59 protein-coding genes, 1 tRNA gene and 1 pseudogene (1 of these 61 cut by a window edge) are annotated in these 57671 nt (G+C 33.8%); 32 read left to right on the forward strand and 29 right to left on the reverse strand.

What is annotated here, in order from left to right:
* The 4 genes from ABXQ82_RS08480 to ABXQ82_RS08495 form a co-directional block, all read right to left on the reverse strand.
* Positions 1-939, reverse strand: partial view of a M56 family metallopeptidase gene (locus ABXQ82_RS08480; RefSeq protein ID WP_367057761.1) — the 5' portion only. It extends 1299 nt beyond the left edge of the window; 939 of the gene's 2238 nt are visible here — the first part of the coding sequence; it begins with the start codon at positions 937-939; the stop codon falls past the left edge of the window.
* Positions 940-941: 2 nt separating this feature from the next.
* Positions 942-1307, reverse strand: coding sequence for a BlaI/MecI/CopY family transcriptional regulator (locus tag ABXQ82_RS08485; RefSeq protein ID WP_367057764.1), 366 nt, complete (start codon positions 1305-1307; stop codon positions 942-944).
* Between the two features lie 72 nt (positions 1308-1379).
* Positions 1380-2243 carry a DMT family transporter gene (locus ABXQ82_RS08490; RefSeq protein WP_367057767.1) on the reverse strand — a complete coding sequence of 288 codons (864 nt, stop codon included), beginning with the start codon at positions 2241-2243 and terminating at the stop codon, positions 1380-1382.
* Positions 2244-2418: 175 nt separating this feature from the next.
* Complete coding sequence (locus ABXQ82_RS08495) at positions 2419-3810, reverse strand: dipeptidase (protein WP_367057770.1); 1392 nt, start codon at positions 3808-3810, stop codon at positions 2419-2421.
* A 115-nt stretch (positions 3811-3925) separates the two neighbouring features.
* On the opposite strand from ABXQ82_RS08495, the gene ABXQ82_RS08500 reads away from it, so the two are divergent.
* Positions 3926-4007: transfer RNA gene (locus ABXQ82_RS08500), tRNA-Leu, on the forward strand.
* A gap of 152 nt (positions 4008-4159) precedes the next feature.
* On the opposite strand, the gene ABXQ82_RS08505 is transcribed toward ABXQ82_RS08500, so the two are convergent.
* From ABXQ82_RS08505 to ABXQ82_RS08515, 3 genes are read right to left on the reverse strand one after another with little or no spacing between them, the layout of a single operon-like run.
* Entirely contained in the window at positions 4160-4537 is a 378-nt protein-coding gene (locus ABXQ82_RS08505) for a hypothetical protein (RefSeq protein ID WP_367057773.1), read from the reverse strand.
* A gap of 8 nt (positions 4538-4545) precedes the next feature.
* On the reverse strand, positions 4546-4845 hold the full coding sequence (trxA, locus tag ABXQ82_RS08510) for a thioredoxin (RefSeq protein WP_367057776.1): 300 nt from the start codon (positions 4843-4845) through the stop codon (positions 4546-4548).
* A gap of 12 nt (positions 4846-4857) precedes the next feature.
* Positions 4858-5814 carry a J domain-containing protein gene (locus ABXQ82_RS08515; RefSeq protein ID WP_367057779.1) on the reverse strand — a complete coding sequence of 319 codons (957 nt, stop codon included), beginning with the start codon at positions 5812-5814 and terminating at the stop codon, positions 4858-4860.
* Between the two features lie 344 nt (positions 5815-6158).
* Here ABXQ82_RS08515 and ABXQ82_RS08520 point away from each other — a divergent pair, with 344 nt between their 5' ends.
* The 7 genes from ABXQ82_RS08520 (at position 6159) to ABXQ82_RS08550 (ending at position 11779) form a co-directional block, all read left to right on the forward strand.
* Positions 6159-6635, forward strand: coding sequence for an Hsp20/alpha crystallin family protein (locus ABXQ82_RS08520; protein ID WP_367057782.1), 477 nt, complete (start codon positions 6159-6161; stop codon positions 6633-6635).
* Between the two features lie 100 nt (positions 6636-6735).
* Positions 6736-7164, forward strand: a complete 429-nt coding sequence (locus ABXQ82_RS08525) for an Hsp20/alpha crystallin family protein (protein ID WP_367057785.1) — start codon at positions 6736-6738, stop codon at positions 7162-7164.
* A gap of 39 nt (positions 7165-7203) precedes the next feature.
* Positions 7204-7434: a hypothetical protein gene (locus tag ABXQ82_RS08530; protein WP_367057788.1), complete on the forward strand. Its 231-nt coding sequence runs from the start codon at positions 7204-7206 to the stop codon at positions 7432-7434.
* A 44-nt stretch (positions 7435-7478) separates the two neighbouring features.
* Entirely contained in the window at positions 7479-7934 is a 456-nt protein-coding gene (locus ABXQ82_RS08535; RefSeq protein WP_367057791.1) for a hypothetical protein, read from the forward strand.
* Between the two features lie 39 nt (positions 7935-7973).
* Positions 7974-8444: a hypothetical protein gene (locus ABXQ82_RS08540; RefSeq protein ID WP_367057794.1), complete on the forward strand. Its 471-nt coding sequence runs from the start codon at positions 7974-7976 to the stop codon at positions 8442-8444.
* A 50-nt stretch (positions 8445-8494) separates the two neighbouring features.
* Positions 8495-9298, forward strand: a complete 804-nt coding sequence (locus ABXQ82_RS08545; protein ID WP_367057797.1) for a patatin-like phospholipase family protein — start codon at positions 8495-8497, stop codon at positions 9296-9298.
* A gap of 108 nt (positions 9299-9406) precedes the next feature.
* Positions 9407-11779 carry a GAF domain-containing protein gene (locus ABXQ82_RS08550; RefSeq protein ID WP_367057800.1) on the forward strand — a complete coding sequence of 791 codons (2373 nt, stop codon included), beginning with the start codon at positions 9407-9409 and terminating at the stop codon, positions 11777-11779.
* Here the strand turns inward: ABXQ82_RS08550 and ABXQ82_RS08555 are convergent.
* Positions 11776-12972, reverse strand: a complete 1197-nt coding sequence (locus tag ABXQ82_RS08555) for a Pycsar system effector family protein (protein WP_367057803.1) — start codon at positions 12970-12972, stop codon at positions 11776-11778. The two genes, ABXQ82_RS08550 and ABXQ82_RS08555, sit on opposite strands and share 4 nt — an antisense overlap.
* 208 nt (positions 12973-13180) lie before the next feature.
* Here ABXQ82_RS08555 and msrB point away from each other — a divergent pair, with 208 nt between their 5' ends.
* From msrB to ABXQ82_RS08600, 9 genes are all read left to right on the forward strand, one after another.
* Positions 13181-13627, forward strand: coding sequence for a peptide-methionine (R)-S-oxide reductase MsrB (gene msrB / locus ABXQ82_RS08560; RefSeq protein ID WP_367057806.1), 447 nt, complete (start codon positions 13181-13183; stop codon positions 13625-13627).
* A 96-nt stretch (positions 13628-13723) separates the two neighbouring features.
* Positions 13724-14245, forward strand: coding sequence for a TlpA disulfide reductase family protein (locus tag ABXQ82_RS08565; protein WP_367057809.1), 522 nt, complete (start codon positions 13724-13726; stop codon positions 14243-14245).
* 3 nt (positions 14246-14248) lie between these two features.
* The gene (locus ABXQ82_RS08570) at positions 14249-14500 is read left to right on the forward strand and encodes a glutaredoxin family protein (protein WP_367057812.1); all 252 of its coding nucleotides are present in this window, start codon (positions 14249-14251) and stop codon (positions 14498-14500) included.
* A gap of 54 nt (positions 14501-14554) precedes the next feature.
* Positions 14555-16117: a protein adenylyltransferase SelO gene (locus ABXQ82_RS08575; protein WP_367057815.1), complete on the forward strand. Its 1563-nt coding sequence runs from the start codon at positions 14555-14557 to the stop codon at positions 16115-16117.
* 45 nt (positions 16118-16162) lie between these two features.
* Positions 16163-16657: a peptide-methionine (S)-S-oxide reductase MsrA gene (gene msrA / locus ABXQ82_RS08580; RefSeq protein WP_367057818.1), complete on the forward strand. Its 495-nt coding sequence runs from the start codon at positions 16163-16165 to the stop codon at positions 16655-16657.
* A gap of 83 nt (positions 16658-16740) precedes the next feature.
* Positions 16741-17286 carry a peptide-methionine (S)-S-oxide reductase gene (locus ABXQ82_RS08585; RefSeq protein WP_367057821.1) on the forward strand — a complete coding sequence of 182 codons (546 nt, stop codon included), beginning with the start codon at positions 16741-16743 and terminating at the stop codon, positions 17284-17286.
* Positions 17255-18475, forward strand: a complete 1221-nt coding sequence (locus ABXQ82_RS08590; protein WP_367057824.1) for a bifunctional alpha/beta hydrolase/OsmC family protein — start codon at positions 17255-17257, stop codon at positions 18473-18475. The genes ABXQ82_RS08585 and ABXQ82_RS08590 overlap by 32 nt, the downstream gene beginning before the upstream one ends.
* Entirely contained in the window at positions 18475-19440 is a 966-nt protein-coding gene (locus tag ABXQ82_RS08595) for an aldo/keto reductase (protein ID WP_367057827.1), read from the forward strand. The genes ABXQ82_RS08590 and ABXQ82_RS08595 overlap by 1 nt, the downstream gene beginning before the upstream one ends.
* A 39-nt stretch (positions 19441-19479) precedes the next feature.
* Positions 19480-23175, forward strand: coding sequence for a metallophosphoesterase (locus tag ABXQ82_RS08600; RefSeq protein WP_367057830.1), 3696 nt, complete (start codon positions 19480-19482; stop codon positions 23173-23175).
* Here ABXQ82_RS08600 and ABXQ82_RS08605 read toward each other — a convergent pair.
* Positions 23172-23966 carry a hypothetical protein gene (locus ABXQ82_RS08605; protein ID WP_367057833.1) on the reverse strand — a complete coding sequence of 265 codons (795 nt, stop codon included), beginning with the start codon at positions 23964-23966 and terminating at the stop codon, positions 23172-23174. The genes ABXQ82_RS08600 and ABXQ82_RS08605 overlap by 4 nt on opposite strands.
* Positions 23967-24051: 85 nt before the next feature.
* Between ABXQ82_RS08605 and ABXQ82_RS08610 the strand changes: the two genes are divergently transcribed.
* The 10 genes from ABXQ82_RS08610 to ABXQ82_RS08655 all read left to right on the forward strand — a co-directional run bounded on the left by ABXQ82_RS08610 (position 24052) and on the right by ABXQ82_RS08655 (position 32804).
* The gene (locus ABXQ82_RS08610) at positions 24052-24924 is read left to right on the forward strand and encodes an acyl-CoA thioesterase II (RefSeq protein ID WP_367057836.1); all 873 of its coding nucleotides are present in this window, start codon (positions 24052-24054) and stop codon (positions 24922-24924) included.
* The gene (locus ABXQ82_RS08615) at positions 24924-25607 is read left to right on the forward strand and encodes a glycerophosphodiester phosphodiesterase family protein (protein WP_367057839.1); all 684 of its coding nucleotides are present in this window, start codon (positions 24924-24926) and stop codon (positions 25605-25607) included. Before ABXQ82_RS08610 ends, ABXQ82_RS08615 begins: the two co-directional genes overlap by 1 nt.
* Positions 25607-26815 (forward strand): NAD(P)/FAD-dependent oxidoreductase, encoded by a 1209-nt coding sequence (locus ABXQ82_RS08620; protein ID WP_367057842.1) that lies wholly within the window; start codon positions 25607-25609, stop codon positions 26813-26815. Before ABXQ82_RS08615 ends, ABXQ82_RS08620 begins: the two co-directional genes overlap by 1 nt.
* A gap of 250 nt (positions 26816-27065) precedes the next feature.
* The gene (locus ABXQ82_RS08625) at positions 27066-28412 is read left to right on the forward strand and encodes an IS4 family transposase (RefSeq protein WP_367057845.1); all 1347 of its coding nucleotides are present in this window, start codon (positions 27066-27068) and stop codon (positions 28410-28412) included.
* Positions 28413-28578: 166 nt separating this feature from the next.
* On the forward strand, positions 28579-28824 hold the full coding sequence (locus tag ABXQ82_RS08630; RefSeq protein ID WP_367057848.1) for a hypothetical protein: 246 nt from the start codon (positions 28579-28581) through the stop codon (positions 28822-28824).
* Complete coding sequence (locus ABXQ82_RS08635; RefSeq protein ID WP_367057851.1) at positions 28814-29086, forward strand: type II toxin-antitoxin system RelE/ParE family toxin; 273 nt, start codon at positions 28814-28816, stop codon at positions 29084-29086. The genes ABXQ82_RS08630 and ABXQ82_RS08635 overlap by 11 nt, the downstream gene beginning before the upstream one ends.
* On the forward strand, positions 29087-29617 hold the full coding sequence (locus ABXQ82_RS08640) for a DUF1697 domain-containing protein (protein WP_367057854.1): 531 nt from the start codon (positions 29087-29089) through the stop codon (positions 29615-29617). It abuts the gene before it with no gap.
* A 162-nt stretch (positions 29618-29779) separates the two neighbouring features.
* Positions 29780-30889, forward strand: coding sequence for a diphosphomevalonate decarboxylase (locus ABXQ82_RS08645; protein WP_367057857.1), 1110 nt, complete (start codon positions 29780-29782; stop codon positions 30887-30889).
* Positions 30890-30917: 28 nt separating this feature from the next.
* A complete protein-coding gene (locus tag ABXQ82_RS08650; protein ID WP_367057860.1) occupies positions 30918-31847 on the forward strand; it encodes a mevalonate kinase in 930 nt (309 codons plus the stop codon).
* Positions 31848-31901: 54 nt separating this feature from the next.
* Entirely contained in the window at positions 31902-32804 is a 903-nt protein-coding gene (locus ABXQ82_RS08655; RefSeq protein ID WP_367057863.1) for a geranylgeranylglycerol-phosphate geranylgeranyltransferase, read from the forward strand.
* A 2-nt stretch (positions 32805-32806) separates the two neighbouring features.
* Here the strand turns inward: ABXQ82_RS08655 and ABXQ82_RS08660 are convergent, their stop codons facing one another.
* Positions 32807-33985, reverse strand: coding sequence for a hypothetical protein (locus ABXQ82_RS08660; protein ID WP_367057866.1), 1179 nt, complete (start codon positions 33983-33985; stop codon positions 32807-32809).
* 100 nt (positions 33986-34085) lie between these two features.
* Between ABXQ82_RS08660 and ABXQ82_RS08665 the strand changes: the two genes are divergently transcribed.
* Positions 34086-34940: a pseudouridine synthase gene (locus ABXQ82_RS08665; protein WP_367057869.1), complete on the forward strand. Its 855-nt coding sequence runs from the start codon at positions 34086-34088 to the stop codon at positions 34938-34940.
* A gap of 287 nt (positions 34941-35227) precedes the next feature.
* Here the strand turns inward: ABXQ82_RS08665 and ABXQ82_RS08670 are convergent, their stop codons facing one another.
* The 9 genes and pseudogenes from ABXQ82_RS08670 to ABXQ82_RS08710 form a co-directional block, all read right to left on the reverse strand.
* Positions 35228-35806: a PhnA domain-containing protein gene (locus ABXQ82_RS08670; RefSeq protein ID WP_367057872.1), complete on the reverse strand. Its 579-nt coding sequence runs from the start codon at positions 35804-35806 to the stop codon at positions 35228-35230.
* A gap of 116 nt (positions 35807-35922) precedes the next feature.
* The gene (locus tag ABXQ82_RS08675; RefSeq protein WP_367057875.1) at positions 35923-36750 is read right to left on the reverse strand and encodes a hypothetical protein; all 828 of its coding nucleotides are present in this window, start codon (positions 36748-36750) and stop codon (positions 35923-35925) included.
* Positions 36751-36886: 136 nt separating this feature from the next.
* Positions 36887-37252 (reverse strand): MmcQ/YjbR family DNA-binding protein, encoded by a 366-nt coding sequence (locus ABXQ82_RS08680; protein WP_367057878.1) that lies wholly within the window; start codon positions 37250-37252, stop codon positions 36887-36889.
* Positions 37253-37329: 77 nt separating this feature from the next.
* A complete protein-coding gene (locus tag ABXQ82_RS08685) occupies positions 37330-37944 on the reverse strand; it encodes a DUF4230 domain-containing protein (protein WP_367057881.1) in 615 nt (204 codons plus the stop codon).
* Between the two features lie 3 nt (positions 37945-37947).
* A pseudogene (locus ABXQ82_RS08690) lies at positions 37948-38298 on the reverse strand (DUF4260 domain-containing protein).
* Positions 38298-39047, reverse strand: coding sequence for a cyclase family protein (locus ABXQ82_RS08695; RefSeq protein WP_367057884.1), 750 nt, complete (start codon positions 39045-39047; stop codon positions 38298-38300). Before ABXQ82_RS08695 ends, ABXQ82_RS08690 begins: the two are co-directional and overlap by 1 nt.
* A complete protein-coding gene (hemW, locus tag ABXQ82_RS08700) occupies positions 39047-40219 on the reverse strand; it encodes a radical SAM family heme chaperone HemW (RefSeq protein WP_367057887.1) in 1173 nt (390 codons plus the stop codon). Before hemW ends, ABXQ82_RS08695 begins: the two co-directional genes overlap by 1 nt.
* Entirely contained in the window at positions 40216-40818 is a 603-nt protein-coding gene (ruvC, locus tag ABXQ82_RS08705; protein WP_367057890.1) for a crossover junction endodeoxyribonuclease RuvC, read from the reverse strand. The genes hemW and ruvC overlap by 4 nt, the downstream gene beginning before the upstream one ends.
* Complete coding sequence (locus ABXQ82_RS08710) at positions 40818-41456, reverse strand: outer membrane beta-barrel protein (protein WP_367057893.1); 639 nt, start codon at positions 41454-41456, stop codon at positions 40818-40820. Before ABXQ82_RS08710 ends, ruvC begins: the two co-directional genes overlap by 1 nt.
* A gap of 34 nt (positions 41457-41490) precedes the next feature.
* Here ABXQ82_RS08710 and ABXQ82_RS08715 point away from each other — a divergent pair, with 34 nt between their 5' ends.
* The 3 genes from ABXQ82_RS08715 to ABXQ82_RS08725 all read left to right on the forward strand — a co-directional run bounded on the left by ABXQ82_RS08715 (position 41491) and on the right by ABXQ82_RS08725 (position 44518).
* Entirely contained in the window at positions 41491-42456 is a 966-nt protein-coding gene (locus ABXQ82_RS08715; protein WP_367057896.1) for a lysylphosphatidylglycerol synthase domain-containing protein, read from the forward strand.
* A complete protein-coding gene (locus ABXQ82_RS08720; protein WP_367057899.1) occupies positions 42457-43590 on the forward strand; it encodes a glycosyltransferase in 1134 nt (377 codons plus the stop codon). It abuts the gene before it with no gap.
* A 193-nt stretch (positions 43591-43783) separates the two neighbouring features.
* Complete coding sequence (locus ABXQ82_RS08725) at positions 43784-44518, forward strand: Bax inhibitor-1/YccA family protein (RefSeq protein WP_367057902.1); 735 nt, start codon at positions 43784-43786, stop codon at positions 44516-44518.
* Here the strand turns inward: ABXQ82_RS08725 and ABXQ82_RS08730 are convergent.
* From ABXQ82_RS08730 to ABXQ82_RS08745, 4 genes are read right to left on the reverse strand one after another with little or no spacing between them, the layout of a single operon-like run.
* On the reverse strand, positions 44515-44991 hold the full coding sequence (locus ABXQ82_RS08730; protein ID WP_367057905.1) for a hypothetical protein: 477 nt from the start codon (positions 44989-44991) through the stop codon (positions 44515-44517). The two genes, ABXQ82_RS08725 and ABXQ82_RS08730, sit on opposite strands and share 4 nt — an antisense overlap.
* 45 nt (positions 44992-45036) lie before the next feature.
* Entirely contained in the window at positions 45037-46173 is a 1137-nt protein-coding gene (locus ABXQ82_RS08735) for a tetratricopeptide repeat protein (protein WP_367057908.1), read from the reverse strand.
* The gene (locus tag ABXQ82_RS08740) at positions 46174-47781 is read right to left on the reverse strand and encodes a M56 family metallopeptidase (protein ID WP_367057911.1); all 1608 of its coding nucleotides are present in this window, start codon (positions 47779-47781) and stop codon (positions 46174-46176) included.
* 2 nt (positions 47782-47783) lie between these two features.
* Positions 47784-48146: a BlaI/MecI/CopY family transcriptional regulator gene (locus ABXQ82_RS08745; protein ID WP_367057914.1), complete on the reverse strand. Its 363-nt coding sequence runs from the start codon at positions 48144-48146 to the stop codon at positions 47784-47786.
* 195 nt (positions 48147-48341) lie between these two features.
* Between ABXQ82_RS08745 and ABXQ82_RS08750 the strand changes: the two genes are divergently transcribed.
* A complete protein-coding gene (locus tag ABXQ82_RS08750) occupies positions 48342-48845 on the forward strand; it encodes a DUF456 domain-containing protein (RefSeq protein WP_367057917.1) in 504 nt (167 codons plus the stop codon).
* Positions 48846-49104: 259 nt separating this feature from the next.
* Here ABXQ82_RS08750 and ABXQ82_RS08755 read toward each other — a convergent pair whose 3' ends face one another.
* The 6 genes from ABXQ82_RS08755 to ABXQ82_RS08780 all read right to left on the reverse strand — a co-directional run bounded on the left by ABXQ82_RS08755 (position 49105) and on the right by ABXQ82_RS08780 (position 57588).
* Entirely contained in the window at positions 49105-49782 is a 678-nt protein-coding gene (locus ABXQ82_RS08755; protein ID WP_367057920.1) for a response regulator, read from the reverse strand.
* Complete coding sequence (locus ABXQ82_RS08760; RefSeq protein WP_367057922.1) at positions 49745-51628, reverse strand: sensor histidine kinase; 1884 nt, start codon at positions 51626-51628, stop codon at positions 49745-49747. The genes ABXQ82_RS08755 and ABXQ82_RS08760 overlap by 38 nt, the downstream gene beginning before the upstream one ends.
* A gap of 115 nt (positions 51629-51743) precedes the next feature.
* Positions 51744-51896 (reverse strand): hypothetical protein, encoded by a 153-nt coding sequence (locus tag ABXQ82_RS08765; RefSeq protein WP_367057925.1) that lies wholly within the window; start codon positions 51894-51896, stop codon positions 51744-51746.
* Positions 51897-52296: 400 nt separating this feature from the next.
* A complete protein-coding gene (locus tag ABXQ82_RS08770) occupies positions 52297-53304 on the reverse strand; it encodes a LacI family DNA-binding transcriptional regulator (RefSeq protein WP_367057928.1) in 1008 nt (335 codons plus the stop codon).
* Positions 53305-53472: 168 nt separating this feature from the next.
* The gene (locus ABXQ82_RS08775; protein ID WP_367057931.1) at positions 53473-54501 is read right to left on the reverse strand and encodes a LacI family DNA-binding transcriptional regulator; all 1029 of its coding nucleotides are present in this window, start codon (positions 54499-54501) and stop codon (positions 53473-53475) included.
* A 9-nt stretch (positions 54502-54510) separates the two neighbouring features.
* Positions 54511-57588 (reverse strand): DUF2264 domain-containing protein, encoded by a 3078-nt coding sequence (locus tag ABXQ82_RS08780; protein WP_367057933.1) that lies wholly within the window; start codon positions 57586-57588, stop codon positions 54511-54513.
* Positions 57589-57671 lie beyond the last annotated feature (83 nt).

Genomic DNA, 57671 nt, shown 5'->3' on the forward strand with positions numbered 1-57671 from the left:
GCCTTCGCCTTCCTCTAAAGTAACTTCAATAATTTGATTTTTATTTGAATTTTGACTTTCTTCAACTGTAATTTTTTGACTAAACCCATAAATTAGAATTGCAAGTAAGGGAAGCACAACAAGACTTCGAAGCCAATTTGCTGTTCTTGATGTTTGTGTTTTCATAATTGTAAATCGTTTTTTGATTGATGAATAATTTATGGCATTTGCCAATGATGAATATGATGTGTTAGCTGAGAACGACAATAGGGTGTTTTGGTACGTTGATGCATCTATACCTTGATTTAAAACGGCTCGGTCTGCTAAGAACTCATGGTTTAATTTGATGTCTTTTTTAATGAAATATAACAACGGATTAAACCAAAATAATATTTGCAGTATTTCAATATATAGAATATCCAAAGCATGTTTTTGTTTGGCATGGGTTTGCTCATGTAGTAATACTTCTTGAGGTATTTTGTTTTGTTCGTAATTTGTTTTATTGAGAAAAATGTACTTAAAAAATGTATGTGGTGTTACTAAATCTTCCAATAAAACAATGATAAAGTTTTTGTTTTTATGCCTCGGATTCAATCTAATTCTCGAAAAAAGTTGGAATAAATTTTTAAAGAATCTGAAAGAAAATAGAATAACTCCAAGCGCATAAATAGTCCATAAAATGGTTGGTAAATAATCCCCTATTGTTTTTGTTTCACTTATTTCAGCATTTTGAGGTGTTGCATTATTTTGAAGTGCAGAAACATCTGAAAATTGTGGTTGCTGTATTTCTACTACCACGTATTCTGTAAAAGTGATAAACGGAATGCCCATTGAAATGATAAGGATAGCAATTAAGTAAAACCGCTTAAAAGTATGTGCGCTAGTTTTTTCTAAACACAATTTATAAAACAGCATAAAAAGGGCTAAACAAGCACTAGATTTTAATAGTATGGCTAACATGACTATTTGTTTTTGATTTCGTTGTCGATTAATTTTTTAAGGTCTTCCAGCTCTTTTTTTGTCAGATTGGTTTCTTTGGTAAAAAAAGAGGCGAATTGGGAAGCACTATCATTAAAAAAGTTTTTAATGAGTCCGTTTACGTGTTTTGAGAAATAGTCTTTCTTTTTTACAAGCGGGTAATATTGTCTTGAATTTCCAAACAAATTATAAGCTATAAATCCTTTGTCTGTCATTCGTTTTAATAAGGTTGCAATTGTTGTGGTTGCAGGTTTTGGCTCTGGGTAGGCTTCTAATAAATCTTTCATGAACCCTTCTTCTAGTTTCCATAAACGATTCATTAGTTCTTCTTCGGTTTTTGATAGTTGCATCTTCTACAGTATTAGAATTTATTCTACAAATGTAGAGCAAAAAAGCATATTCTACAAATGTAGAAGTACTTTTTAAGAAGATTTTCGAGACCGAACACTCTCAATAATAACCGTAGAAATAATTAAAGTGCCACCAATAAATGTGTTTGAAGTTGGTATTTCGTTTAAAAAAATATAGGCCAAAATGATACCAAAAATTGGTTGCGTGCTTAAAATAATACTTGCGGAACTTACTGTAAAATGTTTTAAGCTATTAATGAATAACGAATGTCCAATAGCAGTTGCAACTAATGCTAACATAATAATATACGGGTATTGTGTTTTTATATTTGAGGTGTCAAAGAAATATAACACAGGTAATAAAAAAACGGTAACTATCAGAAGCTGATACATCATTACCATAATACCGTTATAGCCTGCTGAACCTCTTTTCAAAATTATGTTTCTAAGCGAAAATAAAACGGCAGAAATCACACCCCAAACCACACCTTTAAAATGCGAATTTTCTAGATTTAACTCTGGGGCCAATATGTAGATTCCAATAAACACCAAAACAGCCAGAAGCAAGTGTGCCCTATTAAATTTTGCCTTGGTTAATAAAGGTTCTAAAATTGCCGTTATTGCAGGAAAAGTATATAAGGAAAGCATCCCAATTGAAACATTTGAAATTTTTATGGAATAGAAATAGGTAATCCAATGTGCACCTAAAAATAATGCACTAAAGAAAAACGTTTTTCTGTCCTTAGCGTTTTTTATAGTTAGATTAATTTTTTTAAACCTACAAAATAGATAAAGGATAAGTAACGCAATAGACGATCGCCACCAAATGATAACCGCCGCTGGCATGTCTATATACTTGCCTAAAACTCCCGCAGAACTTATTAAAAGAGTTGCAAGACTAAGTTCTAAAACGTTATTTAAATGCGAATTTTTCATAAAAAAAGCCTAAGCTCATATTAGGGATCGTAGTGAAACATTTATGTTCATGAATTCTATTAGTATAAAATGAAAAAAAATAGGAATAAAAGCCCACGGGGAGGTACGACCGAGGATTTGTAGCGAATATCCCGATCCTTGTGGCAATACCCAAATTACATGCGCTAAAATAATTTCAGTATTTTGATAATTCTGTGAAATACTTATAAAAATAAGGGATGGTTTCAATGCCTTTTAGGTAATTCCATATTCCGAAATGTTCGTTTGGGGAATGTATGGCGTCGCTATCGAGACCAAAACCCATTAAAATGGTTTTACTTTTTAGCTCTTGCTCAAATAGCGCGACAATTGGGATGCTGCCACCACTACGTTGTGGTATTGGCGTTTTGCCAAACGTATCTTGATAGGCTTTACTTGCGGCTTTATAGCCAATGCTATCAATGGGCGTTACGTAACCTTGACCTCCATGATGTGGCGTAACTTTAACTTTAACACCTTTTGGTGCTAAACTTTCAAAGTGATTTTTGAATAATTCGGTAATTTCCACCCAATCTTGATGTGGCACCAAACGCATGGAAATTTTGGCATAGGCTTTACTCGCAATGACAGTTTTTGCGCCTTCGCCTGTGTAACCACCCCAAATGCCGTTTACATCTAGAGTTGGTCTTATGGAGTTGCGTTCGTTGGTTGAGTAGCCTTCTTCTCCGTAAACTGCATCTATATTTAATGCTTTTTTGTAGTTTTCTAAGTTGAAAGGTGCTTTTGCCATTTCGGCACGTTCATCTTTTGATAACTCTTCTACCTTATCATAAAACCCTGGAATGGTAATATGATTGTTTTCATCATGGAGCGATGCAATCATTTTGGTCAATACATTGATAGGGTTAGCAACTGCGCCACCGTAAAGTCCAGAATGCAAATCGCGATTAGGCCCTGTAACTTCTACTTCAACATAACTTAATCCTCTTAATCCTGTGGTTATTGAAGGCACATCGTTAGCAATCATGCCTGTATCTGAAATTAAAATGACATCGTTCTTTAATTTCTCTTGATTGTGTTTTACAAAAGTTGCCAAATTTGCGCTCCCAACCTCTTCTTCTCCTTCAATCATAAATTTTACATTGCATGGCAATTGGTTGGTAGCGGTCATAAATTCCATCGCCTTAACGTGCATGTACATCTGCCCTTTATCATCACAAGCACCACGGGCAAAAATTGCACCGCCTGGGTGTTTTTCTGTCTTTTTAATTACAGGTTCAAATGGTAGTGAGTGCCATAAATTTACGGGGTCTGGAGGTTGTACATCATAATGTCCGTAAACCAGAACGGTAGGCAAGTTTTTATCAATTGTTTTTTCGCCGTAAACTATGGGGTAACCGTCGGTTTTGCAAATTTCAACGGTATCGCAACCTGCTTTTTCTAGACTAATTTTAATGGCATCAGCTGTTTTTAAAACATCATTTTTGTATGCAGAATCGGCACTTATAGATGGGATTTTTAAGAGTTCTATAAGCTCGTTTAAAAATCGGTCTTTGTGTTCTGAAATATAATTCTTAATATTATTCATGAAGTGAAAATATGGTTTCTTTCAAAAGTATAAAAAAGAATGTTTTTAAGGCGCATTAAGTTTGCAATTTAAAAATGTTGTTTATATTTGCATCCCGATAATTATCGGACTACCAGCGGGCGTGGTGGAATTGGTAGACACGCTAGACTTAGGATCTAGTGCCTCACGGTGTGGGAGTTCGAGTCTCCCCGCCCGCACTTTAAAGGAAAAGCCGATACAAAATGTATCGGCTTTTTTATTAATTTATGTGTCTCACAACATACAGATTTCAAGACGAGCCATCTCTTAATAGTATCCAAAACAAGAGCCAAAAACATTTCAAATATTGGTTTAAATGAATTTTCTGTAGTTATACTTTAATTGGTGTTGCAAAATTATTTTCAAATAAAATTTCTGCCAAAGCCAATTGTAAATTTGCCACATACTTATTTTTAGGATTGGCATTGAGGACTACCAATGCAAACCCTAATTTAGAGAGCTTACAATCTTTCACCAACTGACCTTCTCGATGTGTGTATAATGATCTGAAATGCTGCGATACCTCTAAATGCAGCGTTTCGGTAGCCACTATGGCTTTTTTTATCGCCCCATTTATGTCTTCCAAATCAAAATCTTTATTGAGAAGATTGCTCGCGAGATAAGTCATTTCTTTACCATAAAACATATCCATAAAATGTTTTATAGCATTTGCTGTCTCATACTTTTTTTGATATACTATGATTTCCATTTTTTCACTTATTTATGCTTATCAATAATTTTTTGTAATTGTTGTTTACTCTGCACTCCAGATTGGCGCCAAACCATCGCCCCGTTTTTAAACAAAACTAATGTGGGCACACCTCTTACTTGATATTGTTCCGCAATTTGAGGGTTTTTATCTATGTCTATTTTTATAATCCGAACGCTATCCTGAACTTCTTTTGCCAATTCGCTAATTATCGGACTCTGTGCTTTACAAGGACCACACCATGTGGCGTAGAAATCTACCAGAATAGGTTTTGCATCATTTATGATATCTTTAAAATTGCCTTTCATAGTTTCGAAATTTTAAACCGTTTGTCCCTTACGGATGTCTTTTAATTTTCTAAATAATTCTTCCTCTTTAGCTGTCAGTTTTTTAGGGATTTCCACCTTTATAGTTACTAACAAATCGCCGTAGGTTTTTGGGTTATTATACTTTGGCATTCCTTTTCCTTTTAGGCGTAAGGTCTTTCCGTTATCGGTGCCTTTTGGTATGGTCATGTTCACATAGCCGTCAATGGTTGGTATTTCAACTTTACCTCCTAAAATTGCTGTGTAAAGGTCAATGGTTTTGGTGGTCAAAAGGTCATTCCCTTTTCGTTGAAATCTCGCATCTGGTTGCACACGGAGCATGATATACAAATCACCATTTTTACCGCCATTGCCTCCTGATCGCCCTTTTCCCTTAATTTTTAACTTTTGACCATCATATGAACCAGGTTTTACGGTAATTCGTAATTTTTTGCCATCGAGCTCAAATGTGCGTTTGCTACCATGATAGGCTTCTGTAAAAGTTATAGACATTTCAGCTTCAATATCACTTCCAGAATAAGGTCTTGTTCTACGTTGAGAACGTCCTTGAAAACCTCTTGAAGCACTCCCGCCACCAAAGAACATATCAAAGAAACTAGAAAAACCGCCTTGACCTCCTTGACCTCCAAAAAATTCTGAAGGATCACCCTCATAATAGTAGGTGCTGCCCTGTCCTGAATTCCCGTATTGGGCATGCTGTCTCCAATCTCCTCCTGTTTGCTCATAAGCTTGCCAGTTTTCGCCTAATCTGTCGTATTTTTCTCTTTTTTCTGCATCGCTCAATACTTCATGAGCTTCGTTTATTTCTTTAAACTTTTCTTCGGCCGCCGGATCCCCATGTGTCTTGTCTGGATGGTATTTTGCAGCTAATTTTCTGTAGGCTTTTTTTATGTCTTTTGGTGTTGCTGTTTTGTCAACACCAAGAATTTTATAATAATCTTTATATTCCATTTTTTATTGGTTTAACGTTGTTAATGGAGGTTTTATCGGTATTGAACTTGTTTAATCTATGGCAAAATAAATACCAATTATGAAGTAGTACTATTTTTAACCATGGGACTATAATTATGTCAGATTTTATAGGATTGGCACTCGAAAAACACGACATATTGTCATGCTTTTCTATGCATATAAGCGTCATTATGTCGTGCTTAAGACTTCCCAAAGCATCATTTTATTATAGAACATCTTAAAAAATATCATTTTTAAACTTTGGCATTTCATTTGCTTAAATAGTTGTGAAATCCTGAGTGATTTCAAATTTGAAATGATGTTTAATTTAAATTTTTATTATTATGACCACATTAGTTAATGTTCCTAAAAATCGAGGTTTAGCAAACACTAATTCAGGCTTAAACCTTCCTATTTGGTCTAAATGGATTGACGAAATGTTCACTAACGACCTCCCATCGGTATTTACTTCAAACTTTAATACCGGCATTTCTTTGCCAAAAGTAAATATCAAGGAAAGCGCAGATGCTTTTATAGTAGAAATGGCAGTTCCAGGTCTTAAAAAATCCGATTTCCACATCGACCTAGACAATCAATTGTTATCAATTTCTACGGAAATGAAAGATGAAAATGAAAATAACCAAGACAACTATACGCGTAGAGAGTTTGGCTATGCTTCGTTTAAAAGATCTTTCACGTTACCAGAAAGTGTAAATGATTCTAAAATTGATGCGAGTTATAAAGATGGCATTTTAAGCATTCACTTGCCTAAAAAAGAAGAGGCTAAACAAAAGCCGGCTAGATCCATCAAAATCTCGTAATCACAAAATTTATTTTTTTATTGACGAAGGAATTTGGGGCTGAAACGCCAGCCCCTTTCTTTATCAAAAAAAGGTCTAACTCTTAAAATAGTTTTTAGAAATGAAAGTATTTGGAAAAGAAATAGGCAAAGTCATTAAATTCCCACCTTTTATAGATCAGTTTGTGGGCAAACTATTGCCTAAACGTCAAAATGAAGAGATGGTAAGTATCCCGTCCACCAATATTAGCGATGAAGACAAGGCGTTTGAACTTTCTATTGCCTTGCCAGGATTAGATAAAGATGACGTACAAATTGAAGTCAAGGACAACTACCTCACTATTAGTGCGAAATCTGAAACACAAAATGAAGAGAACCATAAAAACTGGATACGAACTGAATTTGTAAGTCATTCTTTTTACAGGGCCTTTGAATTGCCTTCAAATGCAAATCCTGAAAAAATTGATGCCAAAATGAAAAATGGACGATTGGATATTAAAGTGGGCAAGAGAAATACTGCTACATCTCGAAAAACTATTTCAGTAAATTAATGAGCACTTACGTTTAACAACTATTAACTTATTTTAATCATGCCAAAGAAATTTAAACCAGGTGATTGGGTAAAATTAAAAGGAAGCCCAAATAGACCAAAAATGGAAGTGCTAAAATATGTGTCAAAAAAAGAACCGATTTTTGGTTTTATAAATGATGACACCTTTTTGGAATGTGTATGGTATAAAAATGGAGAGCGACGGTCAGAGGTGTTTCATCAAAATAGATTAATAAAACTAAATGAAACATCTGGCATATTCAAAACATGATCATGCCAACAGTATTAACGATGTATAACCAAAAACATAGAACAATGAAAACATATATTTTACTTTTAATGGTAGGCTTATTCAGCTTAAGCTGTAACAGTCAGAAAAAAGAAGAAACAGTTGCAGAACAACCCGAAGGGACTTGGAAAGTTGAAAAGGAATTTGATGAAAACGGAAATTTAATTAGATATGACAGTATCTATTCTTGGTCTTCTGATGGCAAATGGGATGGTATATCTTCATTAGATAAGGATAGCTTGTTACAATCATTTGAATCAAAATTCTATAGAAACTTTTCGCATTTCAAAAATGAAGGATTCGATGATGTTTTTACAAAAGATTCACTTTTTAGTAATCATTTTTTTAATGACGATTTTTTTAAGAGTGATTTCGGCAAAGACTTTATAGACATTGACAAAATAAGACAACGAATGATTGAAAGACAAAAGCAGTTTTTAGAAAAATACCGATCTGAATTCATAAAACCCGAAGACGAATAAAAGTCAAGACTAGATATAAAATTTAAGATTCTTCAAATCATGAAAAAAACAGCATTAGTTATAGCAACATTGCTTTTTGTTTGCAAATTTGGTTTTGCTCAATTAAGTTTTGAGGTAGTGGAAGAAAAACTGCCATACAGCCATTGGGCAACCAGCTATACCACAAACATTATTGGCTATGGACAAGATTTTGTGTTGCAAAAATGGCAAAACCATATTGGCGAATTAGGAGGCAAAACCTATGTAGAATCTATGCATAGAGGCAATATAGAATTACGATCCGAAAACGTAAAATTCCCAATACTTAATGATGAAAAGGTTACTATATATACAAGACTCAAACCAAATAGCACTTTAACAGGGGTTATGATCACGCTATGGATTCAAACAAAAGACGGGACATATTTTTCAACACAAACACATCCTGAAGAAGCAAAAAAAATGAAAAAATGGATGATGGAATTTAATGTAAATCTTAAAAAACAAAACCAAAAAATTATTTATAACTAACAGTTAGAAGTCAACATATCACTAAATAAGAATTAAATTAGTTCTGTATCATGATAAAAACAAGTAGCACAATTTATAAAACCATAGGTCTTGTGCTTTCAGGGGGTGGCGTAAAAGGCATTGCCCATATCGGGGTTTTAAAAGCACTTTTAGAGCGGGACATCTATCCTGATGTGATATCCGGTGTAAGCGCAGGAGCTATAGTTGGCGCATTGTATGCAGATGGAGCATCCGTTGAGGACATGCTTCTTTTTTTTAAGGAAACGCCATTGCTCAAGTACAACTTTGTGTCCATCAACAAACCAGGACTATTTGATACAGATAAATATTTGCCATTTTTTGAAGATTATTTTTCTGCACACCACTTCGAAGATTTAGAAAAGAAGTTGACCATTGTGGCTACCAACTTGCAAAAAGGGGAATCTAGGTTTTTCAACAAAGGGGAATTGTTTCAACCGCTACTAGCCTCAGCAGCTTTACCGCCAGTTTTTAGCCCGGTATTAATAGATGGCTGTTTTTATGCCGACGGAGGTATTATGAATAATTTTCCCGTGGAGCCTTTGATAGATGATTGCGAATTAATTATTGGCTCCTATACAACCTCAATGAGAGAGATCGGCAAAGGTCAAATAAAGAATTCTTTTCAAATTTCGCAACGCACGAATCTTTTAATGCTCCATGCCAATTCAAGGGAAAAACTTTGTATTCCCGACCTGCTTTTCGTCCCAAAAGAACTTGACAAAATAGGCATATTTGATAAAAAAGGTATTGATAAAGGGTTTACGATCGGATATGATTTTGCTCGTAGAAAACTAGATGTGTTTTTACAAGACACCCACACTAAAAAAATATAAGCGAATAAATTTAACACACTTTTCTGTAACATTTTAAACGTTAGTAAGTCTTCATAATATCGACTAACGCAATAATTCGTAATTTTGTTATACAAAAATTTTCTTGACATGGATATTAACGACAACATTGAATCGCCAATGGTGCTTAAAGTTGGTTTTAATAAACTGCTTCAGCATTATGAGAATTTAGCGAAAAGCGATGATGAATTTTTGTCAACTAAGGCAAAGCGAGTTTTAAAATCTGCGGAGCCATATCCTGAGTTGCGAGAAGGTTTTAGTGATATTCAGGTGCTGAATGACAGGGAAAAAGAAATTAGTATCATTCTACAAGATTCTTTTGCTCCTATTTTAACTAGAAATGAGATTAAAACGGCTTCGGTACCATTTCACGATATGATTTTCAATTCATCTGAACGTTTTAAAAACATCATAAAGACAGCGGGAGAAGGATTCGAATTAAACATTAAAAATATGCCAGAAGATGATAGGTACATTATAGCGTGTACTATCATTTTAAATTTCTGTTATGGCTATAACCTGAACTTTAAGCGTCCGTTTTATTATGAAATCCCAGATGCTAATGGGATTCTTAGATATTACAAAATTCTGTACAATGCTGATTTTTGTGAAATAGTGCCAACAGGTAAGGCTAAAAAAATTACGCAAGAGGATTATGACCAACTTTTAGATAACTTTGAAAACCTTGCCCTTTGGAAAGAAAAATTCCCTCCTGACAGTTATATTTTTAAAGGATTCGTGATTTCGAATATTTTTGATGTTACCGAAGACCAATCTATATCAAACATAAAATCCAGTTTAATTGGAGAGGATAAAAGGAAGGATGAAGGTTTTATGGATGGCTTTCATGAAATCTTTAGATCGCTATTGGGAATTAACGATATCAAAGTCGGGTTTTCAATTTATAACGAGGAAGAAAACACTTTCGAACGTGTTTACGGGGTAGGAATGAGTAGTTATCTTTTAGGAGATCGAGAAAACGAGAAGTGTTCTGATGCGCTTTGTAGTTGGTCATATAACAGACTTTTAAATGAAAATAAATATTTTTCGGTCTCAGATGTAGATAAGATGTTTAAAATAGCAAAAGGACGTGCGCCACACATAACAAGCTTGCACGAACAAGGCATAAAAAGTGCCATTTTTGCGCCTATTGCTAATGATGAAGGTTTAATGGGGATTATAGAAATTGTGTCTCCAACCCCTCAAATGCTTAACAGTATCAATGCTAATAAGTTGACAGACGTTATGCCTTTTATTGTATCGGCTGTTGAGCGTTCTAAGAATGATGAAGAAAACTTAATAGAAGCCATTATTCAAAAAGAATGTACATCTATTCACCCAAGTGTACATTGGCGTTTTGCTAAAGAAGCTAAAAATTTCATTAAAGATGAAATGGAAGGAAAAGAAGGGTCGTTCAATAAGATAGCTTTCGATAACATCTACCCGCTCTATGGACAGATTGATATTAAAGGATCATCTGAAGCTAGAAATAAAGCCACTAGAGAAGATTTAACACTTCAGCTACAAGCTATAAAAAGTGTTTTGGACAAAGCTTTTGATATTGAAGCGTTACCCATATATGAGCAATTTATTTATCAGATTAACACGTATCAAAAAGGACTTGACGAGCATTTTCAAGTAGATAGTGAGCAACAAATTTCAAGTTTCTTCAAACTAGATATAGAGCCGCTATTAAAACATCTTTATCAAATTGATGCATTAAAAGAAGACATCCAAAGGTATTATGATAGTATTGATGATAAAGTAAACGTATTGTACAAACACCGAAAGGATTATGACGATACCATTGCAAAAATCAATGTAGAAATGGCGTCTTTATTAGATAAAAAGCAGGTTGAAGCACAACGGATGTACCCGCATTATTTTGAGCGTTTTAAAACCGATGGTGTTGAACATAACATGTACATCGGCGAATCCCTTACAAAAGAAGATAGCTTTAATCAAATTTACCTATACAACTTGCGTTTATGGCAGTTGCAAGTGATGTGCGAAATGGAGAATGCCTATTACCAAATGCAATCTGATTTTCCTGTCTTGCTAGATGTGGCATCTATGATTTTGGTATTTAGCCAACCTCTATCAATTAGCTTTAGAATGGATGAAAAACAATTTGATGTTGATGGCACCTATAATGCACGTTATGAGATTGTGAAGAAACGTGTAGATAAGGCATACATAAAAGGAACTACTGAACGCATTACTCAAAAAGGCAAAATAAGTATTGTGTATTCTCAAAAGCAAGACGAGGTAGAATATTTAAGTTATGTGAAGTTTTTACAGTCTAAACATTATTTAGACAACGATATTGAAATAGTAGAACTTCAGGATTTACAAGCCGTAACAGGACTTAAAGCTATTAGGGTAAGTGTGCTCTATCATAAAAATGAAGATGATAAAGCCTTTTATACTTACGACGATTTAATGAAGGAGATTAAGGCTTAAACTACCCCACCAAAATATTTAAAAGCAATTGCAAAAGCAATCACACTCACTATGATCCCTATCATAAAAACGGAATATGTAAGTCTTAATATTTTGTACTTTTTGTCGAGTACTAAGCCTAAAAAGTATAAATCTTTTTTCATAGATGAATACAGATAATCCCGGTCTTGCATCATTTCGCCCATAGCCCATTCAAAATCCTTCAAGCTCATTTTATGAAAGTTTCCGAAGAATAAAAGGTTTACTTTTTTATTGGCAACATCTTCTTTAGTAAATTTTCCGCTGGTCACATTTGGTCTGGTAGCCAAAATAGATAGTATGATAGATGCAACGGTAAATCCAACAAATATAACCGTGGGCCAAATTAAATAATCATTTGAAGGGTTATCCAATTTAGAAACCAAGTTGGATAATACCAAAGAGACTATAATGGCATTTACTGATAGTAAAATATTGGCCTTTGTATCGGCAATATTACTTAAAGTGATATGGTTTTTAAGCGTCACTCTAAACATGGTTTCAATACCGCGTTCGGGCAATTCCACCTTATTCTTTTTAAAGCTTAATTCTTCTTTTTTTTGCTTGAGTTTTTTATTGTCAACGTCTAACTTCTTTCTTAACTTAAGTAACTCCGAAAGGTTTTTCCCTTTCCGTTTATCCCAACTCAATGCCGCTTCATTGGTATGGAACCGATGTTTTGTTGAGAGAAAATCAATATTTTCATCTAGCCATTCTATTTCGGTAAATGTCTTATTACATTGTAATTCCCATTCTTTTCTAAGAAGTTCAGAAATTTCCAGATAGTTTTTGCTTCCAATATGAGAGCAATCGGCATCTCTAATTATTTTTTCTAATTGATTATTAGGAACAGCATCTATTTTTGTGGCTAAAATTAAATCACAAATAACCTTGATATCTGCTTTAGGACAGTTTTGCGATTCTAAAAAATCTTTCGCAATAATTACACTTTCATCTTCATGGTTCTTAACACCTTTTGTAAAACCGGTATCGTGCAACCACGCCGCAGCTAAAAGTAAGTTTTTTTGGGCTTCATCAATATTGGAAAGTTCAGCTAAGGTTTTAGCATCTTCTACAACACGTTGTGTATGTGTAAGGTTATGATACGTAAAAGAGGTGTCTAATTTTTCGTTTAAAAAATTAACTACAAATTTTTCGGTGTCTTCAATCAACATATTTAGAAGTGTAACTATTTATTAAGTAAAAATACTAAACTTTAAGAACATTAAAATAATGTGCTTATAACGTTATATTTTGTCGTAAATTCCATTAATGCTTTCAATAAAACGAAATAGAATTGAGATTGTAAGTTTTTAAATCTAAGTTCGACTTACAATACTGTTGAAAGCATATATTAATTTAACAAAGAAAGGACAAAAACATATGCTAACTTGGAAAGAAGTCATCAACTTTTCCGTAAAAGGAAACCCAACTCCGGACAAACGAGTTGAAAAATCACAGGCCGAATGGCAAGAACTGTTAACTCCAGAGCAGTTTAGAATTACAAGACTTAAAGGAACCGAACGCCCACATAGTGGTGCTTTGTGCAGTATTCATGAAGCAGGAAAGTACAACTGTGTGTGTTGCGATGCGCCGTTATTTGATTCAACAATTAAGTTTGAATCTGGTACAGGATGGCCTAGTTTTACGCAACCTATTAAGGAAAACGCCATCAAATACGAAAGGGATACAGCCTTCGGAATGGTGCGCGTTGAGGTCATGTGCAATACTTGTGATGCACATTTAGGACATGTATTTCCAGATGGCCCAGAACCTAGCGGATTGCGGTATTGTATTAATTCAGAATCGATGCAATTAGAAAAAAACTAAAAAATTAGCAAGATTTAATTCCTTTCCTTTTTAAGGAAGAGATACTTAACCTGCAAGGTTTCAAAAACCTTGTAGGTTTACAGAGAAATAGAGATAATGAAAATTAAATTTAAAGAAAGGGACAATTATATGTCAGATCAACTTGAGCATAAAAACGTATTTAAAGCTCCAGAATTTGAAGTCAATAACTGGATTGATACAAACGGAAATAAAACCGAACCCATAAAACTTTCAGATTTTAAAGGTAAATTTAAGGTGGTGTATTGTTTTCAAAGCTGGTGCCCTGGGTGTCATAGTAAAGGCTTGCCGGATTTAAAGAACATGGTAAATGCCTTAGAAGGGAATGAGAACGTTATTTTTCTAGCAGTTCAAACTGTTTTTGAAGGCCATCATGAAAACAGGTATGAAAAGATGGTTGAAACGCAAAAGCAATATGAGCTAAAGATTCCTTTTGGACATGATGCTGGCGATGATGGTAAATCTATTTCAAACATCATGAGGAATTACCAAACAGGAGGAACACCTTGGTTTTTGTTTATTGATAAACATGATAATGTGGTGTTTTCAGATTTTCATTTGAATCCAGATGCGGCTATTGAGTTGCTGAAAACAATGTAAATCATGATGCTTGAAATTAAACTTTATGGTGCTGAAAGGTGCCATAAAACGCAATATTACATGAAATATTTAGAGGATTTGAGTTTAGAATATCAATTTTTAGATGTTGAATCACATGAATCTCATGCAGAAGCATTGAGGAGTCTTTACAAAAGCAGAAAACTTAATTTTCCAACCTTGACTATTGGAAAAAAGAAATTGAGAAACCCTTCCGATACCGATTTAAAAAAATGGCTTGAGAAGCTAATTAACTAATTTAAAAAGACCTGTCAGGTTTTTAAAACCTGACAGGTCTAAATGAGAACGTAAATGAAACTAAACATAAAAGATAAATTCACGGCAGCATTACCAGCAGACCCAATTTTGGAAAACACAAGACGACAAGTGTCAAAAGCCTGTTTCTCATATGTATTACCAAAACAAACAGCAAAACCAGAATTATTACATGCATCTCCAGAAATGCTTAAAAATCTAGGATTATCAGAAGCTGATTCAAAAAGCGAAGCGTTTCTAAATGTATTCACGGGAAACAAAGTTTTAAATGACACAACCCCTTATGCGATGTGTTATGGCGGACATCAATTCGGGAATTGGGCAGGACAATTGGGCGATGGTCGTGCTATAAATTTATTTGAAGTTGAGCACGACACTAAAAATTGGGCATTACAATTAAAAGGTGCAGGAGAAACACCTTATTCAAGAACTGCCGACGGTTTAGCGGTATTACGTTCATCCATTAGAGAGTATTTATGTAGTGAAGCGATGCATCATCTGGGAGTGCCTACAACACGCGCATTATCTCTAGCATTATCTGGCGATAGGGTTTTAAGGGATATGATGTACGATGGTAATTCCGCATACGAGAAAGGCGCCATTGTGTGTAGAACAGCCGAATCTTTTTTACGCTTCGGAAACTATCAAATTTTTGCTGCAAGACAAGATAATGAGACGCTTAAAACGTTGGTAGATTATACGATTAAACATCATTTTTCACATTTGGGAGAGCCTTCAAAAACAACATATATTAAGTTCTTTAAAGAAGTTTCAAATCGAACTTTGGATATGATAATCCATTGGCAACGTGTTGGTTTTGTCCACGGCGTGATGAATACCGATAACATGTCCATTTTAGGATTAACCATAGATTATGGCCCTTATGGCTGGTTGGAAGGTTATGAATATGGTTGGACACCAAACACTACCGATAGACAACATAAACGCTACCGTTACGGCAATCAACCCAATATTGGATTGTGGAATTTACTGCAATTAGCAAATGCTATTTATCCTTTAGTTGAAGATGCTGAACCTTTGGAAGCCATTTTAAATCAATATAAAACTGATTTTGATAAGAAGTTGCTAAACATGATGCGCTCTAAATTAGGCTTTCAAATTGAAGATGAAAACGACCAAAAGCTAATTCATGAATTGGAAGATATTTTGCATCAAACGGAAACAGATATGACTATTTTCTTCAGAAATCTGAGTGATTTTAAAATTGAAAATGCTTCAGAAGGGTTGGGCGTCATTCATGATGCATTCTATAAATCAGATGAAGTTGTTGGAAATATTGAAAAACGATGGAATGATTGGTTTCAAAATTATGCTGAAAGATTAAAGAAAGAAACAATTTCAGATGAAGAAAGAAAGGAGGGCATGAACACCGTTAATCCAAAATACGTACTACGAAATTATATGGCACAATTAGCCATTGATGATGCCGATAAAGGCGATTATAAATTAATAGACGAATTATTTAAAATGCTTAAAAAACCATATGATGAACAACCAGAATATCAAAAATGGTTTGCTAAGCGTCCCGATTGGGCACGTCATAAAGTGGGCTGTTCCATGTTGTCCTGTAGTTCGTAATCGGATAATTAAAAAAACATAAAATTTTAAAGTGAAAAAAAAATTATGAGCAATTATAAAAAAGCATATATAGCAGGAGGCTGCTTCTGGGGAATGGAAGATTTATTTAGAACACGTCCAGGCATTATAGATACAGAAGTTGGATACCAAGGCGGCGAAAATGAAAATCCGACATATAAAAATCATCCGGGTCATGCCGAAGCTATCGAACTGACTTACGATCCAAACGAAACATCGTTTAGGGAAATATTGGATTACTTTTTAAGAATCCATAACCCTACAACTATCGATAGACAGGGCAATGATAGAGGGTCTAGTTATAGGTCGGCCATATTTTTTCAGAATGAAGAAGAAAAAAAAGACGCCGAAGACATCATTAAAATTGTGAACGATTCTGGGAAGTGGGACGGCCATGTTGTAACCACTTTAGAACCTTATGCAACGTTTTGGAAAGCAGAATCAGAACATCAAGATTACTTGGTGAGAAACCCGAATGGTTATACCTGCCATTTTGAAAGATTTGAAGAACCTTTTATATAAATTCTGTTTTTCTAGACCTGACAGGTTTTTAAAACCTGTCAGGTCTTCGCGAACAAAGTACTTTTCAATTTAAAACTGTAATAATGCTACAAACACCAAATAAAATAGCTTTAGGCGGCGGATGCCATTGGTGTACCGAGGCGGTGTTTCAATCTTTAGTAGGGGTTTCAAAAGTAGAACAAGGTTTTGTAGCTTCAACAGGAGACCATAGTTCTTTTTCAGAAGCGGTTATTGTACATTTTAATGCTGAAGACATTTCACTTAAAACACTTATTGAGATTCATTTATACACACATAAAAGCACATCAAATCACAGTATGCGAACTAAGTATCGTTCAGCAGTTTATACGTTTTCAGATGAACAAAAACAGAAAGCTGAACAAGTTTTAGAAAGATTTCAAAATCAATTTGAACATAAACTGATAACAAAAGTTTTACCTTTTCAATCATTTAAAGGGTCGCGAAAGCAAATACAAAATTATTATTTCAATAATCCTGAAAAGCCTTTTTGTGAAACATTCATCAATCCAAAGTTGAAAATTCTTTTAAGCCAATTTTCAAATTATGCCAACCAAAATAAATTAAAACATCTAAAAAATGAGCAGTATCAAACTGAATATTCAGAATAAAAAAGGACATAAACTGCAAGCTTATTTAGAATTGCCAGCAGATGAAAAGCCACAGTATTATGCCATTTTTGCACATTGTTTTACCTGTAGTAGTACTCTAGGTGCTGTAAAAAATATCAGCAAATCGCTTACTAGTCATGGATTTGGAGTGGTGCGTTTTGATTTTACAGGTTTAGGAAGAAGTGAAGGCGAATTTTCCGAAAGCTATTTTTCTGCAAATGTGGACGATTTAATTGCGGTTAATGATTACTTAAAGGAGAAGTATCAATCGCCAAGTTTATTAGTGGGGCATTCATTAGGTGGTGCTGCGGTAATTGTTGCGGCATCTAAATTAGAAAATATAAAAGCAGTCGCTACAGTTGGAGCACCTGCAACGGCAAGTCATGTCACGCATTTGTTTTCGCATGGTATTGAAGAAGTTAAAGAGAAAGGCGAAGTTGAAGTGAATATTGGTGGCAGACCATTCAAAATCAATGAAGAATTTGTTGAAGATTTTGGAAAAACGGATTTACCAGAAATTACTAAGAATTTAAGAAAACCATTATTGATTATGCATGCGCCTTTTGATCAAATAGTGGGTATTAAAAATGCCGAAAAATTATACCACCGAGCGCATCACCCTAAAAGTTTTGTGAGTTTAGATGGTGCTGACCATCTGCTATCAGATTCAAAAGACAGTAGATATGTTGGGAACATGATTGGTACTTGGGTGCAACGCTATTTTGAACAGAAAGACAACACGATGTTGGATACCAAAGGCGAACAATTGGTAGCACATTTAAACCTAGTTGAAGATAATTTTACGACATCGATTCAAACCAAAAAACACAATTTTATAGCAGATGAACCTGCAAGTATTGGAGGTGACGATTTTGGACCATCGCCTTACGATTTTTTAAGCGCAGGACTAGCGGCATGTACGGTTATGACACTTAAAATGTATGCGCAACGCAAAAAATGGGATTTACAAGAGGTTTATGCATATATTACGTATTCTAAAAAACATAGTGACGATTTAATGTTAGAAATAGATGAACCAACAAGAATAGACCATTTGCAAAAACGATTAAAATTTGTCGGTAATTTAGATGAACAACAAAAAGCCAAATTAAAAGAGATTGCTTCAAAATGTCCAGTACACAGAACATTACTATCCGATACCATTATTGAAACAGAAGTTATAGATTGATGAAAAAAAATTCGAAAACACAAATAGGATTAGGTTTAGCAGCTTTGGGCAGGCCGGAATATATAAATATTAGAACTGATAATTCAATTGATAAATCGGAAGAAGCTTTTAAAAAGAATGCTTTTTCGGTTTTGGATGAAGCTTATAAATTAGGAGTTCAATATTTTGATACAGCACCATCTTATGGTAAAGGCGAAGCTTTTTTACAAGAATGGAATCAAAAAAACAAGCATTCTGATGTGGTTTTAGGAACAAAATGGGGCTATACTTATGTAGCTAATTGGGAGTTAGGTTTTTATGGAAAACATGAAGTAAAGGAACATTCTTTAGAGAAGCTGCAAGAGCAATGGGAAGTCTCAAAACACATGCTTCCAAAGCTAAAATATTACCAAGTGCATTCCGCAACTTTTGAAAGTGGTATTTTAAAAAATGAAACTGTCTTAAATCAGCTTTACGCTATCAAAAAGGAAACAGGACTGCATATTGGAATCACAACTAGTGGTGCAAACCAAAAAGACGTCATTGCTGCTGCTTTAAAAGTAAAAGTTAATAATGAAGATTTGTTTGATAGTTTTCAAGTCACGTATAATGTCTTTGAACAATCTACTTTTTCTATTTTAAACGACCTTTTAAAACAAGGTAAAAAAATAATCATCAAGGAAGCTTTGGCAAATGGGCGTGTGTTTCAAAATAAAAAATTTGAACATTATAAACCTGTTTATGACATTTTAGAAGGTCTATCAAAAAAGTATGATGTTGGAATTGATGCTATCGCTTTACGTTTTGTAATGGATAATTTACAACCAACTTACGTGCTTAGTGGTGCTTCAAATACGATACAATTAACTCAAAATTTAAAAGCTCTAAATTTTAATTTTACGTTAGAAGAATTACAATTACTCAAAACTTTAAAAGTAAATCCAGAAGGGTATTGGAATGAGCGAAGTGCATTACATTGGAACTAAATAGAATTATTATCTTTAATGAATTAATCCAACCAATCGATGAATTTTCAAAAATCAGCACTTTTAGTAATCCTCATATTTATTCTAAATGCTTGTGCGACCTATAAGTCTCAATATAGGGATAAGAATTTGCAAAACTCTTTTCCAAATAAAGAAATAGCGCATACATTTTACCTAATTGGTGATGCGGGTATTTCAGGAGATCCAGAGTCTTCACAAGCTATAAAAGCATTTAAAACAGAACTTTCTGAAGCTTCAAAAAATAGTACGGTGGTTTTTCTAGGTGATAATATTTACCCAAAAGGATTGCCTAAAAAGGACGAGAAAGGTCGTGCTTCCGCCGAAAATCAACTAAATGCTCAAATTGATGCAGTTAAAGATTTTAAGGGTGAAACTATATTTATTCCCGGAAATCATGATTGGTATAGTGATGGCTTAAAGGGTTTAAAGCGACAAGAAAAATACATTGAAGATGCTCTTGGGAAAAATAAATTTTTGCCAGAAAACGGTTGTCCAATTGAAAAAGTGGATATCTCGGATGATATTGTTATGATTGTTATTGATTCGGAATGGTATTTAACAAACTGGGATAAACACCCAACAATAAATGATGATTGCGAAATTAAAACCCGATTTAAGTTTTTTGAAGAGCTGGAAAGTTTAATTAAAAAAGCGCGGGGAAAAACGACTATTATCGCGATGCATCACCCCATGTTTACCAATGGGCCACATGGCGGACAATATGATTTTGTGTCCCACTTAAAACCAATCCCGGTTTTAGGAACCTTAAAAAATATACTTAGAAAAACAAGCGGTGTATCTCCTGCCGATTTGCAAAATAAAAAGTACAATACCTTTAAAAAGCGTGTTGTAACCTTAGCTCAAGAAAATGATAAAACACTTTTTGTTTCTGGTCACGAACATAGTTTACAGTATTTGATTCAAGATAATTTACCGCAAATTATTAGCGGTTCAGGCTCAAAATCCACAGCTACCCGTAATGTAAAGGATGCCTTTTCATCAAGCGATTCTGGTTATGCGAGATTAGATGTGTTTACAGATGGGTCATCGATCGTTCGCTTTTATTCAGCCAAAGACGATAAAGTGCTTTTTCAAACAGAAGTATTTTCAGAAGATAAAAAAGAACATATTTCCAGTTACGATGATTCTTTCCCTAATCAAAAAAGCGCATCGGTTTATTCTGAAAAGGAAGTCACAAAAAGTGGTTTTCATAAATATATTTGGGGAGACCGTTACAGAAAATATTATGGCGCAAAAGTAAATGTGCCAACAGTTAATTTAGATACCCTATTTGGTGGATTAACACCAACAAGAAAAGGTGGTGGACACCAATCTAAATCACTTCAATTGATGAATAAAGAAGGGAAGCGCTATGTGATGCGTGCCATCAGAAAAAGTGCCACGGTGTATTTGCAGGCCATGGCTTTTAAAGATCAATATATAGAAGGACAGTTTGATGGAACGGCTACCGAAAGTTTATTACAAGATTTCTATACAGGATCACATCCTTATGCGCCTTTTGTAACAGGTGGTTTATCCGATGCGGTTAATTTATACCACACAAATCCAGTTTTATATTTTGTGCCTAAGCAAAATGCTTTAGCGCGTTTTAATCAAGACTTTGGAGATGAATTATATATGATAGAAGAGCATGTGTCTGATGGTCATGGAAACCTTAAAAGTTTTGGAAACTCAAATAAAATTGAAAGTACCGACGATTTGATGAAGAAACTCCGTAAGGACGAAAAATATGTTGTAGATGATGACATGTTTCTAAGAGCCCGATTATTTGATATGGCAATAGGCGATTGGGATAGACATACGGACCAATGGCGTTGGGCAGAATTTAAAGAGGCTGGTAAAGTGGTTTACAGGCCAATTCCGAGAGATAGAGATCAGGCATTTTCCAATATGGGAGATGGTGCTTTAATGAATTTGGCAACCCGAATTGTACCACCTTTAAAACTCATGGAAGGGTTTAATGATGACGTTAGAAATGTAAAAGGATTTAATTTTAGTCCGTTTTCTTTGGATATGATGTTGCTCAATGAAACCACAAAAAAGCAATGGAAAACGCAGGTAGCATTCATTCAAAAAAACTTAACCGATGAAGTTATTGATAATGCATTTAAAGCGTTTCCAAAAGAAGTTCAAGACGAAACTGTTACGGAGATAAAACGAGTACTAAAAGCTAGGCTTGAAAATCTTCCAGATATAGCTGATAGATATTACAAAGCACTCAATAAAACACCACTAGTAAGAGGCACCGATAAAGATGATTTATTTGAAATTGAGCGCATACCAAATGGCGATACCAAACTAACAGTATATCGTATCAAGAATGGTAAAAAAGGAACTGTTTTACATCAAAAGATTTATAATAAAGAAGACACCAAAGAGATCTGGATATATGGTTTAGATGATGATGATGTTTTTAAAGTTACTGGAGAAGGCGATAATGGTATTAAATTGAGGCTCATTGGAGGTCAAAATAATGACACCTATACTATTGAAAACGGGAAGAAAGTTAAGATGTATGATTATAAGTCTAAGAAAAATACATTTACTACCAGTAAAGGCAGCAAAAACTTAACCGATGATTATGAAACTAATATCTATGATTATGCAAAACCTAAAAATAGCGCAAATCAATTTATGCCGCTATTAGGTGCAAACCCAGACGATGGTTTTAAAATTGGTGTTTTAAATACACTTACCAACTATGGTTTTGAACGTAATCCGTTTAGTTCTCAGCATACCATTTCTGGAGCGTATTATTTTGCCACAAGCGGATTCGATTTTGAATATAATGGTGAGTTTGCAAATGTAATTGGTTCCTGGAATTTGGGGTTGAATGCTAAATTCACAAGTCCTAATTATGCTATTAATTTCTTTGGTTTTGGGAATAGTACACCCAATTTAAATAGTGATGACGAAGATAATTTTGATTTGGACTATAACCGTGTAAAGTTGAGTACACTAAAATTTGCGCCATCATTAAATTGGAGAGGCGAGTTAGGAGCACATTTTAAACTAGGATTGAGTTACGAATCTATTGAAGTTGAAGAAACAAGCGATCGATTTATAAATACTTTTTATGTAGCAAACGGAGAAGATAACCAGAAGGATTTTGTCGGCGTTGAAGCTATGTATAGTTATCAAAATAAAGATAACGAAGCATTTCCTACTTTAGGCATGCAGACCAGTATACAATTTGGTTATACCTCTAATTTAAAGGAATCAAAAGGGTTTGCGTACTTTATTCCAGAACTTGGATTTGATTATAAACTAGTGTCTAGTGGTCAGCTCGTTTTTGCAACACATGCAAAAGCGCATCTTATTTTTGGTGATGATTTTGAGTTTTATCAAGCAGCAAATTTAGGCGCAAATAACGGACTGCGAGGATATAGAAACGAACGGTTTTCTGGTGAAAATTCATTTTATCAAAGCACCGATTTGCGTTTAAACCTTCGAAAAGTTAAAACAGGATTATTGCCATTAAATATAGGTATCTATGCTGGTTTTGATTATGGGCGTATTTGGGTTGACAATGAATTGGTTTTAAATAATAATTCCTTTAATTCAAACATGTGGAACACTTCAATAGGTGGCGGTGTATTTGCAAATGCTGCTGATATTCTAACCTTAAACCTGTCGGCTTTTAATAGTGATGATGGCCTGCGTTTAGCTTTTAAAGTTGGGTTTGGGTTTTAGTTTAATTTAAACCCATACAAATTCCCGCCTTCACTTTTATTTTTTTCATCTGTAATAAAAACTGTTGTATTGTCTTTAAAACAAACACCTTCTTTTTGGGAGTTGTGATCGAATTTTAATTCTTCAATAGCACCTTTAAAAAAATTATCAGATTTAAAGTTTGTGATTTTCCAGAGCTTGTCATGGTTTAAAAGCACAATGGTTTTTCCGTCATCACTTATATCTGCTGAAGTAATTTTAACGCGTTTTCCTTTCAACTTAAAATCTGTAATTAATTCCGCAGTATGTTTTCCTATGGTATTGGGTACTTTTAAAAGCACACTCGATTTGTTTTCCTTACTGAAAATATAGAAGTAATTATTAAAAAGAAAAAAGGCTTCAAAATCTTCGGAATTCATTTTCTTTGGCAACATAAAATTAATCCGTTCTGCTGTTGTTTTATCCGCATCTAAATTTGAGACTTTATAAATTGTAAAATCATCACGATTTCTACTGTTATTACCAAAATCGCCAATGTATAAATTTCCTTTGTTATCTGAAGTTAAATCTTCCCAATCAATATTGCTAGAGTTACTGATATCAATGTCTTTTACAATATTTCCTTTTAAATCTAATCCATAAATATTATTTTTGTTTCCAGAATCTTCGATAGTCCAAAGTAAGTCTGAATTAATGACTTTTTCTATAGCCGAAGCCTCTTTCAAACTACTCGGTAAATCTGCAATGACAGTCAATTTTCCAGTATCGCAACTAGAAAAAATAAAAAAGAATAAGGTTAGAAATTTATTCATTTTAGGTAGTAAAAATTTATAGTGTTAAATTTACAGAGATATTTCGGTATTAAAATTAATAATTTCGAGAATCATTTAACAATATATGACAACAGTAAACGATTTATTAAACCTTTTAGTATTAGAAAAAGTAAACGATAACACGTTTAATGGCGTAAGTAAAACCGTTGGCAGCCCTATTGTTTTTGGTGGTCAGGTGTTGGCTCAAGCCATAAATGCCGCAAGCAGAACCATTAAAAACGAAAGAGTTTTACACTCAATGCATTCCTATTTTTTAGAGGCAGGAGATTTAGAAATCCCGATTACATATAATGTAAGTGTCGTTAGAGATGGAGGGAGTTTTTCAGTAAGACGCGTTACAGCACATCAAAATAACACAACAATATTTATATTATCAGCTTCATTTCATAAAAAAGAAACGGGATATAGTCATCAAACTGAAATGAAGTCAGGTTTAAAACAACCAGAAGAATTATTGAGTTGGACGGATATGCTAAAACAATACGGTGATTTTTTACCAAAAAGTTTGAAAGCTTTTTTTCAAATTGAACGTCCTATTGAATTTAAACCCACTAAATTTGTAAATCCGTTAGAAAAAAAAGACCTACCACCATATTATGATGTTTGGTTCAAACTTAAAGGCGATGTGAAGGATTTGGATTTGGTAACAAAACAGCAAATTTTGACTTACGTTTCCGATTATAATATTTTGGTTTCTGCGCTTAATCCTCATGCTAGTAAAGCACATTGGGGCAATACGCAAACCGCAAGTTTAGATCATTCTATGTGGTATTTTAGAGATTTTGATTTTAACGATTGGTTACTTTTTTCTATAGAATCCCCTAGTGCTTCAAATGCCAGAGGATTTGCCAGAGGAAATATTTTTACAAGAAGCGGAAAGCTAATTGCCTCAGTAGCACAAGAAGGGTTAATGAGACCTAAAAATTTAAAAGAATAATGATGAAACCGATGAAAATAGGCCATAGAGGCGCCAAAGGACATTTTGCAGAAAACACATTAGAATCTATTAAAAAAGCCCTAGAATTAGGTGTTGATGGTATTGAAATAGATGTACATAGATGTGCTACTGGACAGCTAGTAGTATTTCATGATTTTACTTTAGATAGAATGACAAATGGCACCGGTGAAGTCTCAAAACACACGCTAAAAGAATTAAAAAAAGTGGTTGTTAAGGGGTATTGTCAAATTCCAACCTTGTCGGAAGTTTTAGCTTTTGTAGATAACAAATGTCTATTAAATATTGAACTAAAAGGACAGGACACAGCTAAGGAAGCGGCTAGATTAATCACGTTTTTCGTTGAAAAAAAGGGATGGGAATATAAGAATATTATCGTATCTAGTTTTCAAAAGAGTTTATTGGAAACAGTTTATAAAATAAACGATAAAATTCCTTTGGGAGTACTTACAGACCTCAATATAGAAGATGCTGTTAATATCGCCAAAGCGATAAAAGCAGTCTCTATTCATATAGATTACACCATGTTAACTCCCGAAATTGTTGAAGAATTAAAGGAAGACTACAAAGTGTTTGCTTATACGGTAAACAACTTAAATCCTATAAAACGCATAAAATCTTACGGCGTAGATGGGATGATTTCTGATTTTCCCGATAGGTTATAATGCATAAAGACGTTATAATTATTGGTGGTGGTGCAGCAGGTTTTTTTGCAGCAATTAATATAGCTGAACAGAACCCAAGTTTAAAAGTAGCCATTTTAGAACGTGGTGCAGCGGGACTTACCAAAGTAAAAGTTTCTGGTGGCGGACGCTGTAATGTGACGCATGCCGAATTTATTCCGCAAGAATTAATTCAAAATTATCCGAGAGGCGAAAAAGAATTATTAGGGCCTTTTCATCAATTTATGACGGGCGATACCATAGAATGGTTTGAAAAACGAGGTGTGGAGCTTAAGATTGAAGACGATGGGCGCATGTTTCCAGTTTCAAATTCATCACAAACGATTATCGATTGTTTTTTAAATGAAGCTGAAAAATATCAGGTTGAGGTGTTTTATAATCATTCGGTAAAATCTTTAGAGCAAAAGAACGAACTATTTCATATCGAAACTTCTCAAGGGAACTTTTCTTCAGAAAAAATTTTAATAGCTACAGGAAGTAACCCTAAAATCTGGAAACTTTTAGAAGATTTAAGGCATACCATTTCACAGCCTGTACCTTCGTTATTTACCTTTAATATAGAAGACGATAGAATAAAAGATATTCCAGGAGTTGTCGCTAAAGATGTTGAAGTTAAAGTTTTAGAAACCGATTTATGGAGCGAAGGCCCGTTATTAATTACCCATTGGGGCATGAGTGCGCCATCCATTTTAAAATTGTCTGCTTTTGGAGCTTTAGAATTTGCAAAAAGAGATTATAAATTTCAGATAGAAATAAATTTCATAAAAAAGTCTTTTGAAGAATGTTTAGACACTTTAAAAACTTTGAAACAAGATTTAGCTAAAAAGACAGTATTCAAATCCACACAATTTGAACTTCCAAAACGCCTATGGCATAAATTGGTTTTAGCTTCAAATATGGTTGAAGACACTCGTTGGGCAGATTTGAATAAGTTGCAACTAGAAAATTTAGCAAGCCAATTGACCCAAGCCATTTTTAACGTTAATGGAAAGAGTACGTTTAAAGAAGAATTTGTAACCGCAGGAGGTGTGAATCTTAAAGAAGTTAATTTTAAAACTTTTGAAAGTAAGTATATTAAAAACTTATTTTTTGCAGGAGAAGTGCTAAATATTGATGCGGTTACAGGAGGGTTCAACTTTCAAAATGCTTGGACCGGGGCTTATATTGCTGCAAAATCTATTGCGCAGTAGTTTCCCTTATAAAAAGACGATAAAAAGGTTTTTGTGAATTTAATAATTAAAACCGGCTAAACACCTCCCTTACTCCCTCCTTGTTAGGACTAATCTTTATACACAAAAATTTTTTGTTTTTAATTATTTAACTATCTGATTTTCAATGAGTTAAATTTGTTTATTGTCTTAATTTTGCTTATCTTTAAGTATGGTAAACAACTGTTACAAAGGGTTTTACAGCGATATTTCTCCTGATAAACGTCTAGATTTGAGATTAGAATTAATAGCAACCGATTTATTACTTTCGGGGAGCTCCACGGTAAATAAAGCCTCTGGCAACCATGCATCAAAAACAGCATTTTACAGAACTTTGAAGAACAAGCGTTTTGACCATAACGATGTCCTGTTGGGCAGCTTTCGTAAATGTTCGCAGAACATTGATGTAGGCCATGTTCTGTGCATTCAGGATACTACTGAGTTTAATTACAATCACGTTATAGATAAGATCGGCAAGGATGATGCTGACATAGGCCCCACTACCAATAAGGATACCGCTGGTCTTTTCTGTCATCCTGTTTTGGTGTGCGATCCATCTGGTCTGAATATCTACGGTTTGGGCTCTGCCTCTATTTATAATCGCAAATGGGACCAAAAAGATAAGTACGAGCGCAATTACCAACAACTTCCCATTGAGCAGAAAGAATCCTATAGATGGATTGAAAATGCGCAGAATGCCCGTTCGCTTATCTCCAAGGATGTAAATATAACCGTGATAGGTGATCGTGAAAGTGATATCTACGAAGAGTTTGTACAGCTCTCGGACAGTAAAACCGATTTATTGGTGCGCTCGAGGGTTGATCGGATAATAGAGGGCCCTGCCAAAAAGCTATACTCCAAAATAAGCGAACAGCCACTGGCAGGCACCTCAAGTGTCGAGCTCTCGGGAAATAAAAGCCGAACCAAGAGAACGGCATTATTGGAAATACGATATTGCGAAGTTGAGATAAGAGCGCCCAAAACTTACAAAGGCCCGCAAAGGAGCTTTAAACTGCATGCCGTTGAGGCAAGAGAGGTGACGCCCAACCTGCCTAAAGACCAAGACCCCATACTTTGGAGGATCATAACTACCCATAAAGTGAATAATCTGGAACAGGCCCGGCAATGTATAGCCTGGTACAAACAGAGGTGGCTCATAGAAGAGCTTTTCCGGGTAATGAAAACCAAGGGCTTTAAGATAGAGAGCAGTCAGCTGGGAAGCGGTTCATCCATTAAAAAGCTCATATCCTTCACCCTTGAAGCGGCACTCAATATCATGCGCATCAAACTTGCTTTGGGAAGTGAACATAATATGCTGGCAGACATGGTCTTTACAGATAGGCAGATCATATTTATGTCGTTGCTAAACAGCAGGCTTGAAGGCAAGACCACCAAACAAAAGAACCCCTACAAAAACAAGTCCCTTGCCTGGGCATCATGGATTATAGCTCGATTAGGCAAATGGTCAGGATATAAATCACACGGCCCCCTGGCTATATCTCCATTAAAAATGGATACGACTCTTTCAATAATCAATATCAAATCTTTGAACTACTCTATGATAAATAAATGTGTATAAAGATTAGCTCTAAAAAGAGGGGATTAAGGGGTGTGTCGATTAAAAGTTTCTATATTTATTTCTCATTTTCCATATATCTTCTTTAAAATTAGAAAGCACTTAAATTAAAAAACTCAGCACAATTAAATATTATTTTTATATATTTGATATATAAAACATATATACAATGAGCAAAACAAAAAAACTTATTGAATTAGACGACAAAGCCATTGAAATTCTCGAAAAACAAGCAAAACTTCAAAAACGCTCGTTAAAAAATTATATTGAATATACTTTGGAAGATACGGCTCTACGTTACTCCGAACCTTCAGAAGCATATAAAGCCATGATGGACGATATGATTGAAAGAGATAAAAAAGGAGATTTAAAAACACATTCGTGGGAAGATATAAAAGCACAATATGGCAAATAAGCATATTCAGTTTACTGAAGAAGCACGAATAGAATTCCATAAGATTAAGTGTTTTATGGATTTCAATGGAAAAGCAGATGAATTTTGGGAAGATTTAGAGCGACAAATAAAAATGATATCCGATTTTCCAGAAGCATTTCAAGTTCGCTATAAAAATGTTAGAATTGTTCCTTTAGAAAAATTTAATTATTCTATTCATTATGTTATTAAACCTAATGAAATACTAGTTTACCGTTTTCTCAACCAAAAACAAAATTTTTAAATGCACACATACATCGCACTTTTAAGAGGTATAAACGTTAGTGGTCAAAAGAAAATTCCAATGGCGGAACTTAGAGAATTACTCTCGAAAGCAGGATTAAAAAACGTTCAAACTTACATTCAAAGTGGGAATGTGGTTTTTCAATCTTCAGAAGAAAGCAAAGAAAAATTAGAACTAAAAATCCATAATGCCATTAAAGCCCATTTCGGATTTGAAGTGCCAATTTTAGTAAAAACGCCAAAAGAATTACAGCAAATATTTGATGATTGTCCGTTTCCAGAAGATAAGAAAATAAATAGCTATTTTATGATGTTATATTCTGCTGCCAACAAGGATTTAGTTAACGAAGTATCAAAACTATCTTATCCAAATGAAGCATTTAAAATAACTGATAATGCTGTCTATTTCTATTGTTCTACAGGTTATGGCAAAGCAAAATTTAGTAATAATTTCTTCGAACGTAAATTAAAAGTTACAGCTACTGCAAGAAACTATAAAACTATGGTAAAGTTAGTGAAACACGATTTTTAGAAGTCTAAGAAACAGATGCACTTAAAATTGTTAGTTGAACTAATCCCACTTTATTAGCGGGATCTACGTAAGAAAATAGTTTATTAAGGTTTGTTTTATGTGGTGCGATAAGGGCTATAATTATTGATGTCTTTTATTATCTTTGTCGGCAGAATAATTGTCATGACAGAAAAAAAATTTATTCCAAAACCCTATTCAAATTCTATTGAAAACGGAAGTTTCACTTGGTCATCTCCTAGTAATATTGCATTGGTAAAATATTGGGGAAAAAAGGAACATCAAATTCCTGAAAATCCATCTATTAGTTTTACGCTCAATAATTGTAAAACCACTACCACTTTGAGTTTCTCGAAAAATAAAAACAACAATAATTTTTCTTTTGAAGTATTTTTAGATGGCGAAAAAAAAGACGATTTTAAACCAAAAATAGAAACCTTTTTTAAACGTATTGAAGCATATTTGCCTTTTTTAAAAGACTATCATTTTAAGATTGAAACGTCCAATACATTTCCACATAGTTCCGGAATAGCATCTTCAGCATCGGGAATGAGTGCTTTGGCATTGTGTTTAATGAGTGTTGAAAAACAATTAACCACTAATACTGCCGTTCCGAGCGCAGAAGAGGAATCTCAAAACGAATCATTTTCCATTCAAAAAGCATCCTTCTTAGCCCGCTTAGGCTCAGGAAGTGCATGCAGAAGTTTAGAAGGCGATTTGGTAGTTTGGGGAAAGCACAAAGACATTCAAGGAAGTTCAGATCTATTCGGTTTAAAATATCCTTATCAAGTACATCAGAATTTCAAAAATTATCAAGACACTATTTTATTGGTTGATAAAGGCGAAAAGCAAGTTAGTAGTACGGTTGGTCATAATTTAATGCATGGACATCCGTTTGCTCAAGAGCGATTCAAACAAGCCAATAAAAACCTTTCGGATATGGTTTCAATATTGAAAGATGGCGATTTAGATAAATTTATTGCTCTAGTTGAAAGTGAAGCCTTAACGCTTCATGCAATGATGATGACGAGCATGCCCTATTTCATTTTAATGAAACCCAATACGTTGGAAATTATCAACAAGATTTGGGATTTCAGAAAGGAAACGGATTCTAAAGTATGTTTTACTTTAGATGCAGGAGCAAATGTACATGTGTTGTACCCCGAAAATGAAGCAAGCGAAGTTTTGCACTTTATTCAAAATGAATTAGTTGCATTTTGTCAGAATGGTCAGTATATTAACGATAAAATTGGTTTTGGAGCAAAACTGTTGTAATTTTGCATCACCAAATCACAAGTAATTTATGAAAGGACCTCTCTTTTACTCAAAAATTCTACTCTTCGGAGAGTATGGAATCATCAAAGATTCCAAAGGATTATCAATTCCTTACAGTTTTTATAACGGTGCTTTAAAGAAAGATGAAAATCCTTCAGAAGAAGCTATAAAATCAAATGAAAGTTTAAAGCGATTTGCTGCTCACATTCAAAGTATAGATAATGATATAGTTCGTTTTGATAATGAACAATTGCAAGAGGATGTGAATTCAGGAATGTATTTTGATTCTTCTATCCCACAAGGCTATGGCGTAGGAAGTAGCGGCGCATTAGTGGCTGCACTTTATGATAAATATGCTTTCGATAAAATTACGGTTCTGGAAAACTTAACCAGAGAGAAACTTTTAAAATTAAAGGCGATATTTTCTGCAATGGAATCTTTTTTCCACGGAAAATCTTCTGGTTTAGATCCTTTGAACAGTTATTTGAGCATTCCAATTCTTATTAATTCTAAAGATAATATTGAAGCTACAGGTATTCCTGCACAACAAAGCGAAGGCAAAGGCGCGGTGTTTTTATTAGATAGCGGAATTATTGGCGAAACAGCACCCATGGTAAGTCTGTTTATGGAAAGCATGAAACAGGAAGGTTTCAGAAAAATGCTTAAAAATCAGTTTATAAAGCGTACCGATGCCTGTGTTGATGATTTCTTAAAAGGCGATATTAAGTCTTTATTCAAAAACACAAAACAACTATCAAAAGTAGTGTTAAATCATTTTAAACCTATGATTCCTAAGCAATTTCATGAGCTTTGGAAAAAAGGTATCGAAACTAATGAGTATTACTTAAAACTCTGCGGTTCTGGCGGTGGTGGTTATATTCTTGGATTTACCGAAGATATTGAAAAGGCAAAACAATCGCTTTCAGATTATAAATTGGAAGTGGTTTATAACTTCTAAACTTCATATACTGTCATCCTGAACTTGTTTCAGGATCTCATCAAACTTTTTCAGATGTTATCTAGAAGACAGAAACACATTCTACTTAAATTTTTTAGCATGTTTTCTGTGGTTAGAGGCTACAATATACTTATTGTTGTCATCGCTCAATACCTCACAGCTGTTTATATTTTAGCTCATGATAAGCCTTTGAAAGAAGTTCTTTTTGATGTGAATTTGCTAATGCTCGTACTCGCATCAGCAGCAACAATCGCCGGAGGCTATATTATTAATAGTTTTTACGATTCGGAAAAAGATTTAATAAACCGCCCCATTAAATCAAGGCTGGATAGATTGGTAAGTCAAAATACAAAACTATCATTTTATTTCACACTCAATTTTTTGGCGGTAATTATGGCAAGTTATGTGTCCTTTAAAGCTGTCATATTCTTTTCAATTTACATTTTTGCGATTTGGTTTTATTCGCATAAATTAAAAAAAATGCCTTTTGTAGGAAACTTAACTTCCGCAATTCTCACCATTACCCCATTTTTTGCCATTTTCATGTACTATAAAAATTTTGAAACGGTAATTTTTGTACATGCTATTTTCTTGTTCATTATGATTTCAATGCGAGAACTGACCAAGGATTTAGAGAATATTAAAGGCGATATTGCCCAGGGTTATGTAACTATTCCCGTTGCTTACGGAGAAAAAACCTCTAAAATAATGCTGACTATTTTAGCAGTTTTAACTTTTGTGCCAACCTATTTATTGCTGTTTCGTTTTGAAATAGGCTATATGTATTTTTTCTTCTATCTCAGTATTTTTTTGCTGGCTGTATTTCTGTTATTGCTCTGGAAGTCCAAAACAAAAATACAGTATCTTATTCTACATAACATTCTAAAATTCATCATTCTAGCAGGGGTTTTTAGTATTCTTTTAATTGATGTGAGCGTTATTTTGAATAGGATTTAAACCTACTCGAAAGACCAGATTATTTTTTTAATTCCAGACCAGTTACTGTATAACGGAACGGCGGCTTTGATATAAAGTAAATAGATGTCGTTATCTTTCATGGTCATGCCCCAAGTGGCTTGCTGGTCGTCAAAAGCACCAAAAGAGTTTTTCAAAATAGGGTCTGTAGGGCTTGAGACATCTAGAACAGATAAATCGCTTCTGCCCGTATTTACAAAAAGCAATTCGTTTTCGGCATCATACACCATTTGATTCGCATGCCCTGGACTGTTCCACCATAAATTATTTAAAGATTGACATTCCCATGGATTCCACCAGCCAATAAGTTTTGCAGTATTGATATCTGAAATATCCCAAATTTCAACACCACAATAGTCCACCGCACAATAGGCTAAATTGCCATTAATAATAATGTTGTTATAAGCTTTAGGAGTATTCTCTATTGATTCGAAGTTATGAAATTTTCCAATTTCATTAGGCAGTTCTTTATTGCTAATATCTATAATTCTAATGCCTCCAGCATCGTAACATAAATATAATTTGTTGCCAACAACACTCATTCCTCTAGCGTTAGGAATTTGTGCACTATCGGGATTTTCAACGGGATAGTTTTTGTTAGGCGTATAATCCGATGTTTCTATAATCGATTTCGGGTCTGAAATATCAAAAATAAAGAACCCATATTCCATAGCGCCCAAATATGCATAATTGCCTTCCACTATAACAATGGCACTTCCAGCAAGAAAGTCGTCACTTTCCCAAGTATCTTCCACAACTGGGTTTTTAGGGTCGCTTATGTTTACTATTGCCAAACCTGATTTCGCACCATTTTTTCCATCAAAGAAATCGCCTAGAGCTAAATACAGATAATTGCCTTTTTGAAAAATATGCATGGCATGTAAACCTTTTAAATCTCCAATAGGTACATTGGCAACTTGAGTTGGTTTATCGTCTTTTTGGTCGCTAAAAATAAGCAATCCGCCACCTTTTGCTGCAAGATAAAAATAAGGTCTGTTTGCTTTATCATAAACCATTCCTTGGGGTAAAAAAGCTGGAATTTCTTGTTCCCATTTTGAAGCGAAAACGACTTCAGTTCCAATAGGAGGGCTTTCAGTAGTGTCGTCGTTAGACGAACATGAGACAAAAAATAAGAGGCTTAAAATTATAAGTAAAGATTTCATTCTGTATGGGTTACAATTATAAGTTTATACAATTTACAAATTTAATGCCAGAGTAGGTTTTGAATTGGTGTTGCGGTATCTTTGCACAAAATATTAAGTCATGAACAGACAACAAGGGAGTAAGGGAAAAGGAAAACCATCAGGACGTGGTAGCGGAAACACACGTTCTACAAGTTATGCACGAGGAAATGCACCTATTAAAAAAAATAATCCAGCACTAAAACAAACACCCAAAAAAGCAGGTAATCCTGATGAAATTAGGTTAAATAAGTATATAGCAAATTCTGGAATCTGTTCGCGTCGCGAAGCGGATGCACATATTGCTATTGGTTTGGTAACCGTTAACGGTAAAGTGATTACCGAAATGGGCTACAAAGTGAAATTGGAAGACGAGGTGCGTTACGATGGTGCTCGTATTAACCCAGAGCAAAAAGCTTATGTTTTGCTTAATAAACCAAAAGGATTCGCCACCACAACAAGTGAGGGAAAAGGCAGAACGGTTATGGATTTAGTAGCCAATGCAACATCGTCTCGTATAAAACCAATTGGGCGTTTAGGAAGAAACTCTAAAGGTTTATTATTGTTTACAAACGATGATGTTATAGCAGGTAAATTCACAAATTCTAAACACGGCGTTCCGCGTTTATTTCATATAGAATTAGATAAAAACTTAAAACTAGAAGATTTAAAAAAGATTCAAGGCGGTTTTAAGGTTGAAGGCAAACTAATTGAAGTAGAAGAAATTAGCTACATAGACGGTGCTTCAAAAAGGGAAGTCGGTTTGAAAATAAAGAATACAGGAAACACCATTATCCGCACTATTTTTGAATATTTTAGGTATGATATTTTAAGTTTAGATTGTGTAGCTATTGGACACTTGACTAAAAAAGACATTCCGCGTGGAAGTTGGAAACATCTAACGGAGCAGGAGTTGAATACGTTGAAGATGCTTTAGAAGTTTTTTGCTTTGAAGCTTTTAAGAAATGGATTTTTATTTTACATTTCACTAAAAATTAAGCGGTTCTTTTGAGATTCCGAAATAAATTCGGACTAACAAACCGGTGGGTTCGGGTTGAAACTCTATTGGTTGTCACATACTGAACTTGTTTGAGCATCTCAAACACTATTGACTCCTTACTTAAATTGTACGCTATAAATTTCATCTTAAACAACAAAAATTTCTCTTCTAGCCGACTTTTTTTCGGTATAACCTGCCTTCTGGTTCAGACAGACTCCCAAACACTAAATTTTCTTTACGTAATCTGTGATAATTACTATTTGCTGGGCGCCTACTTTACCTTCTATATATGAATCGTTTTCGTGGTCTAAGCGTATGTTGCGTACTGCCGTACCCTGTTTGGCGACCATACTTGAGCCTTTTACTTTTAGATCTTTTACAAGCACCACATTGTCGCCATTTTCCAGAATAACACCATTGATATCTCGGTGAATAATTTTCTCGCTTTCGTCTTTGTGTTCTCCTGTGGCACGGGCTAGGGCCAATGCTTCATCATCTAGATACATCATGTCCAATAAATCTTTTGGCCAACCTTGGTTACGGAGTCTTTGTAATAGTCTCCAAGCCATAATTTGTACTGCTATGTGTTCGTTCCACATGCTATCGTTTAAGCAACGCCAATGGTTTGGATCCATCTCCTTATCACCATTAATTTGGTCTAAGCAGGTTTTGCACGCCAAAATATCGTTGGCTACATTTTCGTTTAACGATGGCGGAATGGTGTATTGTTTTAAATCTTGTGTTGCTGTGCACAACTCGCACATGTTGTTGCTCCTATCTTGTAATGTTTGTAATACGCTCATAAAAACTCCTGTTTGTTTTGCAATAATACATTTAAATTAGAGCTTGAACAAGTTTAGAATTTAGAAACAAAAAAAGGATACCGTATAGCATCCTTTTTCGTGAATTTACAACTATTTTATTTTGAAAGATCGTGAATCCAGGTGTATAAATAATCACCGTGAACGCCTGTGAAATATTTCCTCCAAGCTTTCATTTTAGCTTTATTTTCTTCATTATCTGGAAATCCTTCTTTCAATAATTCATCATTTCTATCGAACATTTTATCTAAATCTGATAAGGAATCAAGAAAAAACGCTTCTAAATATTCTGTTTTGTCAGAGCCCCAAGCGTGCACATTTGGATAGTATGCTTTTATATGTTCATTTTTTTGAATAATGGCCGCATTACCTTCCATTCTTAATTTTTTAAATTCTTCCATAGTGCCATCTTCAGGAAAAGCAAAATGACTTTTTCTCACGTAGCACAACATATCCTTTGTTGGTTTTTCGGTCATAAATTTAGCGCCCGGAATTGGTGCGTAAATCTCGTCAGAATGTTCGTTGGCAAAATATGAGTCTAGATTTTTCAAAAATGCCTTTCTCTTAGCTTCGTCCGGCCATGCTTCTTTTTCTAGTTCAGCATTTCTTTTTCCGAACTTGCCTATATCTTCCCAAGAGGCGAAGTTTTGTACTGATATAAATTCTGTATTATCACCCGTCATGTGGTGATAATACATTGAAGCTCCCATGATGAATTCATTCTTCATAGTTACTTTTTCGAAGTACTCTTTTGCGGCAGCTTTCCACTCACTCATTTTAAAATCTTCCTTATCCATATTCCAATGGTTCGTGGTTACGGTCATGAACTCCTGTCCTTTTGGAGCCTCTTCATCTTGTGAAAAAGTTGTGGCAGGGATTAATAGCAATGCGAGAATTGCTACAAATAATTGTTTAGTTGTTTTCATAATCTTTTAAAAATTAAAGTTAATATATTGGTTAAAATTAAATACTACTTTAAGATTTAAGGGCTTATGCTATAAAAAAGTGTTAGGAATTAGGGAGATTATAAATGTAATCAAAAAACGATTGATTATCAATATTTTACTGAGATAAAGTTTTTCTCATTTTCTTGGTCATGCCTTTTACAACCATATCGTAAGAATGGTCTATCAACTCTTTTATGAGTTTTGGTTGCAGTTCGCCTTCATGGAGATATAAGGTGTTCCAATGTTTTTTGCTCATGTGATATCCGGGGCGGATACTGGAATGTTCGGCTCGAAGTTCTTCGGAATAATCTGGGTCTGCTTTTAAATTTATGGCCGCTTCTCCTCTTTCCCACCATTTAAGTGATGCCAATGCAAACATTTTACCTAGCACTTTAAAGACTAAAGTGTCTTCATCAAATGGAAAATCTTCTGTTGTGCCTTTTTTAGACAGGCAGTATGTTCTTATTTGTTCTATGTTCATTATTAAAAACTTTCTGTCTTTCAATTCTTCAGGAATTGAAACCCATATCTAATCTAGTTCAGTACAGGCTCTTTCCTTTATTGTTCTTGAATTTTCTTAGTTCCTTTTTCCTCAATTTTTAATGCTGAATAGTCCAATTTCCATCCAATGGTTTCTACTATGGTTTCAATAAGCAAAACAGTTTCCAATGCTTCTTTTTGTGCTATTTCTATCAATCCGCTTTCTGGAATTTTAGCTTGAATATGGGCTTTGGCTTCATTGTGTAAGCCTGTTAAATCTGTGGCTTCAAATTTATTGAAATACCCATCGGACTTGTCATAGTAATTTAAATTAGTCTCTATGGACAATACTTCCGGTTGGGGAAAATGCTCTAAAAGAATCTTCCTTTTATCGTTATCTGCCCTCAATTGAATTTTGGATAAATCATACCCCACATGCGCCTTTGCGTTAATGACAACAAGGGCTTTCTTTTTACTGGAAATAAGTTTTAAAAAACGTTGTTTCACATCTTCATAATGGTAAATCTCTGCAAAATCGCCTTCAACGGTTATGAACTTGCAAACTTTTTTTATTTTATCTAGAAGTATTGTGGATTGTGCATTTACCAATTGCTTTTTTTGGATAGATTTTACAAAAGTAACGCCGCCCAAAGTAACCAAAGCCCCTATTATTATTGCCAAAAAAGTTTCCATAAATTATTTCCCTATTTGTCCTAAATGAGTGTATTTAAAACCTTTAAAATACTTTAATCCATATCCAAAAATCCTATCTAAAGACGCATGGGAAAACAATATAACCCCAACTAATTGGATACTACTATTTTAGCCAAAAACACCTATAAAATAAACCAAAACAGCAATAGCCTTATGATGGAAAACATTATACGCTATGGCACCAACTTTTGCATTTATTAAATACCCTAACATTCCAATATCTGGCAACAGGATCAAAACTGCAAACCACCACCAACTAAAATCCAATTGATAGAAACCAAAAAGACCTAGGAGAAACATCAATAATTCTTCCAATTTCAAGGAGACTTTCATTATTCTATCACTTTATATAAAACAGGTTTACTTGGTGTTGCATTGTTTTCAAATGGGGCTATTTGTAGGTTTAAGAAATACTCGCCATCTTCAATTTTGCTCGGCACATAAATAAGCTCTGTAATTGTCGCGTCCAATCGCAATTTTCCTTTTGTATTCCAAAAGGCATTATGTGCTAAAAGTTGACAATCGTCCTTTTCTCTATCTATACTGGGCGTATCAATCAAAATATGTTTAATACTTTTTTGAACTAAAAAATCTACGGTTTCTTCTAACAAATATGTCCAGTTGGTATTAGAATATTGCCTTGACAATTTATCATTTGTGTTAGGAATGGTACGCAATACAACCGCATCTCTTTTTTTATTGCCAAGTGCAAATTGCAACTGTTTTTTAGAAATAACCTTATCGTCTAAAAGCTTTTCTGGAGCCACGGTAATCACTTCAGCTAAAAAGAAAAACTGCTTTAAATTTTGGTTGATGGAGTGTGCCTCTTCCGTGATATGTCCCGCACATTCTGTATGTGTACCATGCGCATGTGGATTAAATTCTATGGTATTAAAATTAATACAGGCACCATCTTTTACGCTCGCAGTCCACTCTCCATCTGTTACGGGTTCTATTTTCGGTTCATCTACATACCATGCATTCACATTTTTTTTTGAGGCCCGCAATGGGATGGAGATATCTAAGGGACTCTCTAAATCTATTTGAAGTTTTCTGGAATTGTATTGAATTGTTGCTATCACTATAAATTAATTTTAAAAAGGTTTGAGGCAATACCGTCACTTAAAAATTTACCTTTTTTTGTGGTTAATAATTTTTCTTCATCAATATACAATAAATGTTTTTGAATATAAATTTCTGATTGTTCCAAAAGGTATTTTTTATAGTTTTCACCAAAATCGTTTGCTATTTTTTCGAGCGAAACGCCCCAGACGGTGCGTAAACCTGTCATGATATATTCATTAAATTTATCAGTTACGGAAAGAGTCTCTGTTTCTGATGGCAATTCGTTTTGCCGAATTGATTTGATATATTTTGTGTTATTGGACACGTTCCAACTACGCTGGTCACCATTAAAGGAATGTGCCGAAGGCCCAATTCCTAAATAGGGTTTCCCTTGCCAATAGGCTGAATTGTTTTTGCTGAAATAGTTAGGTTTTCCAAAATTTGACAGTTCATAATTTACAAATCCAGATGCTTCTAATTTTTCAACAAGAATATTATATTGCTCTTGTGCCAAATCATCATCTACATTTTCAATACTGCCCTTTTTTATAAATGATGCCAAGGCTGTTTTAGGTTCTACAGTTAAGGCGTAACATGAAATATGAGGCACATTATAAGATAATGCTGTTTCAATGTTTTCTATCCATTCTTCATTACTTAGTCCTGGGATGCCGTAAATTAAATCTATTGAAATATTATCAAAATGTTTTGTTGCTTCCTGTAAGCATTGTTTTGCTTCGGCTTGATTATGTGCGCGGTTCATCAACTTTAAATCCCGTTCAAAAAAGGATTGAATCCCTATACTTAATCTATTAATCCGTGAATTTGCTAAATCGTTGATGCGTTGAAATGTTAAATCATCAGGGTTGGCTTCAAGTGTTATTTCGGGATTTTCAACAACTTTAAAGTTTTTATATACCTCTGAAATCAAAAATTGCAATTCGTTATGCGTTAATAAAGATGGTGTTCCGCCTCCGAAATAAACAGTTTTTACAGTTTGATTTTCAAGTTCTGCTTGTCGCAATTCTAACTCTTTCACTAAACATTGAATGAGTTCCTCTTTCTTCTTTAAAGATGTTGAAAAATGAAAATCGCAATAATGACATGCTTGTTTACAGAATGGGATGTGGATGTATAGCGAAGCCCCTCCTAGCCTCCCCGAAGGGGAGGAACTCTTACTCAAACTCATTTTTTAGTAGTTTTTATTCCCCCTTTGGGGGTTAGGGGGCTTTTTTGCGGGCTTGTCGTCCTGTGGCTATTCTGCTTCACAAACGCGTCCCAACCAGAATAACTCTTACCAACTTCAATCCTCCCCGAATTATAAAAATGGCATACCGCAGCTGCTAATCCATCAGTCGCATCCAAATTTTTTGGTAAGGTTTTTAAATCTAATAAACTCTGCAACATTTTTGCAACTTGTTCTTTACTGGCACTCCCATTTCCCGTAATTGCCATTTTTATTTTCTTAGGCAAATATTCCGTAATTGGTATTTCCCTGCTTAAACCTGCTGCCATCGCAACGCCTTGAGCACGCCCCAGTTTTAACATGCTCTGCACGTTTTTACCATAAAATGGTGCTTCAATCGCAATTTCATCTGGATTATGGGTATCAATCAATTCTATGGTGCGTTCAAAAATGAGCTTCAATTTTAAATAATGGTCGCTGTATTTTTTTAGATCCAATTCATTCAGTTGCATAAACTGCATGGTTCTTCCCGTGACTTTTATAAGTCCGAAACCCATAATGGTTGTTCCTGGATCAATCCCTAAAATTATTCTTTCCCTCATTAATCTCTACAATAATAACAACCACTTAGCGATAGGGATGCGCCAAAAGTTATCGTTAATAAATTTCCGTTAAATGCTCCAAAACCACTTGAAATCGGATTAAAATCTTTTCCAAAACCTAGAATATATGATGTGTCCAAATACACCGTTAAATCATCTGAAATGCCATAATGCAATTCCAAACCGGCCATAGCATTTAAAAATGACACTTTATTTTGTACATAATTGCCCAATGGTTTTAGCATTGAAATTCCAGGGCCTACATGTAAAAACGCTCCTATTCTGTTAGATAGCGCAATAACTCTAGAAGCATCGTAAACCAATTGCAAATTTATTCGAGAATAATTTAATTTGAAGTCTTGGGAACTCTCATCGTTAGAAATTCTATTAAATCCGTAGTCTAATTTAGCACCCAAAACAGGTTTAAACATGTATTGAAAACCTAAATTTACCGTTGGAAAATTAACGGATTTCCCCTTAAAATCTTCAACAAATCCATCATTTGACGGACTATTGACTCCCAAAGCAATTTGAGCTTTAAAGGTACTTGTATCGCCTTGTGCCATTACCGAAAACCACCCCATCAAAAAACAAGTCGTCAAACTTGTGATTTTAAGTCTGTTTATTTTTGCGTTCATAAAAACTTTAATGGTTACTTTGCATTTAGAAACAATGCATTACTCGCTTCCATACAAAACTAAACAATTCTTTTTTGTACTTATTAAATTAAGTATTGTATTTGGTGCCGCTTATTTTATTTACAACAAACTGAACAGCAATGCTGATTTAAGTTTTTCTCATTTTATCGAAATTACATCAAAAAAGGCTGTTTTTTCATCAAAAAACGTTCTTTTTTTGTTGATTTTATCCAGTTGTAACTGGTTTCTAGAAATCTTAAAATGGCAAAACCTAGTGTTTCCTATAAAAAAAATCACTTTTAAAAATGCCTTAAAACAAAGTTTAGGTGCGCTTTCAGCTTCATTATTTACACCAAATAGAATTGGGGAATATGGCGCAAAAGCTATTTACTTTACTTCAAATTACCGAAAACGGATTGTAGGCGTTAATCTATTGAGCAACCTATTACAAATGAGTGTTACGGTTATTTTAGGCGTTATTGGATTTTATTTTTTTATCAATGAATATGATGTTGATATTAATTATTATAAACTCGCTAGACTATTGCTTATAATTTTGGCCGTCATTGCTATGGCTACTTTTGGCATCAAAAAAAGTAAATTCAAAATTAAAGGATTTTCAATTGAAAAACTTAAAAAATTCTTGACAAACTACCCAAAAAACAAACTCTATTTAGGGTTTATTTTGTCTTTACTTCGCTATGTTGTATTCTCATTTCAATTCTTCGTTTTACTTCAAATATTCAGCATTGACATTAGTTACATAAATGCGATGATGGTCATTACATCGATGTATCTTTTGGCTTCAATTATACCTTCTATTTTTATTTTTGATATAGTTATAAAAGGAAGTGTTGCTGTATTTTTATTTTCATATTTAAATATCAATGAACTCATTATATTGACTATTATTACAATAATGTGGCTCTTAAACTTTGTGTTTCCGAGTATCTTTGGAAGCTATTATGTACTCAATTTTAAACTCCCGAAAAACGAATAAATGGTTTTGATTGCTATTATTATTACCGTATTTTATTTAATCTTGATTGCAAGTTTTGCTTTGGGATTTGATAAAGCAAAGGAGTTTCTATTAAATGAAGTTGCTCCAAAGACCAAGTTTTCAATCGTTATTCCTTTTAGAAATGAAGCTAAAAATTTAGCACATTTATTAGACTCTATTTATAAGCTAAATTATCCTAAACCCCTTTTTGAAGTTATTTTAGTTGATGATAATTCTGAAGATGAATCTCTAAATATTATAAATGAAAAGATAAAAGATTTTATTAATTCCGAGCTTAATATTTTAGTTATTCAAAATGAAAGACATACAAATTCACCTAAAAAAGACGCCATCACTACTGCCATAAAAAAAGCTAAACACGAATGGATAATAACTACTGATGCTGACTGTATGTTGCCAGAATTTTGGCTAAATAGTTTTGATGCATTTATTCAAAAAACTGATACGGTTTGTGTTGCTGGTCCTGTTGCTTATCACGATGAGAACACTTTTTTGAATAGGTTTCAAATATTAGATATCTTCAGTTTACAAGGCGCAACTATTGGTGGGTTTGGTTTAAAAAGACCTTTTTTGTGCAATGGGGCAAATTTCGCCTACACAAAAACTGCTTTTAATTCAGTTCATGGTTTTGAAGGTAATACAGAAATTTCTAGTGGCGATGATATTTTTCTTTTGGAGAAAATTGTAAAAATTTATCCGGAATCGGTTCATTATTTAAAATGTGAAACCGCTATTGTGCGTACGGCATCACAACCTTCTTGGAATGCGTTAATTCAACAACGCGTGCGTTGGGCAGCAAAAACTAGTGCTTATAATAATTGGTTTGGTAAAATTACGGGGCTCGTTGTTTTTCTTATGAATTTCCTGCTAATTTTAGCGCCACTACTCGCAATAGTTGGTCTTTTCAATTTTAAAATTTGGGTTTATATTTTAGTGATTAAATTGAATATTGATTTCCTGTTGCTTTATAAAACCTCAGCTTTTTTTAATCAAAGACGTGCTTTTAGAAGTTTTTTGACCAGTTTTTGCGTCTATCCTTTTTTTAGTGTTTATGTTGCTTTCATCGCTCTATTTAAAGGGTATCGTTGGAAAGGGCGGGTGTTTAGAAAATAATAGTTCGCTTTAACCCACCCCTGACCCCTCCACGGAGGGGAAACTATACGTAACAGTTTCCCTCCTAAAAAGGAGGGATTAAGGGAGGTGTAAGATTATGTACCCAAACTCAAAAAAAGTCTGAAATGAAACTTTATATCTTCAAATCTTATTTTAAACTAGAGCCCAAATAATTTTTATTAGATTTACTCACATGAAGTTACTTGACAAAACATCAAACCCTGCCTTTACAGATTATTTTTTTAGCGATGATAATAAATCGTCTGATAACATGACCGTAACAGGAATTTTTATAAAATCCTTGGCTTCCATTTCTATCATCATCATAATTTCAATGGGCATTTGGAAATTATATAGCGAAGGTGCCGACATAAAATGGTATTCCATGGGTGGCATGTTGGCAGCAATTATTATCAGTATCGTCATTTCTGTAAGGCAACATTGGGCACCTATTTTAGTACCACTTTATGCTATTGCAAAAGGTTTTTTCCTAGGAGGTGTGACGGCTTATGCGCATGCTCATTTCCCTAATTTGCCTTATCAGGCTATTAGTGTAACCATGATAACATTTTTTGTGATGTTAATTTTGTACCAAACCCGAGTTATTGTAGTTACCAAAAAACTGAGAAGTATAATTATTACTGCGGTTACCAGTATTTTTGTGATTTATGTTGTGTCTTGGATTTTAGGGTTTTTTGGAATCAAAGTTTTTATTTGGGGTACATCATGGCCAGCAATCATTTTTAATATGGTTGCCGCCATTTTTGCATCACTATCATTACTTCTGGATTTTGATTATATAGAACGTCATAAAAACAAAGCTCCCAAATACAAAGAGTGGCTCGCTACTTGGGGATTATTGGTAACGCTTGTTTGGTTGTATGCTGAAATATTACGATTGATGCGAAAACTCGCCATTCGATTTTAATCAACTTTAATAATTAAAGGCATTTTAAAAGCAGTCGTCACTTGTTGTCCGCGTTTTATGGCCGGATATATTTTAGGAACAGAATCTAAACTTTGAAGTAAAAAAGCTTCTATTTCTGGAATTTCCTGTTTTGTAAGTGAATCTATTTTAGTATCAATTAAAGACAAATCGCCCTTATTGGATACTTGAAATTCTAGCATTAAAGTATCGTTAATATCCTCGGTTACCACAATGACTTGCTTTTGAAGATATTCTGTAATATGTGATGTTAAGGTGTTTTGAAAACAGACTTTTTTATCATCTTTAGACTCTAAACTATCACACAAAGAAAAACTGGGATAGGTATCAACATCTTTCCAATTAAACGTTTGCAGTTCTTCTCTTAAAATAGTTTCAAAAGATGTTTTCTTTACGTTGAAATACTCACAAGACGTGAGACCTATACATACTAAAAAAACAAAGATTCGTTTCATGGGTTAAACTGAGACCGAAAAATACAATTTTTTTAGTTTTCAATATTACTTTTCATCTTGTTTAATGAATTTTTCCTTTTTTAGTGCGCTAATTCTAAAATCAACCATTCTTAAAAAATCACTTTTAGGGAATTTCTTTTTAAAGGCTTCATAAAGCTTTATTCTTGTTTCAATGTCTTTGTAATATTGATCTTTTGTAAACACCACATAGAAATGGGCGCGCTCACTACTAGGGTTTTCCTTTACCGCTTTATTATAAGCTTCAATAGCTTCTTTATGTTTTTCTTGCTTGTTCAGTATCATCCCTAAATTCATATATTCATCGTCTAGCGGATAATCCTGTAACTTTAATGACATTGAAATATATTCCTCTGCTTTGGCTAAATCCTGAATCCGTTCGTATAATTGACCAAGAATGTAAAGATTTTTTGCGTTTTCTGGGTCAAATTTCAATGCCTTTTCAGCATGAAATATAGCTTTTTCATATTCTAGAATTTTAGTATATGACAGACTTAACTTTTCGTGAATAAATTGTGAAGATTCGTTTAAACCAATAAGCTTTTCAAACCAAACAATGGCATCATCAAATAGATTTCTAACAAAATAATTTTGGGCTTTTAAACTTATTAGCTCCTTGTTATTTTCGTAGGATGACAACCCGATATCAATATACTTGTCAGCTAATTTGTTTTCTCCTTTTATCAAATGGTTTTTTGCTAAACTATAAATTGCTTTTTGGTGTGTGCTATCTAACTTAAAAGCGTTATAAAATTTATTTTGTGCCATTGAATCTTTTAGCTTTTCTAAAACTAAACCTAGCTCATAATGATAATTAGGATTCAGATTATCAACTTCAATTAAATTTTTAAAAATATGAGAAGCATTCTCATAATTTTTAGTCTTAGATAAAAGCTTTCCGTATTCGTATTTTATTAATGAATTATTGGGATTCGTTTTGATACTTGCTTCATAGCTTTTAAGTGCTGCATCATAATTACCAATTGCTATGTAGGCTTTGGCTATTTTATCAAAAACTTCAGACTGGTTATCATAGGATTTGTAATGCTCAATTGCTTTTGAATAGTTGCCGTTTAGATACAAACTATCTGCAATAGTTAAAACCGAAGTTTGAGCTTCGGCTTTAACTAACATTACTAAACATACTAGGACAGTTCTTATCATTTATTCAGTTACTTGAAAAATTATAGGTAGAGAATAGGGCACATTTACTGTTTTACCATTATGTATTCCTGGTTTAAATTTTGGAAGTGTATTGATAACACGTATGGCTTCAGCTTCTAATCCTGGATGTTTCGCTCTTGACCGTACATCTATCACATCGCCGTTCTTATCAATTTTAAAAATGACGTTAATTCGTTGTCTTCCTTTTAAGCCTAATTCTTTAGCTAATTTTGTATTGAAATTTATGTTAACATGTTTTGAAACATTCATAGACATGCATTTTTTTTGTTCTTTGTTTGAACCTTCACAACCGGGAAACAGCGGTACTTCATCTATAATTGAAAAAGGAACTTCTAAAGCATTTTTATATTCTTCTTTTAGTTTTAAAAGCTCTTTTTCTTTTTGCCTTTTGCTTTCTTCCGTTTCTTTAACTTCTGATTTTGCAGAATTCGTCCAATTTATATAAATAGTATATGACGAACCATCTGGAAAGTTAACTTCACTTTTTGATAAATTTTCTGGAACTTTCTCTGTTATATGATGGACACTATAACTCACTAAATCATTTGATCTATCAATTTGGGTCCAACTCACATAGTCTTTATTTTTCTTAAGAAAATCTTCATATTTAGTATGAATTTCTTTTTTATCTCCCACCATTTTCTCTCCTTTTTTCAAACTATAGGAGTATTGGCTTAATTCTAAATTCTCCTGTCCTATTTCATCTGTAAGAGCTTCTTTTTCACATGAAACATAAATTAACATCCCTAAAATAACAGGAGCTATAATTACATATTTTAATAAATTAACCCGTTTGGATTTTGATTTTGATAACATAACGATGCGTTTTTTGATTAATGATTGTTTAAAAAATGGATTGATGAATGAAATGTTTTTAGTCTCAAAAACTTGAGATAATAAGCTTTGGTAGTATTGGGATTTATCTTGGGTTTTTACTGCTTGATCATCTGCAATAAACTCATGAAGCGATAGTATTTTACTTTGATAGATATATATTAACGGATTGAACCAAAATAGAATTCTTAACAATTCAAAGAACAATAAATCTAACGTGTGTTTTTGTTTTACATGCACCATTTCATGTTTTAAAACAGCTGCCCTTTGCTCTTTTTTAAGTTGTTCGCCTAAAAACACATAATTAAAAAACGAAAATGCGACATTGCTTTTCATTAAATTAACTATAAATATATTGTCTATTCTTTCCTTTGGGTTTTTATACAAAAGCTGTAATAGTTTTATCAATTTATAAATAAAAACTATTGTGGCGATTCCTATACCTAAATAAATGATGGACTCCCAAGTCCAAAAAGAGTTTTCCACGACTAAAGTAGGCTCTAAGGTTATAGGACTTATAGCTGTTTCAGTAGGTTTACCTATAAAAACCTCTGGTAAATTTATCATGTAATTTTGCGAAATGATGGTTTTAAAACTGGATATTTTAATAAAGGGAATTACTAATGATAAAATAGTTGTTACCAGCAAATAGGCGCGATTCCAGTTAAAGAACGTTTCCTTTCTTAAAAACACATCATATATAATTAGAAAGAAAAACTGAAAAGCAACGGTTTGAATGATATAATGTAACATGGCTACGATTCTTTTTTGTTAATTTCTTTTAGCACAGACTCTAGGTCTTTAATATCCATATCATTCTTTTTTACAAAAAATGACACCATACTTTTAAAGGATCCTTGAAAATAATTATCTACCAATTTATTTATCGATTGATTGCTATACTCTTGTTTTTCAACTAATGGAAAATAAATATGTCCTTTTCCTTCTTTTTCATAATCTACAAAGCCTTTGTTTTCCAGAATTCTAACAATTGTAGATACCGTATTGTATGCTGGTTTTGGTTCTGGAAATTCTTCTATAATAGCTTTCACATTGGCTTTTTTAAGTTGCCAAAGAATTTGCATGATGTCCTCCTCTGCTTTTGTAAGTTGCTTCATTTATGCTGAATTTATTTCAGTATCTTTTGATACTATTTCTATTTTTTTGAGATACTGAAACAAGTTCAGCATAGCAAAGTGAAATATTTCACTTTGCTAATATAACTAAAAAATTAGTTCAAACTAAGTTTTTAGTTTAAAAATGTAACAATCCCATTATTAATTCGTCTAAACAATAGAAACATTACACATTTTATGGACATTATTTTAATAATTATAGCATTGTTATTTATGCTACTTGGGATTTTAGGCAGCTTTTTACCCGTTTTACCTGGACCAATTACGAGTTGGATTGGTTTACTCATCATACATTTTACAGATGCCATACCAATGAATAAATCCTTCTTGATTATCACTTTTATAATAGCGGCATTTATTTGGATGGTGGATTACATTATTCCCGCCATTGGCACAAAACGGTTTGGAGGTTCTAAATACGGTATGATTGGTACAACTGTTGGATTAATTATCGGATTAGTTGCGCCTATTCCTGGAGGTATTATTATAGGGCCCTTCTTTGGAGCGCTTATTGGGGAATTAATCAATAAAAATGATTCTAAAACTGCTGTAAAAGCTGCTTTTGGTTCTTTTATTGGTTTCTTAACTTCTACCTTTTTAAAGTTTATAGTGGCAGTAATATTCTTTGGCCTTTACATTGGTAAACTTATAGAATATGGAGATCTGTTATTCAATTTATAAAATAGAAGAGCCCTGTGGGTCTCTCACATCCACAGGGCTTTTGTAAATTGCTATTATCAACAAAAAAATCGAGGGATTAATTAATCTGATATGTTGATGTAACAAAGATAACTATAAGTTTTTCTTTGAAGCTGTGGAAAAACCGTAACACATTTACGGTTTCTATGTAGAACGTACTGAAAGAGAGCTTTTTAAAGAATAAAAAAAAGCACATTTTTTTGATTTTTTTTTAAAATTTACAATGCACGCATTGTAAAAACTATATAAATCCTTTATTTCGGGCCTGATTTAACAGAGTTTCATCTTTTCCATCATCAATTGAAAAAATCTCTTTAAGCTGTTTTTTTCGCTTTTCTACAGCACTTAAAGAAATGTCTAAATGGGTGGCTAAACTTTTTGTTTTAACACCTTGGGACAATAAATGTAAAATCTTTCTATTTCTATCATCAATAACAATATCACTAGTAATGGATTTTCTTATAAAACTGTTAACCGTTCCGCTATAAAATGGTGGATTGTTAAGTACCGCCTGGAATGCACTTGCTAATTCACTTGAGGTTAAATCACTTTTTATCAAAAAACCTTCTGGGTCGATATTTTTCATGATATTATGAATTCTGAACGATTCATTGAACATGGTAAGTATTACAATTTTGGCATTTGGTAAGACTTTGCGCGCATATTCTGCCAAATCTTCCCCAGAACTCATACTACCATCGGTGGATGGCGGTAAACTAATATCAACAAATAAAAGGTCATACGGCGTTTCTTTATCCACAGATTTGTCCATATACGCTACTGCCTCGTCACAATTATTGGCTATATCTATTGTTAACTCTTGGTGTTCCTTTTTAGTAAACATTAATGTGTTTTGATACCCTTCTATAATCATCGGGTGGTCATCTATCATCAATATTTTTATTTTTTCTATCGTCATATTCTTTATAATTAGTTGGCACTTCTATGGTAACCGTTGTTCCCTTATCTATTTCAGAATCAATATGAAGTGTTCCACCTACGGCATCAATTCTAGAATTCATATTTTTTAATCCTATACCCGACTTGGCTTTATTCACCTCAAATCCAGAACCGTCATCTTTTATTATTAGGCAAATTACATCATTTTTCAGTTTAAAACTAATATCTATGTGAGATGCATTGGCGTGTTTATAAATATTGTGTAACGCTTCTTGTAACATTCTATAGATATGGATTTTGTATTTGTTAGACACAGCATCCCAATTTATAGCATCGTCATCAATAAAATCATATTCCAATTTATAAACAGTAGTTTGGGTTTCAACCAATGTTTTAATAATATCGATAAACCCAGAACCCGATATAAAATCGGTATTTAATTTATGAGACACTTCGCGAATATCATCCTCAATGGCTTTCAATTCTATGATATATTGACCTCTTGTTTCTATGGCTTCTTTAGAATTGCTCATATTTAGAGTATCCAAACTTAAGCGTGTACCAAATAATCGTCCTAGAACACCATCATGTAACTCTTGGGAAATACGCTTTTTCTCCAATGCTCTTACTTCCTCAATTCTCTCGTGCTCCCCAAGCATGAGGTTATAAATCTCTTCATTAGCTTCCTGTTGTTGTTTGGCAAACACTAACTGCTTGTTTTTGGCGCGTTGCGAAATAATGACATATATAAGTAATGCCGACACCAATAATATTACGGATATGATAATGAGCCATAAACGCTCTCTTGTAATACGTACATTTGCTTGTTCAATTTGCTGGGTTTCAAATCGGATTCTTGCAAATTTATTTCTGGTAGATCGCTCGGCCTTTTGCAGACTATCACTAAGTTTAACGTAAGCTTTTAAATGTTGCGTTGCTCTTTCGCCTTCTTCAATTTCAGATAATAAAAACATTGAAGTTAATAGTTCGTCTTTGGAATATTTTTCGGCTATGCGTTTAGCGTTGTAAGCATAATGTTTAGCAGAATCCACCATATTACGATCATAGAAATACTTAGCAAGATGTTGATTAATAATTATTGAGTTATAGCCTCCGTTTGGATTGACACTATCGGCAACTTTCAAGGCTCTGAAATATAAATTTGGGAGTTCCTTATAATTTTTAGACAAATATTTGGTATGAGCGAAATTATCAAGAACCAAAGCATAAAAGTTTGGGGTCTTATTAATTAAATTAGTGTCAGATAAAATTTCACTATAATATTTTATAGCCAATTCGTAATTACCAGATTTTTTATAGGAAAGTGCTAAATTGTTTTTAGAAAGATTAATATTGTATGAATTAATATAATCATATTCTTTTTTTAATTCGATCGACTTTTTGTGATAAGAAATAGACTCTTCAAATTGTTCCAATTCACCAAAAAGTAGTCCTAAGTTATTATAAACATAGGATTTGTATTTTTTAACATCGTTAGTCTGAGTCAGGTAATTTAATAATGTTAGAGCCTCAAATGAGGTTACTTCACTAGCGGTAAAATCCTTTTCATTTTTTTGTACTACAGCTATTCCATAGAGGGTTTTAGCAGTAAAAAAGTCATTATTTAATTTTTTAAAAACTTTTTCAGCTTTAAAGTAATGATGGTAAGCACTATCTCCTAAAAAACTATACCTATAAAGTTCTCCAATTTTATAATTAATCTTAGCTATCGACAAAGAATCTCTAACCTCATTTCTTAAAATCCTTTTTTTAAGTGAATCTATTTGACGAAAATTGGTTTTCTCTTGCGCAAAAGAAGACAGAGAAAAAAATAAAGCTACTACTAAGGAAATTAAATATTTCAAAAATTAATACTTTTTGATATTCCTTCAAATGTATCTATATTTTTTTATTTATCAATAAAAAACTCATTGCGCTTTGCAATGAGTTTTCTTTATTAAATAAGTAATTCTGTTTTTACTAATTATCAACTCCACCTCCCGTAAAAGGCATCTCCGTATCTTCTTCATTATTATCTTCTAATAAATCATCTTCATTTAAATCTTGTTTAACACAAGAGGTGAAAGATGCAAACAATAATGCCATAATTAATGTAATTTTTAGGGCTTTCATAAATATTCAATTTTAAGGTTAATTATTTTTCATTTTTAATTCAAAAACATGTACAATAGTTTAGGATTTAGACATCTAAATCTTAAACAAGGGAAAATGGAATAATTAATTTAAAATCGAATGCATTTTAAAGCAAACGATACTATTATACTTTAGAGGGAATTAGACCTTTGGGCCAAAAAAAGGATTAATTAAGTTATGTTGGCTGAGGGAAAATATGTGTGCCTTATAACTGGTGCTAAAGTAGTATTAAAGAATTATCATTCAACAATAAAATCGATGAAATGTTGTTTTAATCGACTAAATGCAATGAAAAATGCTTTTCATCGATAATATAGACCTACTAAACCGATTTAAAGCCATTTTTAAATCTCCCATTGAAATACATTTTTAAATAATATCAGAGGGTAGATTTACGTTTCTCAAAGCTGGTTCTTACAATTTTCGTAGAATAATCTATGACCTCGCCCGTTTTCATCTCTAATCTTTTTATGAGAAGTTGGGCTGCCTTTGCCCCAATTTTTTTAGCATGCTGTCTTATGGTTGTCAGTTTTGGAATAGAATGGTTAGAAACAGCCTTACTTGAAAAACCAACAACCGATATATCTTTTGGGACCTTTAGTTTAAAGTTTACTGCTGTATTTACTGCAATAACACCGGACGCACTATCGGCAGCGATTACCCCATCAACTCCCTTATTCTTTTTGAAAAGCTTTTTTATTTTTTGTTGGGTATCCTCGCCTTTTTTAATTTTCAGAACTATTGGTTCTAATGTTTGTGATTCCAAAATAGCTTTGTTATAGCCTCTCTCTCTCAATTTACCAACGCTAATATCATCTATGTTGCTTATAAAAATTATGTTTTTTCTGCCTTCTGCCAATAAACTTTTCGTAGCATTATATGTGGCTTCAAAATCATCAACGATTACCTTATCACATAAAACATCATGGGCCACTCTATCAAACATCACTATCGGTAATCCCTGGGCTATAGTATCTTTAAAATGCTGAATTTCGTTTTTCATTTGAGTCTCTTTAGCTAAACTCATAATAAAACCATCAACACTACCATTAGCCAATAATTCTAAGCTATCTTTTTCTTTTTGTAAAGACTCGTTCGAGATACACGTTATAATGTTATAGCCATGTAAATTTGCTTCCCGTTCTATACCAAACAAAACTTTTGATAGAAAATGATTTAATATATCTGGGATAATTACCCCAATAGTTTTGGTTTTGTTCTGTTTTAAACTTAACGCTACTTTATTTGGCTTGTAGTTATATAATGCCGCCAATTCTTTAACACGCTTTACAGTATCCTCACCTATTTCCTCACTATTATTAAGTGCTTTAGAAACCGTAGAAATAGAAACATTTAACTCTTTTGCAAGTTGTTTTAAGGTTACCATGAGGGTTTAAATTAGTTAAAACGAATATGCAATTTACAAAAATGGAGGGTTTAAATACTATGAATAAATTAAATTGTCTATAAAATCACTTTGAAATACTGAATAAATACTGAATGGCAATCTCAAGTAAAACCAATATTATATAAGTAATGACATGTCACCTACTTTTCATACTTCAGTATTTATTTTATATTTAGAAGAATCCCTAACAACCAACTTAGATGTTAGGACGACAGATTTACCGGTACTCTTTTTATTCTTTATTTGATGCATCAATAAGGTTGCTGCCTTTTTACCCATTTCAAAATCGGGTTGATCTATAGTGGTAAGTGAAGGTTCTATAACGGCAGAAATAGGGTCGTTGTTAAATCCGACTATCGCAATATCTTCGGGAATTCTTACCCCATGTGCCTTAAAATATTGAATGGCACTAATAGCTGCTGTATCATTAACTGAAAAAATACCATCAACATCTTTCAGTTTTAAAACTTTTTTTGCCATTGAAGTCCCCTCTTTTTCGGTTAGTTTTGAAATCAAACAAAATGGGGCTTCATATTTTAATCCATATTTTTCCAATGCAGCTTTATACCCTTTTTTCCTGTTTTGATATAATTCTATGTCTTGCGGCCCACCAAAATGCACAATGTTTTTACAGCCTTGAAGAATTAGATGTTCGGTAGCTTTAAAACTAGCTTCAAAATCATTAATACTTATGCTGGTACAATCTTCAAAACTACAGGGTCTATCATAAAAAACTATGGGAGAGCCGTAATCTTTATAAGGTTTTAAATGTTCGAATGAAGTGGTTTGCATCGAAATAGAAATCAAGACACCATCCACTCTATTGGACAACAACGTAGCCATTATTTTTTGCTCACGCTCTAGACTTTCGAGCGATTGACAAATAAGCACATTATAGCCTGCTTCATAAGCGGTTTCCTCAATTCCTGCAATGACGTTTGAAAAGAAGTTCCTAGAAATTCTAGGTACTACAACTCCTATGGTATTGGTTTTATTGGTTCTTAAATTTGAAGCTAGAATATTACGCTGGTATCCTAATTCAGTAGCTTTAGCTAATATCTTTGCCTTTGTTTTTTTTGAAACCCGGGGACTATCATTTAACGCACGCGATACGGTGGAGCTATCTATTCCAAGCGCCTTGGATATATCGTGGATGGTAACTTTTCCTGAGTTCATATTGAAAACCTAAAAGCTAATGATTCGTTTAGATGTATCAGAATTTACAATTAAAACTTGATTTTTTTTCTTTTTAAACTTTACTTTCTTTACAACCGTTAACTCTTCATCTGAAAATGGCTCACCTGAATTCTTCCAAAGCATAGCTGTTACCAAAATGGGACAATCTTCTTTTGGATTAAAATTTTCACCTACATTTATTACCGTACTTTCCAAAGTTTCTGGATGTATGTTTGTAGATGTAATGGTATTGATATTATCCCACCCCTTTACAGGAACAAGTGCTAATTGATAGGTGCCATTATCAATGATATGAACATCCTTACCGTTAATATTCCGAACTTCTTTTTTGATAAAACCATTGCTATGCGACAATGCATAATGTCCTAATTTAAATGATACATTTTTGTCTGTTTCAATTTTATCAACTCTTAAAATACCATTTTTTAGAGGAATATCAGCTAGTTGTAATGTTGTGTTTTCAATGTATTCTGATTTCAATTGTCTATAATACACCCCATCTTCAAATGTTTTAAAATCATAAAGATGTCCGGACTCATACGGACTTTCTTCCGTATTTGTTTTAAAGACATAGTTCATAGCAGCAACACCTTCTGAATTATCTGATTGCCAAGGAAATGCCGAATTGTAGGATAGCTTATTATAATTTTCGCTAGAACGGAAAGGCTCTTTAATATCTTTTCTAGGCACTTTGCACCAAGCTCTAATCTCCGATGCGCCAATATCATTATAATTAGTTACCAAAATGTCAGCACCTTTATAAAAATGATTGGTAACCGTGGTGTTCTTTAATTCGTTTTCCCAAACACCATCATTTTCTTCAGCTTGCCAAAATTCACTATCTTCTGGAGATAACAAACTTAAAAAGGCTTTCCCCATCCAATAGACACTCCCACGACAACTATAAGGTTGGGTAGAAGGATCGAAAGCTCCATAAAACCCGAGTGTTGGCACGCCATCCTTCATAAACTCTGGATGTTGTAAAAACTGTAACAATACCCCAGATGATGTACGTCTGAATCCGCCCCAGTTGGCATTTTCCAAATCATCTTCGTAAAGGCTTAATAAAGGAAATGGACTTACCGAAGCAAAACGATAGGTAATGCTCCGCCCCCACATAATCATTTTACCATCTTTGCCGAACATATAAGGATAGTTTTCTGCAACCGGTAAAAAATTGGCTTTGAATTTCTCTGCGTGTTCTGGATAATATTTTTTTCCGAAAAGCTCAGACCACATGGGCCCGTACATTTGAAATGCCCACATGCTGTAGTAATCATAGGCTGGATTATCGTTATACCAACCATCTCCTCGGTAATGCTCTAAAGATTTATCTAAATAATCCACCAGCAAGGTTTCGTTTACTGGGTAGCCTTGATCTTTAAAGAAACTCAACACGAAAATATTGAAGAATTTCCAGTTTGATGGTACCGTATTTCCATCGCCATAGCTTATCATTTTTCGCGCTAAAATATCTTTTTGCTCCTGTGTAAATGGGTCCCAAAGCACTTCTGGAATCATGGACATAGACATTGATAAAGCACCAAACTCCACCAAGGTTTGTCCTGGCCAACTACCGGTTTTATCTTTAATGAATGATGGGTGGTTTGGGTCTATGAGATTCAAGATATTTTTACGATAATACTCAGCAACCTTAATTCCGTTAATAGTTAATTCTGGGTTTTCCTTTAGCAAAGGTGCAGCAACAAATAATGTTCTACATAAACCTTCCAATTTTTCAACAGGAACCTGCCCCTTGTTTCTAGGGTATGCCACATTTCCTATTTTTGGAAATTTTAAAGGATCGTTATACGAATTTACATAACTAAAAGCACCCTCTAACATATATTGAGCAGCATCCAGCCAATGCTTGCGGGTCATTCCGGTTTTAGGACTTTTTTTTTTATAATCCGGCTTTTTAATTTGAAAAATGGGTTGTCCGCCATAGAGTTTATAAACTTCTGCTCCTGCTGCCAAAAAAGCACCCGAACCGTAAACTTCGGTTTTATCAGCCCAAGCTTCTCCCGGAGCAGCACCAATGGGTTGTACATATCCTAACATGCCATCTTTTGTAATATGACTTCTTAAAGTATTCCAAGCACGTTTTATATGTGGCTCGTAAGTATCTTTATCTAACAGCCCTTTGTTTACGCCCCATGCCAATCCGAAGGTAAAAAAAGAAGTGCCACTAGTTTCTGGTGTTGGATACAATTCATCGTTCAGTAAACTCATTGCCCAATGGCCTTCTGGAGTCTGTATTTCAATCAGCTTTTTAGCCATTCTTAAATAGATATCCTTAAAATACTCATATTCCTTAGAACCAGGTTCATATTCATCCATTAATAGTGTTAAACCTCCAAAAACCCAACCGTTTCCTCTGGACCAAAATATTTTTTTGCCACCGTCCAGTTTACCTATAAAACTGTTATCGCGGTAAAACAAACTTTCATCTTCATCAAATAAATGATCGTAGGTAGCTTTATATTCGGCCATCATAAAATCGGAGTATTTCTGTTCTCCAGTAATTTTTGCCATTTGCGCCCAAAGCGGAGGCCCCATAAATAAGGCATCACACCAGGTCCAACGTTCAAGGTGCTTATATTTATCCAATGTAATAGGTTGTTTGCTTGGGTTTTCTAAAACAAAATCCAGTCCCTTTTTTACACCTTTAATCATCGTACTATCGCTATACTCTCTAAATAACTCTAGATACATCTGCCCCACAACATGGTCATCTGCCATATATTTTCTATGGTGCAATTTCCAATTTTGCTGTTCACCAACTGACTTCAACCACTCAAAATAACGGTCGTCTTTAGCCATTTCGGCATACTTAACCATACCAACATAAAGCGCACCGTTGGTCCAATCGGCAATATGATGCGGTTTTTCCCTACCACTATAAGTATCCCTAAAATGTTCAATTTGCCAATCGGCAACACGTTTCATTTCCTTTCTTACCGATACAGGGTTAATGGATTGTCCAAAACTTGAAAAAACAATACAAACAGTTGCTAGAATAGTGAACAAAAGTTGTTTTAACGAACGAGGAAATGTGTAATTCATTTAAAGCTATTTAAGGTTATAATTATTATGTAATACTATTTTCTAAAAATAGATGAAACAAATATATGAAAAAAAATTTAAAA

The sequence above is a fragment of the Algibacter sp. 2305UL17-15 genome, from assembly GCF_040720935.1.
Taxonomy (GTDB): Bacteria; Bacteroidota; Bacteroidia; order Flavobacteriales; family Flavobacteriaceae; genus Jejuia.

What these genes read in the sequence shown, in the direction of transcription:
- ABXQ82_RS08485 (WP_367057764.1), bottom strand. Translation starts at nt 1,307, where the DNA reads ATGCAACTATCAAAAACCGAAGAAGAACTAATGAATCGTTTATGGAAA.
- ABXQ82_RS08490 (WP_367057767.1), bottom strand. Translation starts at nt 2,243, where the DNA reads ATGAAAAATTCGCATTTAAATAACGTTTTAGAACTTAGTCTTGCAACT.
- ABXQ82_RS08495 (WP_367057770.1), bottom strand. Translation starts at nt 3,810, where the DNA reads ATGAATAATATTAAGAATTATATTTCAGAACACAAAGACCGATTTTTA.
- ABXQ82_RS08505 (WP_367057773.1), bottom strand. Translation starts at nt 4,537, where the DNA reads ATGGAAATCATAGTATATCAAAAAAAGTATGAGACAGCAAATGCTATA.
- trxA (WP_367057776.1), bottom strand. Translation starts at nt 4,845, where the DNA reads ATGAAAGGCAATTTTAAAGATATCATAAATGATGCAAAACCTATTCTG.
- ABXQ82_RS08515 (WP_367057779.1), bottom strand. Translation starts at nt 5,814, where the DNA reads ATGGAATATAAAGATTATTATAAAATTCTTGGTGTTGACAAAACAGCA.
- ABXQ82_RS08520 (WP_367057782.1), top strand. Translation starts at nt 6,159, where the DNA reads ATGACCACATTAGTTAATGTTCCTAAAAATCGAGGTTTAGCAAACACT.
- ABXQ82_RS08525 (WP_367057785.1), top strand. Translation starts at nt 6,736, where the DNA reads ATGAAAGTATTTGGAAAAGAAATAGGCAAAGTCATTAAATTCCCACCT.
- ABXQ82_RS08530 (WP_367057788.1), top strand. Translation starts at nt 7,204, where the DNA reads ATGCCAAAGAAATTTAAACCAGGTGATTGGGTAAAATTAAAAGGAAGC.
- ABXQ82_RS08535 (WP_367057791.1), top strand. Translation starts at nt 7,479, where the DNA reads ATGAAAACATATATTTTACTTTTAATGGTAGGCTTATTCAGCTTAAGC.
- ABXQ82_RS08540 (WP_367057794.1), top strand. Translation starts at nt 7,974, where the DNA reads ATGAAAAAAACAGCATTAGTTATAGCAACATTGCTTTTTGTTTGCAAA.
- ABXQ82_RS08545 (WP_367057797.1), top strand. Translation starts at nt 8,495, where the DNA reads ATGATAAAAACAAGTAGCACAATTTATAAAACCATAGGTCTTGTGCTT.
- ABXQ82_RS08550 (WP_367057800.1), top strand. Translation starts at nt 9,407, where the DNA reads ATGGATATTAACGACAACATTGAATCGCCAATGGTGCTTAAAGTTGGT.
- ABXQ82_RS08555 (WP_367057803.1), bottom strand. Translation starts at nt 12,972, where the DNA reads ATGTTGATTGAAGACACCGAAAAATTTGTAGTTAATTTTTTAAACGAA.
- msrB (WP_367057806.1), top strand. Translation starts at nt 13,181, where the DNA reads ATGCTAACTTGGAAAGAAGTCATCAACTTTTCCGTAAAAGGAAACCCA.
- ABXQ82_RS08565 (WP_367057809.1), top strand. Translation starts at nt 13,724, where the DNA reads ATGAAAATTAAATTTAAAGAAAGGGACAATTATATGTCAGATCAACTT.
- ABXQ82_RS08570 (WP_367057812.1), top strand. Translation starts at nt 14,249, where the DNA reads ATGATGCTTGAAATTAAACTTTATGGTGCTGAAAGGTGCCATAAAACG.
- ABXQ82_RS08575 (WP_367057815.1), top strand. Translation starts at nt 14,555, where the DNA reads ATGAAACTAAACATAAAAGATAAATTCACGGCAGCATTACCAGCAGAC.
- msrA (WP_367057818.1), top strand. Translation starts at nt 16,163, where the DNA reads ATGAGCAATTATAAAAAAGCATATATAGCAGGAGGCTGCTTCTGGGGA.
- ABXQ82_RS08585 (WP_367057821.1), top strand. Translation starts at nt 16,741, where the DNA reads ATGCTACAAACACCAAATAAAATAGCTTTAGGCGGCGGATGCCATTGG.
- ABXQ82_RS08590 (WP_367057824.1), top strand. Translation starts at nt 17,255, where the DNA reads ATGAGCAGTATCAAACTGAATATTCAGAATAAAAAAGGACATAAACTG.
- ABXQ82_RS08595 (WP_367057827.1), top strand. Translation starts at nt 18,475, where the DNA reads ATGAAAAAAAATTCGAAAACACAAATAGGATTAGGTTTAGCAGCTTTG.
- ABXQ82_RS08600 (WP_367057830.1), top strand. Translation starts at nt 19,480, where the DNA reads ATGAATTTTCAAAAATCAGCACTTTTAGTAATCCTCATATTTATTCTA.
- ABXQ82_RS08605 (WP_367057833.1), bottom strand. Translation starts at nt 23,966, where the DNA reads ATGAATAAATTTCTAACCTTATTCTTTTTTATTTTTTCTAGTTGCGAT.
- ABXQ82_RS08610 (WP_367057836.1), top strand. Translation starts at nt 24,052, where the DNA reads ATGACAACAGTAAACGATTTATTAAACCTTTTAGTATTAGAAAAAGTA.
- ABXQ82_RS08615 (WP_367057839.1), top strand. Translation starts at nt 24,924, where the DNA reads ATGATGAAACCGATGAAAATAGGCCATAGAGGCGCCAAAGGACATTTT.
- ABXQ82_RS08620 (WP_367057842.1), top strand. Translation starts at nt 25,607, where the DNA reads ATGCATAAAGACGTTATAATTATTGGTGGTGGTGCAGCAGGTTTTTTT.
- ABXQ82_RS08630 (WP_367057848.1), top strand. Translation starts at nt 28,579, where the DNA reads ATGAGCAAAACAAAAAAACTTATTGAATTAGACGACAAAGCCATTGAA.
- ABXQ82_RS08635 (WP_367057851.1), top strand. Translation starts at nt 28,814, where the DNA reads ATGGCAAATAAGCATATTCAGTTTACTGAAGAAGCACGAATAGAATTC.
- ABXQ82_RS08640 (WP_367057854.1), top strand. Translation starts at nt 29,087, where the DNA reads ATGCACACATACATCGCACTTTTAAGAGGTATAAACGTTAGTGGTCAA.
- ABXQ82_RS08645 (WP_367057857.1), top strand. Translation starts at nt 29,780, where the DNA reads ATGACAGAAAAAAAATTTATTCCAAAACCCTATTCAAATTCTATTGAA.
- ABXQ82_RS08650 (WP_367057860.1), top strand. Translation starts at nt 30,918, where the DNA reads ATGAAAGGACCTCTCTTTTACTCAAAAATTCTACTCTTCGGAGAGTAT.
- ABXQ82_RS08655 (WP_367057863.1), top strand. Translation starts at nt 31,902, where the DNA reads ATGTTATCTAGAAGACAGAAACACATTCTACTTAAATTTTTTAGCATG.
- ABXQ82_RS08660 (WP_367057866.1), bottom strand. Translation starts at nt 33,985, where the DNA reads ATGAAATCTTTACTTATAATTTTAAGCCTCTTATTTTTTGTCTCATGT.
- ABXQ82_RS08665 (WP_367057869.1), top strand. Translation starts at nt 34,086, where the DNA reads ATGAACAGACAACAAGGGAGTAAGGGAAAAGGAAAACCATCAGGACGT.
- ABXQ82_RS08670 (WP_367057872.1), bottom strand. Translation starts at nt 35,806, where the DNA reads ATGAGCGTATTACAAACATTACAAGATAGGAGCAACAACATGTGCGAG.
- ABXQ82_RS08675 (WP_367057875.1), bottom strand. Translation starts at nt 36,750, where the DNA reads ATGAAAACAACTAAACAATTATTTGTAGCAATTCTCGCATTGCTATTA.
- ABXQ82_RS08680 (WP_367057878.1), bottom strand. Translation starts at nt 37,252, where the DNA reads ATGAACATAGAACAAATAAGAACATACTGCCTGTCTAAAAAAGGCACA.
- ABXQ82_RS08685 (WP_367057881.1), bottom strand. Translation starts at nt 37,944, where the DNA reads ATGGAAACTTTTTTGGCAATAATAATAGGGGCTTTGGTTACTTTGGGC.
- hemW (WP_367057887.1), bottom strand. Translation starts at nt 40,219, where the DNA reads ATGAGTTTGAGTAAGAGTTCCTCCCCTTCGGGGAGGCTAGGAGGGGCT.
- ruvC (WP_367057890.1), bottom strand. Translation starts at nt 40,818, where the DNA reads ATGAGGGAAAGAATAATTTTAGGGATTGATCCAGGAACAACCATTATG.
- ABXQ82_RS08710 (WP_367057893.1), bottom strand. Translation starts at nt 41,456, where the DNA reads ATGAACGCAAAAATAAACAGACTTAAAATCACAAGTTTGACGACTTGT.
- ABXQ82_RS08715 (WP_367057896.1), top strand. Translation starts at nt 41,491, where the DNA reads ATGCATTACTCGCTTCCATACAAAACTAAACAATTCTTTTTTGTACTT.
- ABXQ82_RS08720 (WP_367057899.1), top strand. Translation starts at nt 42,457, where the DNA reads ATGGTTTTGATTGCTATTATTATTACCGTATTTTATTTAATCTTGATT.
- ABXQ82_RS08725 (WP_367057902.1), top strand. Translation starts at nt 43,784, where the DNA reads ATGAAGTTACTTGACAAAACATCAAACCCTGCCTTTACAGATTATTTT.
- ABXQ82_RS08730 (WP_367057905.1), bottom strand. Translation starts at nt 44,991, where the DNA reads ATGAAACGAATCTTTGTTTTTTTAGTATGTATAGGTCTCACGTCTTGT.
- ABXQ82_RS08735 (WP_367057908.1), bottom strand. Translation starts at nt 46,173, where the DNA reads ATGATAAGAACTGTCCTAGTATGTTTAGTAATGTTAGTTAAAGCCGAA.
- ABXQ82_RS08740 (WP_367057911.1), bottom strand. Translation starts at nt 47,781, where the DNA reads ATGTTACATTATATCATTCAAACCGTTGCTTTTCAGTTTTTCTTTCTA.
- ABXQ82_RS08745 (WP_367057914.1), bottom strand. Translation starts at nt 48,146, where the DNA reads ATGAAGCAACTTACAAAAGCAGAGGAGGACATCATGCAAATTCTTTGG.
- ABXQ82_RS08750 (WP_367057917.1), top strand. Translation starts at nt 48,342, where the DNA reads ATGGACATTATTTTAATAATTATAGCATTGTTATTTATGCTACTTGGG.
- ABXQ82_RS08755 (WP_367057920.1), bottom strand. Translation starts at nt 49,782, where the DNA reads ATGACGATAGAAAAAATAAAAATATTGATGATAGATGACCACCCGATG.
- ABXQ82_RS08765 (WP_367057925.1), bottom strand. Translation starts at nt 51,896, where the DNA reads ATGAAAGCCCTAAAAATTACATTAATTATGGCATTATTGTTTGCATCT.
- ABXQ82_RS08770 (WP_367057928.1), bottom strand. Translation starts at nt 53,304, where the DNA reads ATGGTAACCTTAAAACAACTTGCAAAAGAGTTAAATGTTTCTATTTCT.
- ABXQ82_RS08775 (WP_367057931.1), bottom strand. Translation starts at nt 54,501, where the DNA reads ATGAACTCAGGAAAAGTTACCATCCACGATATATCCAAGGCGCTTGGA.
- ABXQ82_RS08780 (WP_367057933.1), bottom strand. Translation starts at nt 57,588, where the DNA reads ATGAATTACACATTTCCTCGTTCGTTAAAACAACTTTTGTTCACTATT.